We start from the raw sequence: 56599 nt of genomic DNA on the forward strand, positions 1-56599 counted from the left end.
CGACGATCCGGGCCTTCGCCGCGACGCTGTGCGCGATGGCATAGGCGCGCGCGGCGGTATCGCCGGCCAGCAGCGCGGCGCCGTTCGCCTCGCACCACGCAAAGAAGTCCGCATCGTCGATCAGGCCATATTTGACGACTTCGGCATAGCCCGCACCGAGTTCGCGGCGGGGGAGGGTGGTCAGCGTCGCGGGGTCGATCACCACCAGCGCCGGCTGGTGAAAGGCGCCGATCAGATTCTTGCCCGCGGCGACGTTGATCGCGGTCTTGCCGCCGACGCTGCTGTCGACCTGCGCGAGTAGCGTCGTCGGCACCTGGATGAAGGCGCAGCCGCGCTTGACGATGCTGCACGCAAAGCCGACGAGATCGCCGATCACGCCGCCGCCGAGTGCGATCACATGGTCGCTGCGTTCGACGCCTTCGCCGATCAGCCATTCGGTCAGCCGCGCCAGACCCTCCCAGCTTTTCGTTGCTTCGCCTGCGGGCAGGACGAGCGAGGAAAAGGAAATGCCCTCTGCACCCAGCGCGGCACCGACCTTGGCCAGATAGGCATCGGCGACATGGGTATCGGTAACGATCATCGTGCGCGGACGCTTCAGTAGCGGGGCGACCTGCGCGCCCAATTCGTCGAGCAGTCCCTTGCCGATCAGGATCGGATAGCTGCGCGCGCCGAGTTCGACGGTCAGTCTGGTCATTGCGGCTTCCATTGCGACAGCGCCTCCAGGATCGCGCGCACCGTATGTTCGTGCGGATTGCTTGCCGAGCTGACGCGGATATGCGCCTCGGCATAGACGGGATTGCGGACCGCGGCGAGTTCGCGCAGCACCTCACCGGGGTCGCGGTTCTTGAGCAGCGGGCGATGGCTGCGGCGCCCGACGCGCTCGACCAGGGTCGCGACGTCGGCATCGAGCCAGATGCACAGGCTTTTGCCCAGGATCAGCGCGCGCGTCTCGTCGTTCATGAAGGCGCCGCCGCCCGTCGCGAGCACCAGCGGCCGACTGGCGAGCAGGCGCGCGATCACGCGGCGTTCGCCGTCGCGGAAATGCGCTTCGCCGAAGCGCGCGAAAATGTCGGATATCGTCATGCCGGCGGCGCGTTCGATCTCGTCGTCGGCGTCGGCGAAGCGCATGCCGAGGCGCTGCGCCAGGCGGCGGCCGATCGTCGATTTGCCCGATCCCATCAATCCGACGAGCACGATCGGCCGCGCGCGAATTGCGGGCGCGATGTCCGGGGCCGGGCTTTTCGGGTTTCGCGACATGGTGCGCGCGGCTATACCTCAGGAACCGCGCGGAACAATGATTTTGCTGCGCCGCGCAAATTTGGGTCGAGCCGGCACGGGTGGCACAGGATATTGCGCGTAACGCAAGGATCGGGAAAAGGGCGCTGGGTCGCCGGGATTTTCGCCCTGGCGCTGCTGCTGGCGTTCGGACTGTTCCTCTATTGGCTGGGACGACCGATCGAGGCGAAGATGATTGAGGTGGACGTGACCGACAAGATTGCCGAAAGCGCGGCACAATGACAAAGAAAATGCTCGCGCTGACCCTGGGATTGTCGGGAACCGCACTCGCGGCTGCGCTCGTGCTTCCGGCGGTCGCGCAGGAATCGCTATTGCCCGAAGGCTTTGGCAAGCCCGCCGACACGCCGGCACCGCGCCCGGCGCCGACGCCATCGCCGACCCCGGCGCCCTCTTCGACCGCAGCGCCGAAGGGCGGACCCGCTGGTGCGACGCCCCTTGCGCCGCCGGCCGTCGCGACGCTTGACGGCGGCGACACCGACGCGGGCGATGAGGCCAGCGATGGCGAGGAAGGCACGTCGGGCCAGCTCAAATACGACCTGCCGCCCGGCGCGCGCCGGCTGTTGACGCGGGTCGGCCCGCTGACGCCCCAAACCGGCGGGATGGCGCCCGATGCCTTCGGGGTGCGCGGCCAATATGCGGCGGCGATCATGCGCAGCATGCGCGGTCAGGTCGCATCGCGCTGGGGCCAGATATTGCTGCGCCGCGCGCTCGCGTCGGCGATCGACACGCCTGATACCATCAACGGCGCCGACCTTGCCGCCGACCGCGCGGGGCTGCTCTTGCGGCTCGGCGAATCGACCACCGCGCGGATGATCGTGCAGTCGGTCGATTATGACCGCGCGACCCCGCGGCTCGTCGCGACCGCCCAGCAGACCTATCTGGCGAATGCCGATCCGTCGGGGCTTTGTCCTTACGTCCCCGCGGGGCTTGCCCATGGCGACGAACAAAGCTGGCGGCTCGCCGCGGCGATGTGCGCCGGGATGTCGGGCGAGGCCGGACCCGCGGGCTGGGCGATCGGCCGGGTACGGTCGAGCGGCAAGATCAGCAATTTCGACATTCTGCTCGCCGAACGCGTACTCGGCGCAACGGGCGCCGGCCGCCGTTCGACAACGATCGAATGGGACAAGGTCGGGCGCCTGACGAGCTGGCGCTTTGGCCTGGCGACCGCGACGGGAATCGACATTCCGGCACCGCTGCGCGCCACAGAGGCCGGTTCGATCCGAAGCTGGACGGTACTCGCGCCGATGACGCCGATGGGCGACCGCATCGCTGCCGCTCCCTATGCCGCATCGCGCGGCGTGCTATCGAGCGAAGCCTATGTTTCGCTGCTGAGCGCCACGTCGAGCGAGGAGGAGCCCCCCGAAGCGCTCGCGGCGCAAACCGATCTGCTGCGCAGCGCGTTCAGCGGCGCCAATGCCGCCGATCGCTATACCGCGATGGCGGAATATTGGTCCGCGGGCACCGGCGCGACGGCGCGCTATGCCGCGCTTGTCGCCACCGCGCGAGCCGCCGCCGCGCTGCCCACCGGCGCCGATGTCGGCGCCGATCCGTGGCAGTTGCTGGGATCGATGCTGACCGCGGGATATGACAATCGCGCGGTGCAATGGGTGTCGAAACTGTCGGTCGGCGGCCACGGGTGGGGCATCATGGCGGTCGGGTCGCCGCGCCCGCTGACCGGTGTCGGCGCCGGGTCGATCGGCAGCTTCGCCAGCGACGACGACAGTGCCGAAACCTTGCGGTCGAAATTCCTGCTCGCGGGTCTCGCGGGCCTCGGCCGCATCGACGCCGGGCAGGCGTCATCGGCGGCCAGCGATCTGGGGGTCGATCTGGGCAAGCAGACGCGATGGACGCGTGCGATTTCCGAAGCCGCCCAGCGGCGCGAACCCGGCATGGTTGCGCTGCTTGCCGCGGCCGGGATGCAGGGCGAATGGGACAAGATACCGCCCTATCACCTCTATCATATCGTCCGGGCGCTCCACGACGTCGGGCTCGACGCCGAAGCCCGGATGATCGCGGCCGAAGCGCTGGTGCGTGTCTGACGCGCGCCTGATCGACCGCTTTCTGGAGATGATGTCCGCCGAACGGGGGGCATCGCGAAACACCATCCTCGCTTATCGCCGCGACCTTGAACAGGCGGCAGAACTGGTGCGCGGTTCGCTCGGCGATGCCGACGCCGCCGTGCTGCGCGCATTGATGGCCGCATATCGGACGCTGGCGGCGAGCAGCGCTGCACGCAAATTGTCGGCGCTGCGGCAGTTCTTCGCGTTTCTGGAGGATGAGGGCGAGCGCACCGACAATCCGGCGCTCGACATCGCGCGTCCCGCCACGCGCCGTCCGCTGCCGCGCATTTTGTCGCACGATGATGTCGACCGGCTGTTCGCGCAGGCTAGCGAGGAGGCAGCGGGGGAGGCAGCGCCCGCGAACGCCATGCGCATGCTGCTGCTGCTCGAACTGCTCTACGGCTCCGGACTGCGCGCGAGCGAGCTGGTGTCGCTGCCGCGCCGTGCGGTTGCGGGCGAGCGGCAATTTCTGATCGTGCGCGGCAAGGGCGACAAGGAACGGCTGGTGCCGCTGTCCGACCGGGCGCGCGAAGCGCTCGATCGCTGGCTGCCGCTGCTCGCCGATGGAACACCTTGGCTGTTCCCGTCGGGCAAGGCGCATGTGTCGCGCATACGGCTGTTCCAGATGCTGCGCGAACTGGCGGCGCGCGCCGGGGTCGATCCCGCGGGGGTCAGTCCGCACGTCCTGCGCCACGCCTTCGCCACCCATCTGCTGGAGGGCGGGGCCGACCTGCGCGCGTTGCAGATGATGCTGGGCCATGCCGACATCGCGACGACCGAAATTTACACCCATGTCGATAGCCGGCGGCTGGTCGAGCTGGTCAACCGGCGCCATCCGCTGGCGCAGATGCGGGCCGTTGACGTTGCGGCGCCTTCGGCCTAGCGCTCCCCTATGACAGCCTTTCTCGATTTCGAAAAACAGGTCGCCGCGCTCGATCGCCAGATTGCCGAATTGCGTGAAATGGGGGACGATCCGTCGCTCAATATCGACGGCGATATTGCCCGGCTGGAGGACAAGTCCTCGAAGATGCTGCGCGATATCTATGCCAAGCTGACGCCCTGGCAAAAGACGCAGGTCGCGCGTCACCCCGACCGGCCGCATTTCAAACATTATGTCGCGGGTCTGTTCGACGACTGGATGCCGCTCGCGGGCGATCGCAACTTCGGCGACGATCAGGCGATTCTGGGCGGCCTCGCTCGCTTTCGCGGTCGGCGCGTGATGGTGATCGGGCATGAGAAGGGCGACGATATTCCGTCGCGCATGAAGCATAATTTCGGCATGGCGAAGCCCGAGGGCTATCGCAAGGCGATCCGCCTGATGCAGCTTGCCGATCGTTTCGGTTTGCCGGTGGTGACGCTGGTCGACACGTCGGGGGCCTTTCCCGGCATCCAGGCCGAAGAGCGCGGCCAGGCGGAAGCGATCGCGCGGTCGACCGAACAATGCCTTGCGCTCGGCGTGCCGATGGTCGCGGCGATCGTCGGCGAAGGCGGTTCGGGCGGCGCCATCGCGCTTGCCGCCGCTAACCGCGTGTTGATGTTCGAACATGCCGTCTATTCGGTGATCTCGCCCGAAGGCTGCGCGTCGATCCTGTGGCGCACCGCCGACAAGGCGCCCGATGCGGCAACCGCGATGAAGATGTCGGCGCAGGATCTGCTGGGGCTGAAGGTCATCGATCGTATCGTGACAGAGCCCGTTGGCGGCGCGCACCGGGCGCCCGAAGTGGCGATCCAGTCGCTCGGCGATGCGCTCGCGCAGGAACTCGACGGCTTGCAGGGCCAGTCGCGTGAGCGGCTGCGCACCGACCGCGAAGATAAGTTCCTTGCGATGGGGCGCGCCTGAACGGAACCGCCCGCGCCTGCTTCGCGTTCGACTCCCGACCGGCGGGCGTCCCATGACCGCTTGCCTTGATCCCGCGACGGGATAAGCCGGCGAGAACGGACCAAAGGGAGGCAAATCGATGACGAAACGGATCACGGCGCGGCTGGCGATGCTGCTGGCGGCAACGGCGCTGGTCGGTGGCGGGGTGGCCGAAGCACAGCTCAAGGCAATCCGCACTGCGACCAGCATTTCGCCCGCCGAGCGCAAGCAGGGCGATGAGGCGCATCCGCAGCTGCTCGCCGAATTCGGCGGTGCCTATGCCGGGCCGCAGGCCGCCTATGTGAACCGCATCGGTCAGAATATCGCCGTGCAGTCGGGCCTGTCGCGCAGCCCGAGCGACTTCACCGTGACGCTGCTCAATTCGCCGGTGAACAACGCCTTCGCGATCCCCGGTGGCTATGTTTACGTCACGCGCCAGTTGATGGCGCTGATGAACGACGAGGCCGAACTCGCCGGCGTGCTCGGCCACGAAGTCGGCCATGTCGCTGCGCAGCATAGCAAGAAGCGCCAGTCGGCGGCGACGCGCAACACCATCCTCGGCGTCCTCGCGTCGGTGCTCGGCGGCGCGATCGGCGACAATGGCGGGCTGCTCGGCGGGCTCGGCGGCCTGTTGCAGAATAATGCGATGCAGGTGGCGCAGCTTGCGACGCTGGGCTTTTCGCGCTCACAGGAACTCGAGGCCGATCAACTCGGCGTCCAATATCTGAGGCGCGCGGGCTATGATCCGATGGCGCTGTCGACGATGTTGGCGAGCCTTGCGAACCAGACCAACCTCGAGGCGCGACTGTCGGGGGGCGACGCGCGGTCGTTGCCCGAATGGGCGAGCACCCATCCCGATCCGGCGTCGCGCGTGCGCAATGCGCAAACGCTCGCCTCGCGGGTCGGCACCGGCGGCGTGCGCAACGCCGACGCTTTCCTCGCGTCGGTTGATGGCGTGCTCTATGGCGATGACCCGGCGCAGGGCGTGGTCGAGGGCAGGGACTTTCTGCATCCCGACCTGCGTCTGCGCTTCACGGTCCCGAACGGCTTTGCAATGCAGAACGGCACCAGCGCGGTGTCGATCAGCGGCAACGGTGGGCAGGCGCAATTTTCGACCGCGGCGTATAGCGGTGACATGACCGCCTATATTGCCAATGTGTTCAAGGCGGTTGCGGGCGACGCCAAGATCACGCCCGGCAATGTTCAGCGCACGACGGTGAACGGCATCCCCGCCTATTTTTCGTCGGCGCGCGCCAATAGCCAGTCGGGACAGGTCGATGTGACCGTCTTTGCCTATGAATTTGCACCCAACAGCGCCTTTCACTTCGTGACCTTGGCCAAGGCCGGCGGGTCGGGCGTCTTCAACCCGATGTTCGGAAGCGTCCGGCGGTTGAGCGCAAGCGAGGCTGCTGCGATCCGGCCGCGACGCGTCGATGTGGTGACGGTGAAAAGCGGCGACAGCGTCGCGGCGCTGGCGAAGCGCATGGCCTACAGCAATTATCAATCGGAGCGGTTCCAGGTGCTCAACCGCCTGCCGGCCACGAGCCGGCTCGCTCCGGGGCAAAAGGTAAAGCTGGTCGTCTACGCCAATCGCTGACGATCCGACGCAAAAAAGGGCGGTGGCTTGGCCACCGCCCTTTCCTGTTTGATCTCCATCGCCGAAGCGGTGGATGTCGGCTCGATTAGGTGCCGGCGTTCTTCAGACCGCTGTCGACCTTTTCGAACGTGCCCTTGACGCTCGTGCCGACGTTGCCCATCACGGTGATGCCCGCGACGGCGATGAGAGCGGCGATCAGGCCGTATTCGATGGCGGTCGCAGCCTGATTGTTGCGAACGAGCTTCTTGAAGAATTTCATGTCTGGTCTCCTGACAAGTCACTTACCCTGTTGACGGTCTGGTCGTGGTCAACGGAGCAAGATTAGGATCAATTGGTTTTGAATTTCTTAATGCCGACGCGCCGAAATGCTGTTTCGGGAGTCCCGTTTCAGCACATCAGGCTCCATCCATCGCTGCGACGGATTTTTCCGACACGTTGGTCCACATCGCGTTGGTCGATTTGCCGACGGCGGTGATGGTGACGATCGCGGCCAGAAAGATCAGCGCAAGGATAAGGCCATATTCTACGGCTGTGGCGGCCCTGGTCGACCGCAGCAGCCCATGAAACTTGTTCATTGTTCCGCCCCTGACTGAAGTTATAGTTCCCGAGGATCGGGAAAGTGTCACAGGAAGGTTAACAATTTGGCCGCATCGCAGGGCGGAAATACCGCGTCCGACAGCCTTGTGGTGGTCGCCGCGGCGCTGGTGGATCGCGACGGACGCTTGCTGGTTCAGCAGCGCCCCGAAGGCACGTCGATGGCGGGGCTGTGGGAGTTTCCAGGCGGCAAGCGCGAGGTCGGCGAAACCCCCGAGCAGGCGCTTGTACGCGAACTTGCGGAGGAACTGGCGATCGACGTCGATCATAGCTGCCTCGCGCCCGCTTGCTTTGCGAGCGACATGCTCGGCGATCGGCATCTCCTGCTTCTGCTCTATGTCTGCCGCAAATGGCGCGGTACCCCGGTGGCGCAGCATGCGACCGCGCTGCGCTGGGTGCGGCCGGTCGAGCTTTACGCGCTCGATATGCCGCCCGCCGACAAGCCGCTTATCGGCCTCCTCGAAGCGCTGATCTAGCGGCTGTAGGAGCGGCCGGGCGCCGGTGGTTCGCCGTTCGCCGGTTCGTCCCATGCGACGAAGGCGATATCGTCGATCCGCACCGGCTTTCCGTCGATTTGCAGCAGCGGACGCAGGGGCAGTTCCTCGTCGCCCGGCGCAAGGTCGACGTCGAAGCGGAAATCGGTCCAAGCGCCGCCGGTCAGCGCGGCCGTGCCGATCGGCTGCCGCGGTGCGCTTTCGATCGCCTTGGTCATGCCGCTGCCCTTCGGTTGCAACTGGACGAACGCCGCGAGCGTCGCGGCGCTAGCGCTGCGCGCGCGGCCGACCAGCGTGTAGCGGCGCGCATTCCCGTTGCGGAAGAATGTCGTCGGCGCAACCGTGGCCGATGACGCCGCCGCGTCGGGACGCAGCGCGAGCGCATGCCCGCCGCCAAAGCCGCCGGCGACGAAATCGATGCTGCCATTCTCGCTTGTCCAGCTCCGGTCGGTGGCGTCGTCGTACCGCGCTGCCTCGAAATCGCCGCGCAGGATCAGGTCGCGGCCGGTCATCGCGCCGGTGGCGGCGGCGCATGGGGCGGCCGGGTCGAGCGCATAGCGGTAGGCGATGACCCCGGAAATCGACGTCGCGGCGCATTCGCGCGGCGGCGCGGGCTGCCGCTGCGGGTTGATTACGCCATGTCCGCCGGACAGGGCGATCCGCGTACCGCGCTCCGCCGACAGGTCGATAATGCGGTGAAGCGCCGCCTGGCGGATCGCGCCCGTCGCCGGAACGGGACGATAGTCGAGGAGCTGGATCGGCAGAATTTCGGCGCGAAACAAGGTGCCGCCGTCCATCCAGACTTTCAGCGCATAGGTCGCCTGCGTTTCGGGGAAATATTGGTCGAAGACGAAATTGCCGAGCGAATAGGCGATCAGCCGCCCCTTATAGAGTTCGAGCCCGTGCGACACATGCGGGTGATGCGACACGACCAGCACCGCGCCCTTGTCGATCGCCAGCTTCATCCGCCGCTCGCTGATATCGGTGGGGCGGTCGCTATATTCGCTGCTGCCGTGGTACTGGACGATGGGCATGCGCCCGGCTGCGACTTCGCGGGTGACGGCGGTCTCGATATTCTCGTCGCTGCCGAAGGCGGCCCCGCCCTTGGCGCTTTCGGCGACCTGATTGGGTTCGACGCGTCCCTTCCAGCCGACGAAACCGAGCATCGCATAGGGTTGTCCGCCAACCTCGATGCGGGCAGCCTTCAGTGCTTCCGCTTCGTTCCGGCCGGCACCCGACCAGGGGAGTTTCGCCTTGTCGAGCGCCGCCAGTGTCGAGGCAAGGCCCGGTTCGACATAGTCATAGACATGATTGTTGCCGAGCGTGACATAATCGATCCCGGCATCGGCGAGCACCTGCGCTGCGTCACGGTGGGTATAGAAGACCACCGTCTTATCGGGTGCGTCGCCCAGATCCTCGGCCGCGAGCACCGTTTCAAGATTGACCGAGGCGAGGTCGGCACCCGCGAAATAACGACGCATCGGTGCGAGCAGCCGCGCCATGTCGGCGGCGCGGGTCGCCGGATGGATCAATGTTCGTTCGCCCCAGATCGGCTTTTCATAGCGGCGCGCCATCATGACATCGCCGCCGAAGAAGAATTCGACGCGGCCCGGCGCGCGCGCCACGACTTCGAGCTGCGGCAGCACGCGCTTGCCGTCCTTCGTGCCCAGTTCGGCGGCGGCGAAGGCGAAATCGGCGTCGAAGATCGCCGGACCGCGCAGGCTGATCCGGTAATCGGCGGCGTCGGGCAGCGATGCCGTAAGGCTGCCATCGCGCGCAATCGGCACCGGCTGGCCATTGATGCGCGCTTCTATCGCCTGGACATCGACCGTGCCTCCGACGACCGCGACCGTTCCGTCGATGCCGCGGATCGACGCGGGCGCTTCGGCGGCTGCGGCGAGAGGTGCGGTGAGCGGCACGCCCGCGGCGAGCGTGGCGGCGGCGCCCAAATGTCCCCAGAAACGCATCGGTCGCGCCATCACTAATCCTTATTTGGCGAAGAGTTGGTCGAGATCGGCAAAGGCCTTGAACTCGAGGGCATTGCCCGCCGGATCATGGAAGAACATCGTCGACTGTTCGCCCGGCTGGCCGGGAAAGCGCGTGTGCGGTTCGATGACGAAGCGGACGCCCTGATCCTGGAGCCGCGCCGCGAGCGCGCGCCATTCGTCGGGCGGCAGGACGACGCCGAAATGCGGGACCGGCACATCATGGCCGTCGACCGGATTATGGCCCGCCACCGCATCGCGCTGCGCGACCCGGTGCGCGACGATCTGGTGTCCATAGAGGTTGAAGTCGATCCAGTCGCTGTCGCTGCGCCCCTCGGGGCAACCGAGGACGGTGCCATAGAAATGCCGCGCCGCGTCGAGATCATCGACGGGAAAGGCAAAATGAAAGGGCGTAAGCTGAGCCATATCACTCATCCTTCAAATTTTTCGCCAGAAAGGCGAGGACGTCACTTTCCGTCGCCGACTTGGCTGCGGCATTGGCGGCAACCGACTGACGCGATTCGGTGGGGGTGTCATAGCCGTGCATCGCGCCCTTGAAACTGGTCAGCGTGATGTCGCCGCCCTTGTCGCGGCTGCGCGCGACCAGCTTTTCGCAGGAAGCGGGCGACACCTCCTCGTCGGCGGTGCCGATGAAGACGCGCACCGGCGCGTAGGGGCGATAGCCCTGCTTGTCGAAACGGCGCTTGAGCCCGCAGCCGGGGTAAAGCGCGATGCCGACGCGAAAGCCGATCCTGCGCATGTCGCCCGGCTTGTCGTCGGCCATGGCGGCGAGCGTCGCGCTCGCGCCGTTCGACCAGCCGAGGAGCGCGACGCGCGTACCCGCCACATCGGCGCGCTGCTGAAGATAGCGCAGGGCGCCATAGGCGTGGAGGGGGCGGTAGGTTACCTCGTTCACTTCGGCGGGGCGATCCTTGTAGGTACCGGCCCGGAAGCCCGTCGGATAACCGAGCGGGCCGAAGTCATCGACCATCAGCGCCACATAGCCGCTACGCGCGAGCAGGCGCCCCCATGCCCGATGCCGCGATGCGAGGGTCGCCGCATCATATTTCCCCTTGGCAAGCGACGAATAGGCGCCGGCGCGTCCGTGCATCATCACGACGGCGGGCGATTGCGCGGGGGCATTGTCCGCCTTGAAGACATAACCCTTGATCATCGTCTTGCCGTCGCGGCTGGGGAATTCGACCGCCTCGACCGACACGCGCTGCGCAGCCGCGGGAACGGCGAGGGTCATGCTGGCGGCAAGCGCCGCGAGCGGGATGAAACGCATCATCGTCATTTCCTTTCGAGCGTGATCGTTCGCGCGACGCCGTCGCGGCGCGGGTCGGCGGCGCCATCGAAGCGGCCATCCCGGATCATGACGCCGTGGAGTCCCGAATCCTCACCCGATCCGGCACGGACTTCGACGCCGCGCCGCGCCATTTCGGCGCGCATTGCGGGCGGAAAGCGGCTTTCCTCACCCGCGAAGGTTGCGCCGCGCGCGACCAGATTGGGGAGCGCGACCGCCTTTTGCAGCGGTAGTCCCCAATCGATTACGCCGACCAGCGCCTTCGATACATAGGCGAGGATCGCGTTGCCGCCCGGCGACCCGATCACGCCGGCAAGGCTACGGTCACGGTGCAATATCACGAGCGGGGTCATCGAAGACCGCGGCCGCTTGCCCGGCGCGATGGCGTTGGGACCGGTGGGGACGAACGAAAAGTCGGTCATCTGGTTGTTCAGGAAAAAGCCGTCGACCATGCGCCCCGACCCGAAATAGCTTTCGACCGTGGTAGTCATCGACACCGCATTGCCGTCGCCGTCGATGATCACGAAGTGTGAGGTGCCCGGAACTTCATCGGTGGCGTCCGCCGCCGCGACGACCGCACCGGGCGGGGTTCCGGCAGACGGCGGCGGCCCGGCCCGGTCCTTGATGAGCGCGGCGCGGGCAGCGACATAGGCGGGATCGAGCAGCCCCTTGACCGGGACGTTCGGCACATCGCCGACATAGGCGTCGCGGTCGGCATACATCAGCCGGCTCGCTTCGGCATATTCGACCCAGGCGACCGGATCGTCGGGGCCGCGCGCCGCGATATCGCTATGTTCGATCATCGCCATAAGCTGCAGCAAGCCCACCCCGCTCGACGGCGGCGGCGGCGCGCAGAGCAGATAGACGCGATAGCCATTGCACAGCGCCTGCCGGACCACGGGGCGATAGCCGGCAAGATCGGCTGCGGTCATGCTGCCCGGCAAGGCGCCTTCGTGCAGACGCGCGACAATGCGCGCGGCAGTGGCGCCGCGATAGAGGGCGTCGGCGCCCTCGGCGGCAAGGCGCTGGACGAAGGCGGCATAGGCGGGATTGCGCAGCGTGTCGCCGGCGCGAACCTTGCCGCCATGTCCGTCGCTGAAATACCGCACCACATCGGGCGCGCTCGCCTGCGGATAGGGGCCATGAACGAAGCGTTCGAGGCGAGCGGTGACGGTGAAGCCTTCGCGTGCCGTCCGCTCGGCACTGCCGAAGAGGTCGCGCCAAGCCAGTTTTCCGCGGTCGTGCTGCGCCATTGCCAGCATCGCCACCGCGCCCGGCACCCCCGTCGCGCGGCCGCTGAGCACCGCGGTCCGGAAGGGCAGCGATTTGCCGTCCGCATCGAGGAACATGTCCGGGGTCGCACCGGCGGGCGCGGTTTCGCGTCCGTCATAAACGGTGACGCCGCGCGTGGCGGCGTCATAATAGACCATGAAGGCCCCGCCGCCGAGCCCCGAGCTTTGCGGTTCGACAAGCCCGAGCATCGCCTGGACTGCGACGGCTGCGTCGACGGCGTTGCCGCCGCGACGCAGCACGTCGAGCCCCGCTTCGACCGCGAGTGGATGCGCGGCCGCGACGAACGCCTGTTCGTCGGCGGAAGAGGGAGCGGGCGGTGGAGCGACCGTTTGCGGCGGCGCGACCGGCGCGCAGGCCGCGAGCAGGCCGGCGGTGAGCAGGATCAGGCGGCGGCGCATCATGGTTCCACCGCCAGCGCGCCGGGGCGCCGCGGATCGGCGGCGCCGAGGAATAGGCCCTTGTCGATCATGATCGATTGTTCGCTGCCCATCGTTTCATCGCTGGTGATCGGATGGCCCATCGCCTTCAGCGCGGCGACGGTGTCCGGGTTGAAATTGGGTTCGACGCGCAGCGTGTCGCTCGCACCCTGATAGATGCGCGGTTGGTGCGTCGCTTCGGCGATGTTCATGCCATGATCGATGACGTTGACGAGAACCTGCACGACCGAGGTGATGATCGTGCTGCCGCCGGGGGTTCCGGTGACGATCCACGGCTTGCCGTCCTTCATCACGATCGTCGGCATCTGCGTCGACAGCATCCGCTTGCCCGGCTCCATCGCGTTGAGCGGTGGCGGTGTCCCGGTTCGCTGGGCCTCCCATGCCTGTTCGTGGCTGAAATTGTTCATCTCGTTGTTGAGGAGGATGCCCGTTCCCGCGATCATCACCCCCGATCCGAAGTCCGAACCGAGCGTGAAGGTCGTCGAGACGACATTGCCGTCCTTGTCGGCGACCGAGAAATGCGTCGTCGAGGGGCTTTCGTAGCGGAGCGGATCGCCGAAAGGCATGGCGTCGATCGGCTTGGCGCGCGCAGGGTCGATCAGTTTCGCGCGCTCGGCGGCATAGGCTTTCGAAATGAAACCGCCGACCGGCGCGGTGACGAAGGCGGGATCGCCCAGCGCGCGGTAGCGGTCAACATAGCCGAGCTTCATCGCCTCGGCCATCACATGCAGCGACGCCGCCGAATTGGCGCCCATCGCCTTGATGTCGAAATGTTCGAGCTGGTTGAGGATATTGAGCAGCGTTGCCCCGCCCGCGCTCGACGGCGGCGCGGTGTAGATGGTGTAACCGCGGTAGCTGCCGACCAGCGGGGCGCGCTCCTGCGGGCGATAGGCGGCGAGGTCGTCGAGCGTGATAAGCCCGCCATGCGCCTTCATGTCGGCGGCGATCCGGCGCGCGACTTCGCCCTTGTAAAAGCCGTCGGCGCCATGCTGCGCGATCTCGCCCAGCGTCCAGGCGAGGTCGGGGCGCTTCATAACCTCGTCCTTTTGATACAGACTGCCGTCGGGCTTGTAGAAGGCGGCCTTGCCCGCCGCGCTCTTCGACAGCCGCTCCTTGCCCCAGCTGAAAACGAAAGCCTCGTCGGCGCTCAGCCGCACGCCGTCGGCGGCCAGCGCGATGGCGGGAGCGACAATCTTGTCCCACGACAGCTTGCCCCATTTGCGATGGGCATAGTCGAAACCCGCGACCGTTCCCGGCACCGCGGGCGCCAGATAGCCGTAGCTCGCGACCGCGCGCTCCTTGCCGCGATTGTCGACGAACATGGCGGGGGTCGCGGCGCGTGGGGCGACCGAGCGGAAATCGATCACGCGCACCTCGCCCGAGGCGGCGTCGTAGACGCTCATATAGCCGTCGCCGCCGATATTGCCCGCGCGCGGCAGCGTAACCGACAGGGCGAAGCCGACCGCGATCGCGGCATCGACGGCATTGCCGCCTTCGCGCAGGATCTTCGCGCCGACCTCGCTGGCGATGGCGTTCTGGCTGACGACCATGCCGCGCGTCCCCACCGTCGGCGAATGGATCGACGGATATTCGAGGAGGTGGCGGCTCTGCGCGACGAGCGGCGCCGGAAGCGTCAGCGTCAGCGCGAGCGAAGCGGCGATCAGGCGGCGGAAGATCATCGGCGGACCCTTTTCTTATTCTCTGACGGCCGGTCGGGAAGACGGCGCGGGAGGGGGAGCCCCCACGCCGCCTGTCCCGGCGACCCGGCGGCGGTCAGAAACGCTTGCTGATCGAAGCGTAGAACTGACGGCCGCGGTTGCTGTACAAATCGCCGATATAGCCGAAGCTCTGATCGGCGAGCGGCGCGAGCTCGTTGAACAGGTTGCGCACCCCGATGCGGAAGCGCGTATCCTTGAGCGGGCCCTTCTCGGCCTCATATTGCACATAAACGCTGTGCGACATGTAATCCTTGACGCGGAACAGCGTCCCGTCGGCCAGCGCCGCCGAGGTGTCGTTCACCGGGCCGACATAGCTGCCGTACCAGCCCGCGCCCCAGCCCTTGTAGCGCCAGGTCAGGCTGGCCGATCCGCGCCACTTCGGACGGCCGTTCTGTTCCACCAGGCTTTCGGCGCCCGAGATGATGATCGTCGGATCGATGTCGCCCGACGTCTGGGCATCGAGCAGCATCTGCTGCATGTCGCCCGGCACCTGATAGAATTCGAGCAGGCGCGCCGCGTTGACGCGCAGGCTGATGTCGCCGATGCCCGTGTTGCGCACCTGATAATAGAGGCCGAAGTCGATACCGCGGACGCGGCGCGGGCTGAGGTTGGTATAATTGTCGATCACCTGGATCACGTCGCCGACGGGCGCGATACCCGTGCCGTCGAAGTCGTCGATATCGGCGGGGGTCGGATCGGCCCGCTCAACATTGGGGTTCGACGAACCCTGCAGACGGAGCAAATAGTCGAGGATGAGTGCATTGGAGTCGCCGAACAGGCCGATCACCTGCTTTTGCCGGATTTCCCAATAGTCGGTGGTCAGCGTCAAACGACCCGCGGCGCCGAAATTCATCTGGAAAGTTCCGCCGACCGACAGGTTTTGAGCCGTTTCGGGTTTCAGCTCCTTGCTGCCCGACCGGTTGCTGACGATGCCCTGTGCCTGACCGCACTCGTCGAAATTGGCGATGCGCGCCGCGCGCAGGTCTGCCTCGCAGCGGATCCAGTCGGTGCGCGTGTTTGACCGCTGGATACCATTTTCGAACAATTGCGGCAGGTTCGGCGCGCGGAAGCTTTCGGACCAGCTGCCGCGCAGCTGGAAGTTGCGCACCGGATACCAGGACAAGGCGATCTTCGGCTTCGCGACCGATCCGAAGCCCTGATAGGATTCGGCGCGGCCCGCAAGTTGCAGGTCGAGTGCATGGACCAGCGGCACATTCATCTCGGGCGAGACCAGCGGCACCGCAAGTTCGAGGAAGGCCGACAGCACATCGCGCGACCCGCTGCTGTCGGGGGTCGGGCTCGCGCCCATCGCGTCGCTGCCGTTCGACGAGTCGTCGGGCGCGACGTAGAAGATCGTGCCGTCGAGCCGGTCGTCGCGATCGTCCGCAAAGGTTTCGTGACGGAATTCGACGCCGGTCGCCATCCCGACCCGGCCGCCCGGCAGTTCGAACAGGTCGTTCTTGCTGAGCTTGAAATCGGCGAGGTAAAGCTCGGTCGTGCTGATGCGGCCGATATCGACCATGAAGCTGTCGATCACCTCCTGCGGATTGGGCGAGGAATCGAGCGTGCCGGGATTGAGCGGATCGCCGCCGTTGAACGGGTTATAGGCGGTCGCATCGGTACGGCTCAGCGCTTCTTCGAACAGCGTCATCGAAATCGTGTGCATGCTGTCCTTGGTCCGGGCGCGCGAGTAAAGCGCCGCGGTATCGAAATCGAAGCCGAGCAGCTTGCCGCGCAGCCCGCCGAGGAAGCGGGTGGTGTCGTTCTTGACGTTGACGATCGTCGGGCCAGCATCGACGGGGCGATAGTCGATCAGTTCGATCGACACCCCGGCATCGGACACGCCGGTCAGACCCGGAATCCGGTTCGGGCTGCCGACCGGACCGAAGGGGTTCCAATAGCCGTTGGCGGGGATGATGAGCCGCTGGCTCGACAGGTTGGTTTCGGTATCGCGGTAGGCGCGATAATCCGAATGATACCAGCCTGCCTCGGCATAGAATTCCAGCCCCGAATCAAATTCATGATTCAGGAAGCCGAACAGGTTGAAGCGATTGTTGCGTCCCAGGATCGTGCGCAGATAGTTGGTGTCGTACCGCAGATTTTCGTCGCTCGAGACGGTCGAGAGCGAGCTGTTGTCCCAGCAGGTGCCGGCATATTGGGTCGGCGCGATACAGCCGTCGTTGGTGTCGGGCTGGACATGGAAGATACCGCTGGTCGTCAGCGCGACGCCGTCGATGCGCGCCGTTGTGGTCGAGGGGGCGTAGCTGTTCGTCAGACGCTGGAATTCGCCCCAGATCGTATCGACCGATGTATTGCGGAAATCGGTGTCGCCTTCGAACGCCGTCCCGACGAGCAGCGGGCGCAGATCCGACGAGCGCGAGTTGTAACGTTCGCGCGCATAAAGCGGATCGCGGTGGTTGAACGATCCGAACAGTGAAATGTTGGTGCGGCCGTCATTGAACGTGTGGCCCGCTTCGAACGACAGTTCATATTCGCGCTGATCGCTGTCGTCGGTCAGGCTATATTCGCCGGTAACGCGCAGCCCCTTGAAATTGTCCTTGAGCACGGTGTTGATAACGCCGGCGACCGCATCCGATCCATAGATGGCGGCGGCGCCGTCGAGCAGAACCTCGACGCGGCGGACCCCCGTCACCGGGATGGTGTTGGTGTTGACGCTTTGCACCGGAACCAGATTTTCGGACTGGGTGCCGGGGTGCAGCACCATGCGGCGCCCGTTGAGGAGGACGAGCGTGTTGCCCGTGCCCAGCGCGCGCAGGTTGATCGACGCGACGTCGCCGCGCGCGTCGTTGATGCCGCCGGCGTCGCGGCTTTCGTTGAAGGCGACATCGCCCGCCTGCGGAATGGCGCGGAACAGATCGTCACCGCTCGTCGCGGCAATGGCGTCGATATCCTGTTCGTTGAGCAACGTCAGCGGCAGCGCCCCGGCGACGTCGGCGCCCTTGATTTGTGATCCGGTGACGACGATCGCTTCGCCCGAATCCTGTTCGATATCCTCGGCGATTTGCGGTTCAGGTTCGGCGCGGTCCTGCGCCATGGCGGCGGTTGCACTGGCGAGCAGCGAAATGCCGCCCATCAGGCTGATGAATTTTTGACCCCTGTTCATGCTATTGGCCCTTCCCTGAGATTTGGCAGATAAGCTATTGTATTTTTGTATTAATCCTCTCGATCGATAAGCGCGGCGACGCGCGCGGCCGACCCGGCGGCATAGGTCCAGCCCAAGGCCCCATGTCCCGTGTTTGCGATCACCCCCGGCGCGATCGGCCGCGTGATCGGCAGCGAATCGGGGGTCATCGGCCGCAGCCCCGCCCAGCTCGATTCGATCGCGTCATAGGTCGCCGCTTCTGGCAGCGCGGCGCGGGCGCTGGCGATCAATGTGGCGAGCCGCCGCGGATCGACCGCGGCGTCGCGCTGCGCCAGGTCGGCGAGGCCGGCAATCCGCATGCGATTGCCCAGCCGGGCGAAAACGACCCGGTTCGCAGCGTCGGTGATGCTGACCGTCGGCGCCGCGTCGCCCGGCGCGGCGGTGATCGAATAGCCCTTCATCGGCACGATCGGCAGGCGGACGCCGAAACTCCGCGCCAGCGCGAGCGATCCCGTGCCCGAACATAATAGGATCCGGTCGGCGGCGAACCGCCGACCGTCCCGCGCGACGATCGCGGGGCGCCGCGCGTCGGGCTCGATCGCGGCAATGTCGGTGCGGAACCAACTCGCGCTTTGTCCGTGCGCCGCCAAGGCCGCCCGAGCGCCGTTGCAGAAGCGATAGGGGTCGCCCACTTCCTCGCCGCCGTCGAACACGGCGCCGGCGATTTCCGGCCGGATCGCGCCGAGCGCGGGTTCGATCGCCACGACTTGGCCGGCGTCGATCAGGATTTGATTCGCGCCATGTTCGGCCTTCATCGCGGCGACACGCTCGGCCGCCGCAAAGCTTTTGGCGCTGCGATAGAGGATGAGCTTGCCGGGGGCGCTGCGCGCGAATTCGATGCCGTGCCGCTGCGTCAGCTGATCGAGCGCCGCGCGCGATTCGATCGCTAGCATCATGCCGGCCAGCGTGTTGCGGCGGAACCGCCCCGCCGAGGCGTTGCGCAGAAAGGCGATGCCCCAGCGGAGGAAATCGGGATCGAGCGAGGGCGTGAGGCGAAAGGCCGGATCGAGTCCCATCAGCAGCCGCGGCAATTGCGCGACGGTCGACGGGCTCGCGAACGCGTCGGTATAGGCATAGCTCAACTGCGCGCCATTGGCGAAGGAGGTGCCAAGGCCCGGGCCCTCGGCCGCGTCGACGAGCGTGACGCGGTGCCCGCGGTCGGAAAGGGTCAGCGCGGTCGCCATGCCGACGACGCCGGCGCCGATCACGATCAGCTCCTGCGGCCGCCTTGTCTGCGGCGGTTCGTCCTGTCCGAACGTGGCCCGCATCGATCAACCCGATCCCCCTGTGGCAGGGCGAAAGGGAAAATGCCGCCGCCTGCTCGCGGGGCAGAATATCGAAGGGTCACGCAGCGCAAATATGCAACATTTGTGACATCCATAGCCCAAAGCTATGGGCGGTCGGCGCGAATCCCCTCGAGCGTATCTTCGAGCGTGCGCAGGAACTGGCGCGCGATCTTCGACGGCGGCCGGTCCTCCAGCGTGACGTAGGACACGGTGAACCCCAGCGGCGGGTCGGTCGGCAGCCAGCGATAGCCGGGCGACTGCCAGGCGCGCGCGGTGAATTCGTCGATCACCGTGACGCCGCCCTCGAGCTGGGCCAGACGCGCCGCGATGAAGAAGGTCTGGACCGACACCGATTCGCGATAGGTAATGCCGCGATCGCGCGCCGCGCGGGTGAGGACGTCGCCGATCGGCCCCGTTGCCGCCACGCCAATGACGTCGCGATCGGCCAGCTGGTCGAGTGCAAGGCGCGGGCCGGCATCGGCGAAGGCGCCGTCGGGGAAGAAGACGACCAGCTCGCCTTCCGCCAGCAGCGAGCGCGTCAGGCGCGGATGGCGCGGCGGCGTATAGGCGATCGCGATATCGGTTTCGCGCTCGATCAGCGATTGCACCAGATCGTCATGATGATGCGTATGCACCTCGAAGGTCACGCGCGGCCATTCGCGGCGGAACTGGGCCATCGCCTGCGGTACGACGTCGAGCGCCAGGCTGGGCACGATGCCGAGCCGGATATGCCCGCCGCCCGCTTGCGACAGATTGCGCGCGGTATGCTGGAGCGAGGTGATGCGGTCGAAAATATCGCCCGCCTCGTGCATGAGCGCATGCGCCTCGTCGGTCGGGACGAGGCGGCCGCGGGCGAGCTGGAACAGCGCAAAGCCCAGGCCGTCCTCGGCGTGACGCAGCGTCTTCGATACCGAAGGCTGCGACACGCCAAGCGCGCGCGCGGCGGCGCTGATCGACCCGTGCGTATAGACGGCGTGAAAGACTTCGATCTGGCGAAAGCGCATGCCGCGACTGTACTCCCGCAAAAGCTGGGGTCCAGTGCCCTTTACGCTCATGCGCGCTGCGCGATCGCCTCGACCTCGATGAGGGCACCGTCGGCGAGCAGTGCCGAGACCACCGTGGAGCGCGCGGGGAAGGGCGCGCCGAAATGGCGGCGATAGGCCGCGTTGAACGCGGCGCCGAACCGCGCGTCGGTCAGCCAAGCCGTCACCTTGACGACATCGGCGGCGGTGCAGCCTTCGGCGGCGAGCACGGCGATCAGATTGGCGAGCGCCTGCTCGGCCTGCGCTTCGATTCCTCCGGCGACGATCTTGCCGTCGTCGCCGCGCGCGAGCTGTCCGGATGTGAAAACGAGCGACCCAGCGCAGCGGGCAGGGGAAAGCGGCGGTCCCGACATGATGATCCTCTCCTGTTTGGTTGCGACAGGTTCCTAGGCGCAGACCATTGAGCAAAATATCGCCGATCGGCGGGTGATCCATAGCTATGGGTTATGGCGTGCAACTTTCGGCGGGAGCGCGGCGCCGATGGCGCAACCGGAAGATTTTGCTGGCGGCTTGTCCGGTCTCGCGAGCGCCCAAACGGTCGCCGTAGCGTAAACTGTTGCTTTTTGGTCACGAATTTCGGGAAAATCCGCCATTGTCACCGCGATGGCGTTGACGCGGCCCGCCGCCGTATTACAGCGACCAGTCACCGCCAGTGCATCCCCTCCTTAGGCCCGATGGGTCACCTCTGGCGGTATGGAGAGAGAGACTATCATGACTTTGCGCAACATTTTGTTGGGCGCCACGATGCTGTGCGCCGCGACCACCCCCGCCATCGCTTTCGCTCAGGACACCGCTGAGGCGCCCGCAAGCGACACCGACTATGGCAATGACATCATCGTCACCGCGACCAAGCGCTCGCAGACGCTTCAGGATACGCCGATCGCCGTTTCGGTGACCTCGGCCGCCGATATCCAGAACGCGCAGATCCGCGACCTTATCGACCTGCAGTCGGCGGTCCCCAGCCTTCGCGTGTCGCAGCTCCAGTCGAGCGCGAACACCAACTTCATCATCCGCGGCTTCGGCAACGGCGCGAACAATCCGGGCATCGAGCCCTCGGTCGGCGTCTTCATCGATGGCGTCTATCGTTCGCGTTCGGCCGCCCAGATCGGCGACCTTCCGAATGTCGAGCGCATTGAAGTGCTGCGCGGTCCGCAGTCGACTTTGTTCGGCAAGAATGCGTCGGCGGGCGTAATCAGCATCGTCACGCAGAAGCCGCAGTATGAATTCGGCGGTTCGGTCGAGGCGAGCTACGGCAATTACGACGCCTTCGTCATCAAGAGCGACATCACCGGCCCGATTAGCGACAAGATCGCCTTCTCGCTCGGGGGCAACTACAACCGCCGCGACGGCTATGCCCGTGACGTCAACCTCGACACCGACGTCAACGATCGCAACCGCTGGGGCGTGCGCGGCCAGCTGCTGTTCGAACCGACCGAGGCGCTGACGATCCGCCTGATCGGCGATTATGACAAGATCGACGAGAATTGCTGCATCGCCGGCAACGTCATCGCCGGCCCGACGGTCGCGATCACCAATGCCCTCGCGGGCGGCCCCAGCGTCGATGCGAACAATCCCTTCTCGTATCGCGTCTACAACAACTTCCTGTCGTCGAACCTGATCAAGAATTACGGTGGTTCGGGCCAGATCGACTATGATCTCGGCAACATGTCGCTGACCTCGATCAGCGCCTATCGCGAGGTTCGCTCCAACACCAACCAGGATTCGGACTTCACCAGCGCCGACCTGATCGGTCAGAAGTCGGACGATACCGCGATCAACACCTTCACGCAGGAACTGCGTCTGGCCTCGGATTTCGACGGTCCGATCAACTTCCTGATCGGCGGCTATTATTTCAACGAGAAGATCAAGCAGCACAGCCAGATCTATTTCGGCGACGATTTCCGCGCCTATGGCAACGCGCTGATCCAGGCGGCAAGCGGCGGGGCGCTGAGCGTTCCGGTGCTTGAAGGTACGCTTGGCACGCTCGAAGGCGACCCGGCCAAATATGTGGGCACCTTCTTCCGCGCCGGTGACGGCATGGACGAATATTACGGCATGAAAAACACGGCTTGGTCGATCTTCGGCACGGTGGATTTCGACGTGACCGATCGCCTGACGCTGACCCTCGGTGGCAACTACACCAAGGACAAGAAGCGCTTCACGACCGACGTGACGAGCACTGACGTCTTTTCGGGCATCAACCTCGATGCGCCGGCCTATGCGCCGTTCCGCAACCAGCTGATCCTCGGCGGCGCGCTGCAACAGGCGGGCGTCAATCCGAACGATCCGGCGGCGGTCCTCGCATTTGCGACCAACCCCGCGACTGCGGCGACCTTCCAGCAGTTCCAGGCCTTCGCGACCGCGAACCAGAACAACCCGGCGGCGAACCCGCTGAACCCGCTGAAGGCGTTCCAGTTCCTGCCGCCCTTCCTGAATGTTCCGAACAGCGTCGAACCTGGCAAGACCAACGACGGCGACTTCAGCTACAGCGCGCGTCTGGCCTATAAGCTGACCGACACGGTCAACGTCTATGCGACCTATGCGACGGGCTTCAAGGCAAGCTCGGTCAACCTGTCGCGCGACAGCCGTCCGCTGGCCAGCGACCTGCCCGCGATCATCGCAGGCGGTCTCGGCACTCCGAACCTCGTGTCGGGCTCGCGTTTCGCGGCGCCGGAAGAGTCGTCGGTCTATGAAGCCGGGTTGAAGGCGCAGTGGTCGGTCGCGGCGTTGAACCTTGCGGTATTCAAGCAGTCGATCAAGGGCTTCCAGTCGAACGTCTTCACCGGCACCGGCTTCGCGCTCGCCAACGCGGGCAAGCAGTCGACCTGGGGCGTCGAATTCGACGGTTCGGTCCGTCCGGTGCAGGGGCTGAATCTGTCGCTGGCGGTGACCTGGCTCGATCCGAAGTACGATAGCTTCATCGGCTCGGCGGTCGGAGATCTGTCGGGCAAGAAGCCCGCGGGCATCCCCGACCTGTCGGTTTCGATGGGCGGCACCTATACCTATGAATTCGCGGGCGGGACGAAGGCGATCGCGCACGTCGACTATCAGTATGAAAGCCCGACGCAGATTGTCGACGGCCTGACCGGGTTTGCTACCGATGCCGAAGGAATCCGGATTGCTCAGGGTCTGAAGCGTGAAGTGAACCAGCTCAACGCCTCATTCACGATCGCGCTGACCAACGGCTTCGAACTGGGCGTGTGGGGCCGCAATCTGACCAATGCGCAATATCTGACGACGGTGTTCGACGCCGTCGCGCAGGCGGGCAGCGTGTCGGGCTATCCCAGCCAGCCGCGCACCTATGGCGTCACCGGCCGCTTCAAATTCTGATCGGCCCCGGCGGCGCCATACGCCGCCGGATCGGCCATTCGGGCAAAAGAAAACCCCGGCCTCTCATGCGAGAGGCCGGGGTCTTTTTTTCGGGCGTTGCCGCCCGCCGGGTTTAGAATTTCACGCCGGCCGCGATGCCATAGCGGCGCGGTTCGACAGTGAAGATATTCGTGAACATGCCCGATGATTGATCGGTAACATACATGCCCGTGGTCGCGTTGGTATTCCCCAGATTCTGGACAAATCCGCGGATATAGAAGCGATCATCGGGGCCGTTCAATTGAATTTGCGCATTGATGACGGCGTATCCCTTGATCTTGTCGATCGGATTTTTGTTGAAGATGGTCCCCCAACTGCCACCGGTATAATTCAGATCGGCACGCGGCACGATCGTCCAGTCTCCGGCGTCGATGGTATATTGTGCGCCAACCGCCCATTTATAGGTCGGGGCGTTGGGAAGGCGATTGCCTTTCACATTGACGGTCACGCCGCTGGGATCGACGACGAACGGCAACGAGCCGGCGGCCCCGCCGTTAAACGCGGCTTGCAGACCCGGCTGCAACGCTGCGAGGGCAGGGTTGAAGCTGCCAACCGAGCCCGCTGCCGCTGCTGCCAGAATGGAGCATACCGAGAAGGCGCCGGTCGTGTTGGTTCCCGGCACCGAGGTCGTGCCCTGCAGACCCAGCGCGCCGTTGACGGCGTTGACAAACGCATTGACCTGGGCACCCGTGGCGCCCGAACCGCTAGCGGGCCGGATGGCGCAATTGGATGCGTTGAACAAATCCTTGATGATCACAGCGTCCGAGCGCCCACCTGACGGATCGCGTGGGTTGGCGAGGAAGCGATCATCCGACACTTTCGATTTCAGATAGCTGAAATTGGCATTGATAACGAAAGCAGGGGTCGGGCTGATAACGGCTTCGGCTTCGATGCCGTAAATATCGGCGTTGATGTTGTCATTTACCGAAGTTCGCGCGACGATGCGGCTGAGTTGTAGACCCTTATACTTATAATAGAAGCCCGTCAGATTCAGTCTGAACTGACCGTTGCCGAAAGTGTTTTTTGATCCGATTTCAAAGGCATCAACCTTTTCCGGTGCAAAGCTGATCGGCACGGCAAAAATGGGCGAGAGCGGCGGATTGATCCCGCCCGATTTGTAACCGCGCGAATAGGACGCATAGAGCAGATTGTCGTCGGTGATCTTGTAATCGAGCACCGCGCGGCCGGTGAGTTTGCCGAAGCTCACGGAATTGATGGCAAATGGTTGATTTCCGGGCGCCGTCGAGTCGAAATCGAAAGCAGGATCGTTCAGGTAGCTTGTCGCATCCGTCGCGCCGAACGGCACGAAGATATTCTGACTGGCACCTGACGTCGTCACGATCTGATTGCCTTCGCGATCGAGGAGAGGTTGACCGCCAGCATCGAGCAGGATTCGGCTTTTGGTATCCTGAAGATAGGTCGTTCGCGCCCTGACGGTCTTTTTATCATGGTTATACCGCAACCCGAGCGTCAATTTCAGCCTGTCGTTGAACTCGAAATAAGTTTCGCCAAACAATCCATATGATTTCAGGCGGAATTCCGGGGTGTTGTTTCGATAGAAAGGCGTCGCGGCGAAAGCTGCGCCACCGCTCTGTGCGCTGCCCAGCAAGCCTGCTGCATAGTCGAGGCCGAAGCTGTTGACGAAATAGTCATTGTCGGTCGTCTTGCTGTCGAAATAAATCCCGCCGAGCAGGAAGTTGAACATGCCGTCGAACGAGCTGTCGATGTGAGCCTCGGCGGAATATTGCCGCACATCGGCTCTCGACCGATCATAGTCGAAGCTGGTCGGTCCGCAAATGCCATTGCCGCCGAAAACGCCGACGCCGTTCGGATCCGCTTGCGACTGGCAGACTGTCGCCGGTCCATTGGGGATCAGAGCCTGGCGCATGTTGTTCAACACCGCCAACGGGCCGCCCGGAACCGCCGCCGCATTGAGCGTATTCAGACCCGCGTTGGTCGCATAGGAGTTTCCGACCGCAAGATTATAGTCCGACGTCGAATCGACACTGTTCTTCATATACCCGCCGGTGAGGTTCAGGCTCACGGGTCCGAAGTTATGAAACAGCTTCAACGTATATTGCTGTTCCTTGGCATAATAGGTCGGGGTGTAATCGACGCGAACAGTGCGAACATCGGGTGGGTTGACAACACCGGAGAAGGCATCGTTCGCCTGATACACGCTATTGAGCGCGACCGGTGCCAAAGCGCCCAGTCCGGCGATCGTCAAAAACTCCCGGCTGGTCAGAATGGTCGCCAGCGTGGCGTTGCCGTTCAGTGTTTCATAGGCGAGCTTGTCGGGTTGGCACCCGAGAATACCGGTCGGGTCGCGGTGGCAGAGTTGTTTCTGGATTCTGCTGCGATTGTCCTTTTCTCGGAAATAATAGCCGACGAGATCGACGCGCGTGTCATCATTGGGCTCCCAACTCAAGGAGCCGCGGATCGCATAGAGGTCGCGATCGTCGATGCGGCTCCCATTGTATAGATTTTTCGTATAGCCATCGCGATTGAGCCATGTGCCGGCTACGCGCACACCCAGCGTGTCGCCAAGTGGAATGTTGACCATCCCCTTTATGCGTTTTGAATCATAGTTGCCATATTCGGCCTCGCCTGCGGCGTGGAAAGCCGACAGGTCCGGTTTCGCGGTGATGAAGTTGACCACGCCCGATGTCGCGTTGCGACCGAACAACGTGCCTTGCGGGCCGCGCAAGACTTCGATGCGTTCAAGGTCGAAAAATTCGCTTTCGAAAAGCCGCGTGCTGAGCAGCGGCATATCATTGACGTGGATCGCGGTCGCGCTGTCGCAGGTCGTGCCGACGCAAAGGTCGCCGATGCCGCGGATCGTGAAGCTGGACGAGGTGAAGTTTGTTTTCGTGAAGGTGACGTTCGGCAGCGTCTGCTGCAAGGCCGAGGGGTTGACGATCTGTTGCTTTTCCAAGGCCTCGGCGGAAAAAGCGCTGACGGCGATCGGAACATCCTGGAGGCGTTCGGACTGGCGCTGCGCCGTAACGACGATCTCGCCATAGGGGGCGGAACTGTCGCTATCCTGCGCATAGGCGGGGCTCGCCACCGCCATGGCCAGGACCGACGTTCCGATCAGTGTCTTGAACTTCATCTATTCCTCCCTTTTTCGATCCCGCGGGTCCACGGGGTCGCCCAAATTCAATTGTGGTCAGGGGAGGGGATTCGACCGGGCATGCCAGAAGGCGCCGGGCCGCGGGGGCCAAGCGCCAGTGAGTATCCCACCTGCCAGCGGTGCTGGTCATCGTCCTCTCCCACCGGCGTCGGGGAAAACGCCGGCCTCTCCGGATTACGGTCCGCTCAAGCGAACTCTGTAATGTTTGAAAACTGCGCTGACTTTACCAAAGCGTCAAGTGGCTTGTTGGCGGGAAAATTCGAAAGGAAATTGCGGCTCTGCACAATCGGAAAAGGGTTGGATTCCGCAACGTAAAGCATCGGCGGCCGAACAAAAACTTGCGTGCACGCTCTTGCTTATCGGGGCAATCGTCCCGAAATGTGCGGCAAGAAAGCAACAGTGAAAGCGGGGATATGACGAGCAGCACGACCGAAATCGGACCCGACGGCAAAGTGGTGGTTCCCGATCATGTCGCCGCCGCGGTGCGGACGCTGATCGAATGGGCGGGTGACGATCCGGCGCGCGAGGGTCTGCTCGACACGCCCAAGCGGGTTGCGCGCGCGTGGAAGGAATATTGCAGCGGCTATGGTGAGGACCCCGCGGTCCATCTGTCGCGCACCTTCGAGGAGGTCGGCGGCTATGACGAAATCGTGCTGCTGCGCGACATCCCCTTTCAGTCGCACTGCGAGCATCATATGGCGCCGATCACCGGCAAGGCGTCGATCGCCTATCTGCCGCGCGAGCGCGTGGTCGGCATTTCGAAGCTTGCGCGCGTGCTCAATGGCTATGCCCGCCGCCTGCAGGTGCAGGAGCGGCTGACTGCCGAAGTCGCCAAATGCATCTGGGACAATCTGCACCCGCATGGCGTTGCGGTGGTGATCGACGCGCAGCACGGCTGCATGACCGGCCGCGGCGTGCGTACCCCCGGCGTCGGCATGGTCACCAGCCGCGTCCTCGGCTGCTTCCTCGAAGATCAGCGCAGCCGCAAGGAAGTGCTCAGCCTGATGGGCTATTGATGCGCGTCGCGATCGTCAGCGTGATTGGGAAGGCGGCCGATTAGGACCGATTGCGGACGTTGTTGCACTTTTTCACATCGTCATTCCCGCGAAAGCGGGAACCCAGTGTGGAGTTAGCTGACGCGAGCTTTGGGTTCCCGCTTTCGCGGGAATGACGAAAGAAGGTGAGGACCGCTCCCGACCCCAAAACCGTCGTCCCGTCAGCGGAGCAGCGCTTCCTCGACTTGTCCGAGCCGGTCCTTGCCGAAGAATATCTCGTCGCCGACGAAGAAGGTCGGGATACCAAAGGCGCCGCGCGCGACCGCGGCTTCGGTGTTGGCGGCGAGCTTGGCCTTGATCGCATCCTCCTGCGTGCGCGCCAGCAGCGCGGGGCCGTCGAAGCCGTTTGCTGTCAGGAAGGCAGCGGCGACCGCGGGATCATCCATCTTCAGCCCGTCTTCCCACATCGCGCGGTTCACCGCATCGATATAGTCGTCGAGCACGCCTTCGTCCTCGGCGACGACCGCGCCGCGCATGATGAGCAGCGTGTTCACCGGAAAATGCGGGTTGAGCCGGAATTTGGTGAGCCCGTGGCGCGCGATGAAGCGCCGCATCTCGAGATTTTCATACGCCATCTTCGCCGGCGCGTCGGCATATTGGATCATCGGCGCCTTGTTGCCGGTGGCCTTGAAAATGCCGCCGAGCAGGCAGGGGGTGATGATCAGATCGGCGCCTGTGCGGTCGAGCAGGTCGGGTAGTATCTTCATCGCCAGATAGGCGTTCGGACTGCCGAAATCGAAGATGAATTCGAGGGACTTTCCTGCGCTCTTGCTCACCATTTTTCTCCCCAGGGGCGAAGGTCGAGTTCGTGCGTCCACGCGCTTTTCGGCTGGCGGTGGAGCATCACATAATTGGCGGCGATGGCCTGCGGGTTGAGGATCAGATCCTGCGCCTTCGCATTGTCGAAATCGGGATGACGTCCCTTGATGAAATCGGTGTCGATCGCGCCGCCGATCACGACATGCGCAACATGGACGCCCTGCGGCCCCAGTTCGCGCGCCATCGATTGCGCCAGCATTCGCAGCGCCGCCTTGGCGCCCGAGAAGGCGGCATAGCCCGATCCGCCGCGCAGGGATGCGGTGGCGCCGGTGAAGATGATCGTGCCGCGGCCGCGCGGCGCCATGCGCTTTGCCGCCTCGCGCCCCATCAGGAAGCCGCCCAGGCACGCCATTTCCCAGACCTTGGTGTAAACGCGCAGCGTCGTCTCGGCGATCGGGAAGTTGACGTTCGCGCCGATATTGAAGACCGCGACCTCGATCGGTCCGACCTCGGCCTCGACTCGGTCGAACAGGGCGATCATCGCCTCTTCGCTACGCGCGTCGCCGGGAAAGGCGCGGGCATCATGGCCGTCTTCGCGGATCGACTGCGCCAGCGCCTCGAGCGCATCGGCGTTGCGCTCCCGGCGGTTGACGCAGGCGGTGAGGCCTTCGGCGGCAAAGGCGCGGGCAATCGCGCCGCCGGTGGCGTCGCCGGCTCCGATGATGACGGCTGCGGGGTTGGGCATGCGCGACTCTCCTCTTGCAGCAGATTGTAGCTATGATAAACATAGTGACAAGAGGTTTTTGTCGGTGGGATGAGAATGCCGATGAAGAGAATGACAAGGGTATAGGGACATCATGCCCAAACGCGCTGATCTTTCGGATACATTTTGCCCGGTCGGCCGCTCGGCCGAAATCCTGGGCGACCGCGCCGTGCTGCTGATCCTGCGCGACCTGTTCTTCGGGCGCCGGCGGTTCGAGGCGATCGCCGCGAACACCGGCCTCGGGCCGCAGCTCGTGTCGGCGCGGCTCAAGCTGCTGGTGCACGAGGGTGTGGTCGAGCGTCATGCCTATCAGGATCGGCCCGTTCGCCACGAATATCGGCTGACCGCGAAGGGCAAGGATCTGTTCGACGTGCTGTACGCGATGCGCAATTGGGCCGAGCGCTGGGCTTATGCGCCGGGAGAGACGGGAGGCGGACCGGCGATGCGCTATATTCACCGCGCCTGCGGCGCCGATGTCGGCACCGCGGTCGTCTGTCCGGGGTGCGGCGAAGCGCTCCATTATGGCGATTTGAAGGGCGAGCCTTCGGCGCCGCTTCAGGCCGAGCAGGCGGCGCGGAGCGGCGGTTGAAACCCCTCCCGCATGCGGGAGGGGCAGCGAGAGTTGCGAACTTGTTCGCTACTCGCAGCGGGGTGGGCGGGGTGATGCGGCGACAATGCCCACCCCATTGCGACTAGGCCCGGCTTCGCCGAACCAAGTCTCATTGCCCCTCCCGCATACGGGAGGGGCTGAACAATTTATGCCTTTTCCAGCGTGCATTGCAGCGGGTGCTGGTTCTGCCGCGCGGCGTCCATCACCTGATTGACCTTGGTTTCGGCGACTTCATAACTGAACACGCCGCACACTCCGACGCCCTGTTGGTGCACATGTAGCATCACCTGCGTCGCGCGTTCGATGTCCATGTTGAAAAAGCGCTGCAGCACCATCACGACGAATTCCATCGGCGTATAGTCGTCGTTGAGCAGTAGCACCTTGTACATCGAGGGCTTTTTGGGTTTCGCGCGCGTGCGCGTCGCAATGCCGACGCCGGGAGCGCCGGGCGTATCGTCATCCTTGCCCGCCATGGCGCGGACGATGTGAGGAATGGAGGCGGGAAGCATCATCATCGGGAATATCGCAAGCCGGGGCGGAATCGCAAGAGGGCGGGGATGCATTAACCCCCTTTTCGTCGCCCCCGCGAAGTCGGGAGCCTCTGGCAAGAGTGCACCAAGTCGATTGCGGCCCCCGCCTTCGCGGGGGCGACGATCAGGATAAAAACAAGAGCCGCCCGTTTCGCGAAGGAAACGAGCGGCCCTGTATGTGTCGGCGCGGGGTCGGGAGGAGGGGAGAGAGAGCCCGCGCCAACGAGGGAAGAAAAAGGCCCTTAGGCTGCCTTCATCTTCGAGCTGATGACCGACACGCGGTTCGAGATCGGCGCGAAGCTGTCGTTGGCGAGCTTCACGACCATTTCGCTGGTCTTCGAGGTCTGCGCAACGGCGGCGTCGAACGCCTTCTTGCTGTTTTCGGCATAGAGCTTGAAGAACTCGGCCGGCGACTTGACGGCGGTGTAGCCCTTCAGTGCGGCGGTGGTGTCTTCGAAGCTCTTGCGAGCGAAGGCGACGCCTTCCTGGCCGAGCGTTTCGAAGCCCTTGGCCGCGATCTTGCCCGATTCAACCATGGCTTCGATGTTCGCCTTGTTGAATTCGACAGCTTCCTCGGCGAGCTTGCTGCTCTTGCTCATGGCTTCCTTCGCCTTTTCGTTGAATTCGGCGGTCATCGCTTCGGCGCGGGTCTTGGCGTCTTCGGCGAACTTCTTGACGGTGTCGTTCATGGTCTTGAATCCTTTGGAGGCGGCGGCAACCGGCTTCGGCGCGGCCTTTGCTTTGGGGGTGATGGTCTTGGCGGCCGCCTTCTTGGGGGCGACCTTCTTGGCGGCCGGCTTTGCGGCCTTCTTTTGGACCGGCTTGGCCTTGGCCTTTACGGTCTTGGTCTTTTCGGGCGCCGGAGCGGCAACCGCAGGCGCCACGGGAGTCGCAACCGGCTTGGCGGCGGTTTCCAGCGTCGCGGCTTCGAAAGCCTTTTCGGCACTATCCATCTTGGTAGCCATCGGAACAACTCCTTTATGTTGCACTGCACAATATAGGAGTGGATCGGCGATTTCAAGGGCATTTTTGTGCAGCGCACAAAAATTGTCGATGAGCCGCCGCAGCTAATTGATAATCCCGCGATGTTACCGCTGTTTGACGTAGCGTCCGGGCGCGTCCTCGATCGCCTTTTTCTTGCCCTTTCCGGGCACGCGCGCGCCTTTGGCGGGCGTCTTGCCGCCGTCCTGATCGGCGATCCAGCCGATCCAGTGCGGCCACCAGCTTCCCTTGGTTTCGGTCGCGCCCGCCTCGAATTCCGCGAGCGAGGCGGCGTCATTGTCGCCGGTCCAATATTGATATTTGCCCGCCGCGGGCGGGTTGACGACGCCGGCGATGTGACCCGAACCCGCAAGCAGGAAGGTTTTTGGCCCCGACAGATGGTCCATCAGCCGCCAGACGCTGGCCAGCGGGGCGATATGATCTTCGCGTCCGGCCTGGATATAGGCGGGGGTGGTGATCTTCTTGAGGTCGATCGGGGTACCCATCACCGTCAGACTGTTCGGGATGACCATCCGGTTGTCGCGGTAGAGGTCGACAAGATATTGCCGGTGCCATTTCGCCGGCAGGTTGGTCGTGTCGCCGTTCCAGTAGAGCAGATCGAAAGGCGGATAGTCGTTGCCGAGCAGGTAATTGCTCACGACATAATTCCAGATGAGATCTCGGCCGCGCAGGCTGTTGAAGGTTGCGGCCATATAGCGGCCGTCGAGAAAGCCGCCGGCCGACAATTGCTGGAGCAGCGCCAGATAGCCGTCGTCAACGAACAGCTTGAGTTCGCCCGCCAGTTCGAAATCGACCTGCGCGGTGAAGAAGGTGACCGACCTGACCTTGTCGGCATCGCCCTGCGCAGCGAGCATCGCGAGCGTGGCGGCGAGCGTCGTCCCGGCGACGCAGTAGCCGATCGCGTGGACATGCGGCACGTCGAGCAGGTCGCGCACCGTGTCGATCGCATCGACCTGCGCCGCGATATAATCGTCCCACACGATATCCTTCATCGACGCGTCGGCCGATTTCCACGACACCATGAACACGGTCAGCCCCTGTTCGACCGCCCAGCGGACAAAGCTTTTCGCGGGATTGAGGTCGAGGATGTAGAAGCGATTGATCCACGGCGGGAAGATGACGAGCGGGACGGTGAAGACGTCTTTCGTCGTCGGCTCATATTGGATGAGCTGATAGAGATCGGTTTCGTGGATCACCTTGCCCGGGGTCGTCGCGATATTCACGCCGACCTCGAACGCATTCTTGTCGACATGGCTCAACTGCCCGCGCGCGAGGTCGGCGAGCATGTGGCGCAGCCCCTTGAGCAGGCTTTCGCCGCGCGTTTCGACCGCGCGCTTGATGACTTCGGGGTTGGTGACGGCAAGGTTCGTCGGCGACAGCGCGTCGGCCATCGACTTTGCGGCAAATTCCATCTTGGCCCGCGCATCGGCGTCGAGCCCCTGAAGCTGGCGCGTGGTTTCGAGCAACTGGTCCGACAACAGGCCATAGGTCTGCCGGATTAGCGCAAAGGCGGGGTTTGCGGTCCAGTCGGGGTCGGCGAAACGGCGATCCTTGGGCGCATCGGCCGCCGCGGAGGGCATGAAGGACGGCTGCATCGCGGCGAGCGACGACCAGAAATGCACACCCTGTTCCCACAACTTCGCGCCCTGTTCGGCCCAAAGCTGGGTCGCCGGATTGTCGATCCATCTGGCGGGATCGAACAGCGGCCGCGCATCCTTTTCCTCGTCGGCCTGACCGAGCGCGAATTCGAGCATCATCTGCTGCGCGCGCGCCATCACGCTGGCCCAATGCTGCATATCGTCGGGGGACGGGAGAAAGGGATTCGGCGCCTCGGCCGCGGTGCCGTCATTCTTGTCTTTTTCGCCCGCGTCGCTCATGCCGGTTCCCGCTGGTCAGCCTCTCGTCCGATGCGTATAACAGCCGCCGACGCGGCTGGCGAGGTGCCGATCGCGTTTCGACCGACTAAACGCTTACGAAAAGGAGTTGTTCTAGTTCCCCATGTCCGACGATGAATTCTACCGCATCAAGCGCCTGCCGCCCTATGTCATCGCCGAAGTGAATGCGATGCGAGCGGCCGCGCGTGCCGCGGGCGAGGACATTATCGACCTGGGAATGGGCAACCCCGACCTGCCGCCGCCGCAGCATGTGATCGACAAGCTGTGCGAGGTTGCGCAAAAACCCGACGCGCACGGCTATTCGCAGTCGAAGGGCATTCCGGGGCTGCGCCGGGCGCAGGCCAATTATTATGCCCGCCGCTTCAACGTCGAACTCGATCCCGAAAGCGAAGTCGTCGTGACGATGGGGTCGAAGGAAGGGCTCGCCAGCCTCGCGACCGCGATCACCGGCCCGGGCGACGTCGTGCTGGCACCGAATCCCAGCTATCCCATACACACCTTCGGCTTCATCATCGCCGGTGCGACGATCCGCAGCGTGCCGACGACGCCGGACGAAAATTACTGGCGCGCGCTCGACCGCGCGATGGCGTTCACCGTGCCGCGTCCGTCGATCCTGGTCGTCAACTACCCGTCGAACCCGACCGCTGAAGCCGTCGACCTCGCTTTCTACGAGCGGCTCGTCGCCTGGGCGAAGGAAAACAAGGTCTGGGTCCTCAGCGACCTTGCCTATTCGGAGCTTTATTACGACGGCAATCCAACGCCCTCGATCCTGCAGGTGCCGGGCGCGAAGGATGTGGCGATCGAATTCACCTCCATGTCGAAAACCTATTCGATGGCCGGGTGGCGCATGGGTTTCGCGGTCGGCAACAAGCGGCTGATCGCGGCGATGACGCGCGTCAAATCCTATCTCGACTACGGCGCCTTCACCCCGATCCAGGCGGCGGCCTGCGCCGCGCTCAACGGACCGCAGGATATCGTCGCGAAGAACCGCGAGCTTTACCAGAAGCGCCGTGACGTGATGGTCGAAAGCTTTGCGCGCGCCGGCTGGGATATTCCGAGCCCACCCGCGTCGATGTTCGCCTGGGCGCCGCTGCCGCCCGCGCTCAAGGAGATGGGCAGCCTCGAATTCTCCAAGCAGCTTCTGACCCATGCCAAGGTCGCGGTTGCCCCCGGCGTCGGCTATGGGGAGGACGGCGAGGGCTATGTCCGCATCGCGATGGTCGAAAACGAACAGCGCATCCGTCAGGCGGCGCGCAACGTCCGCAAATTCCTCCAGATGCATGGTGTGAACACGCCGTCGGTCGCGGCAGGATAGACGCGATGTTCGAAGGGGCGCCGACAATCGCCCAGACGATCCAATTGTCCGTCGCGCCGGTGTTCCTGCTGGTCGCGATGGGCAATTTGCTCAACGTCTTCACTGGCCGCCTCGCGCGCGTCATCGACCGGTCGCGCAAGCTGACCGAACGTCACGCGACGACGACGGGCGTCGAACATAGCCGGTTGGTCGAAGAATTGCGCGTGATCGCGCGACGGATGCGCGTCATCAACACCGCCATCCTGTTCGCCGTCTGCGGCGGGCTGGTGGTGTGCATCCTCGTGTCGCTGCTGTTCCTGCAATATGCGGCGGGCTTCCATCTCGGCGTCGCGGTATCGCTGGTCTTTGTGCTGGCGATGCTGTTCCTGCTGCTCTCGCTCGGCATGTTCCTCTATGAAGTGCGCCTCGCGACACACGCCATATTGATCCCGACCGAGTATCTCGAGCGCAACTAGGGTCAGGACCCTAGCGTCAGGGCATAACGCTGGCGCGATAGGTTGGCGCTACGCGTTTGCGGCTTGCCTGTTCATAGGCATATCCGGCCGCCAGAATATCGCCGTCGCTCCATTTGGTGCCGATGAAGGAGAGGCCGATGGGCAGCCCTTCGACCGCGCCCATCGGGACGGTGAGGTGCGGATAGCCGGCGACGGCGGGAAGCTGGCTGACGCCGGGACCGGTATAATGGTCGCCGTTGACGAGATCGGTGGTCCAGGCGGGCCCATTGGTCACGCCAACCAGCAGGTCGGCGCCGCTTTCGCGCAGCAGCCGGTCGATGCCCTCCGGTCCCGCTAGCCGCGCCGCCTTGGCCTTGGCGTCACGATAGGGCTGGCTGTCGAGGCCGCCCTTGCTTTCGGCAAGTTCGAACAGCGACTGGTCGAACCAGCGCATCTCGGCGGGCGTCGCCTTGTTGAAGGCGATCAGATCGGCGAGCGAGCGCGGCGCGCCCTTCCCGGGTAGCCCGGCCAGATAGGCGGCCATGTCGAGCTTGAGTTCGGTCATCAATATCTCGAATTCGGCATCGCCCAGGCCGTCGAGACCGCTACGGCTATCCTTGATCTCGACGATCGTCGCACCGGCGGCGCGCATCGTGTCGAGCGCGGCATCGAACAGCGCGCCGATGTCGGCGCGGCCGCCGATGCGATCGCGCAGCACGCCAATCGTCTTGCCGCGCAGCGCGTCCGGCGACAGCGCGGCGGCAAAGTCACGGCGGTGCGCGTCGGCCTCTGCCGTCGCCGGGTCGGCGGGATCGCTGCCCGCCAGCACCGACAACAGCGTGGCCGCGTCGCGCACCGTCAACGTCATCGGTCCCGCCGTATCCTGACTGTGGCTGATCGGGACGACAAGACTGCGGCTCACCAGGCCGACGGTCGGTTTGAAGCCGACCACGCCGTTCATGCCCGCAGGGCAGGTGATCGATCCGTCGGTCTCGGTCCCGATCGTCAGCGGCGCAAGGCTGGCCGCCGTCGCGGCACCGCTGCCCGCCGACGAGCCGCATGTGTTGCGGTCGAGCGCGTGCGGATTGCGCGTCAGCCCGCCGACGGCGCTCCAGCCGCTGGTCGCGTCGTTCGACCGGATATTGGCCCATTCGCTGAGGTTGGTCTTGCCCAGGATCACCGCGCCGCCTTCGCGCAGCCGCGCGACCAGCGGCGCATCGCGGCCGGTGATATTGTCTTTCAGGGCCAGCGAACCGGCGGTCGTCGCAACCGGCCCCGCCGCCTCGATATTGTCCTTCAGCAGCACCGGAATCCCGTGCAGCGGGCCGCGCACATGCCCCGCCTTGCGCTCCTGATCGAGCCGATAGGCCTCGCTCATCGCGCCGGGAAACACCGCGATCACCGCGTTGAGTGTCGGGCCCGCCTTATCGATATTCCGGATGCGCTCGAGATAGGCGGCGGTGATGACCTCGCTGCTCGTTTCGCCCGCGGTCATCTCCGCCTGCAGAGTCGCGGCATCCTTGCCGGCGACATCGGGAAGCGGCGGCGGCATGGCGGCGGCGGGGACGGAGGCGAGCAGAGCGGCTGTCAGCAGCGAAATTTTTTGCATGGCGCGAATGCTGGCAGCCGTAACGGCAATTGCAAGTGCCATTTTACGCTGTGCCGCCCCGGCGTTGACAGGGTGCGGCCGGGTCTGCACCTTCGCCCCCATCGGGAGAGAAAAATGTCGGAAAAGCCAGCTCTTGCCCTTGGTGCAGGGTCGCAAGCATCAACCAGCGTCGCCGCGAAAACGCGCACGATGCTGTGGGTGCTCTTGATCGTCTATATCCTCAATTTCCTCGATCGGCAGATCGTCAACATATTGGCCGAGCCGATCGCACGCGATCTCAAGCTGTCCGATTCCGACATCGGCCTGATGACGGGATTGGCCTTCGCGCTCTTTTACACCTTCCTGGGTTTGCCGATCGCGCGTTATGCGGACCGTCCCTCAACCAATCGCGTCGGGCTGATTTCGGTGTCGCTGGCGATCTGGTCGGGGATGACCGTGCTGTGCGGCATGGCGCAGAATTTCGTCCAATTGCTGCTTGCCCGCATCGGCGTCGGCGTGGGCGAGGCCGGGTGCACACCCGCGGCACACTCGCTCATCACCGATGCCGTCGAACCCGCCAAACGATCGTCCGCCATTGCCTTTTACGGGCTCGGGATTCCGATCGGCAGCCTCCTCGGTCTGATCGTCGGCGGCATCGTCAACGATCTCTGGGGCTGGCGCATCGCGTTCATGGTCGTCGGTGTGCCTGGCCTGTTGCTCGCCTTCATGGTCCCGATGTTCATCAAGGAGGTTCGCGCACGCGGCGCCGATACTGCTGCAACGACGGGCGCGAGCGGCGCCCTGTCGATCGGGCAGGCGCTACGTGAAGTGTTCAGCACCCGGGCCTTCGTCTACATCGCGATCGCGGCGTCCTTCACCGCCTTCCTGGGTTATGGCAAAGGCGTCTGGGCGCTGATCCTGTTTCAACGATCGCACGGGCTGAGCGCGGGCGAAACCGGACTTTTGCTGGGCGTCGCGCTGGGCATCGCGGGCATTTTGGGAACCTGGCTCGGCGGCTATTTCGCCGACCGGTTCGGCAAGACCGACCGCCGCCATATGCTCACCACGCCGGCGATCGGCATGGCGGTCGCGGCGCCGATCCTGTTTCTGGGCTACGCCGTGACCGAATGGCACGTCGCGATCGCGCTGCTGTTCGTGCCGACCGTGCTCAATGCCGCTTATTACGGGCCGACCTTCGCCTGCGTCCACGGGCTGGTGCAACCCGAGGCGCGCGCAATGGCCAGCGCGGTGATGCTGTTCCTGCAGAATCTGATCGGCCTCGGACTTGGCCCGCTCCTCTTCGGCATGGCGTCGGAGGAACTCAAGCCGACCCTCGGCACCGAAAGCGTCCGCTATGTCCTTTATGGGGCGGCGTGGCTCGGGCTGATCCCGGCCTTCTTCTTCTGGCGCGCCAGCCTGCGGCTCGGGAAGGAGCTCAAATCGGGTTAGAAGGGCGGCGGCGCTTGTTCGCGCTGCGCCTTCGCGGCGTCGGTCCACCAGGCAAGGTCGTCGGCGAAGCGCGGAAAGGCCCGTGCCAGTCGCTCGCCGTCCTCGCCCGCAGGCCCGCCGTCGGCATCGAAAGCACCGCCGATGCGCGCGAGGCTGAGCGGGGTCGCGGTGACCACCATGCCCATCGCGCCAAGCGTCGTGCGCCACGCGGTCGCGGCGCGGATGCCGGCGAAGGGGCCAGCCGAATAAGAGGCGATGGCGGCGGGGCGCCACGCGAATTGGGGAAGATAATGGTCGACCAGATTCTTGAGGCCCGGTTGCAGCCCGCCATTATATTCGCCGGTCACGAAGACGAAGCCGTCCGCCGCGGCGATCCGGTCGGCGAGCGCATCCATCGCGGCGGGGGCCTCGCCCGCTGCAAAATCGCTGTGCCGTCGGTCGAGCATCGGCAGATCCACCGCCATCGCATCGACCAGTTCGGCGCGGTCGCCGCGCGTAGCAAGGGAATCGACGATCCAGCGGGCAAGCTTGATGCCCTGCCGGTCGCGGCGATAGCTTCCGTAGAAGACCAGGATGGTGCGGCTCATCGGCCGACCGTGCCACGCCGCGCCGCCGAACGAAAGCGCGTCTTGCGCCGCGCCGCGCGTCAATTCTAGAGTGGTCGGGACCAAGGGGGGGGATTATGCGGGTTTATCGTACACCGGACGAATGTTTTGCGGGCCTGACCGACTGGCCTTTCGCACCGCGATATGCCGAGATCGCGGGCGGCCTGCGCGTCCATTATGTCGACGAGGGCGCCGCCGATGCACAGCCGGTGCTCATGCTGCACGGCGAGCCGACGTGGAGCTATCTCTACCGCCACATGATCGGTCCCGCGGTGCGCGCGGGCTTCCGGGCTGTTGCGCCCGACCTCATCGGCTTCGGTCGCTCCGACAAGCCGCTCGACCGGTCGGCCTACAGCTATGCGCAGCAGGTCGCGTGGATGCGCGCCTGGATCGAGGCGCTCGACCTTCGGAACATGATCCTCGTCTGCCAGGATTGGGGTTCGCTGATCGGGCTGCGTCTGGTCGCCGAAATGCCCGAACGGTTCGCGGGTGTCGCACTGTCGAACGGCGGACTGCCCGAGGGACAGGCGGCGCCCCGCGCTTTTGCGATCTGGCGCGCCTTTTCGCGCTACAGCCCGCTGTTCCCGATCGGCCGGATCGTCAAGGCGGGAACGAAGCGCCCGCTCAGCGCCGAAGAAATCGCCGCTTATGACGCGCCCTTTCCGACGCGCGCGTCGAAGGTCGCGGCGCGCATCTATCCGTCGTTCGTGCCGCTGGGCGACAATGTCGCGGTGCCCGATCAGAAGCGCGCATGGGCCGCGCTCGAACGCTTCGACAAGCCCTTCCTCTGCTGCTTTTCGGACGGCGACCCGATCACGCGCGGCGGCGATGCCCTGTTCCTCGGCCGCGTGCCTGGAACCGCCGGCATGCCGCACCGCACGTTGAAAGGCGGGCATTTCATCCAGGAGGATGACCCGGCGGGCTTCGTTTCTGCAATCGAAGCCGTCGCCGCGGCGGGGCGCGGGGCGTCAGCCGGGTAGCGGCAACACGCGGCTCTGCTTGACGACGCCGTAGGCCAGGCTGGTGTCGATCGACGCGATGCCGTCGATCGCGTGCAGCCGTTCGCGCACGAAGCGTTCGTAGCCGTCGAGGTCGGGTGCGACGACCCGCAACAGATAGTCGATATCGCCCGTCATCAGGAAGCAATCGAGAATATCGTCGATGGCGCCGATCGCCCGCTCGAATGTCTGCACGGTCGCCTGATCATGCTTGCTCAGCCGGATGCCGACGAACACGGTGATCGGATAGCCCATCGCCTTTTGATCGACGAGCGCGGCATAGCCGGTGATGACGCCGCGCTCTTCGAGCAGACGAACCCGGCGCAGACAGGGCGACGGCGACAGGTTCACCGCCGCGGCCAGATCCTGATTGCTCAGCCGGCCGTCGTGCATCAAGGCGCGGACGATCTGGTGATCCTTGCGATCCATGGGGCAGTCCTTGGCAGAATATTCCAATATTCGTTCTGCTAATGGCATATATTGGAAGCACCTGCCACCGGCCATTTGATACAAGCGGCGCTCGTTCACCGCAGGAGTCGCGCCCGTCATGTCGTCCTTTCCGCTTTCGGGTTTTGCGACCCGCGCCATTCATGCCGGCTATGACGCAAAGGCCAATGACGGCGCGCTGGTGCCGCCGCTGCATCTGTCGTCGACCTTCGTGTTCGAAACCGCCGAGGCGGGCGCCGAGATTTTCGCGGGCGAGCGCGAAGGATATTTCTACAGCCGCATCGCCAATCCGACGGTCGACCTGCTCGAACGTCGCATGGCCGCGCTCGAAGGCGCGGAAGCCGCCGTCGCGACGGCGTCGGGGATGGGCGCGATAACGGCGGTTTTCTGGTCCTTTCTGAAGCGCGGCGACGAAATCATCGTCGACCAGACGCTGTACGGCTGCACCTTCGCCTTCATGCGCCACGGCCTTGCGCGCTTTGGCGTCCGCGTCACCCATGTCGATCTGACCGATCCGGCCAATCTCGAAGCCTGCATCTCCGACGCGACGAAGATCGTCTATTTCGAGACCCCCGCCAACCCGAACATGCGGCTGGTCGATATCGCAGCGGTGTCGGCGATCGCGCGCGACCATGGCGCGCGCACCGTCGTCGACAACACCTATGCGACCCCGGTGCTGACGCAGCCGATCACGCTCGGCGCGGATATCGTGGTGCATTCGGCGACCAAATATCTGGGCGGGCATGGCGATCTGGTCGGCGGCATCGCGCTCGGCACTGGCGCCGATATGCAGCAGGTGCGTCTGGTCGGGGTCAAGGACATGACCGGCGCGGTGATGGCGCCGTTCAGTGCCATGCTGGTGCTGCGCGGGCTCAAGACGTTGAAGCTGCGCATGGCGGAACATTGCCGGTCGGCCGCGGCGATTGCGGCGACGCTGAACGATCACCCGGCGGTCGCTGCGGTGCATTATCCGGGGCTGGCATGTTTCGCCCAGCATGATCTGGCGCGGCGGCAGATGCCGGGTTTCGGGGGCATGATCGCCTTTGAACTGAAGGGCGGCTACGCCGCGGGCGTGGCGATGATGAACCGGCTGGCGCTTGTCCAGCGCGCGGTGTCGCTCGGCGATGCCGAAAGCCTGATCCAGCATCCGGCGAGCATGACCCATTCGACCTACACTGCAGAAGAACGGCGCGCGCACGGGATCGCCGACGGGCTCGTGCGGCTGTCGGTGGGACTCGAGGAGGCCGACGAAATCGCCGCCGATCTGACGCAGGCGCTCGATGCAGAGGTCAGGGCGTCCGTCGACGCCTGATCGCTTCGCGGGGTCAGTCGCTGAACGGATCGCGGATCAGGATCGTGTCCTCGCGCTCGGGGCTCGTCGACACGAGCGCGATGGGGGTTTCGATCAGTTCCTGCACGCGCTGGATATATTTGATTGCCTGCGCCGGCAGGTCGGCATAGCTGCGCGCCCCTGCGGTCGATTCGCTCCAGCCGTCCATCTCTTCGTAGATCGGTTCGACCTCGGCCTGATCGGCGGCGTGCGCCGGGAAATAGTCGAGGATCTTGCCGCGCAAACGATAACCGGTGCAGATGCGCACCTTGTCGAAGCCGTCGAGCACGTCGAGCTTGGTCAGCGCGATGCCGGTGACGCCCGATACCGCGCAGCTCTGACGCACCAATACCGCGTCGAACCAGCCGCAGCGGCGCTTGCGTCCGGTGACGGTGCCGAATTCATGCCCGCGTTCGCCGAGCCGCTGGCCGGTTTCGTCCTCGAGTTCGGTGGGGAAGGGGCCGCTGCCCACGCGCGTCGTATAGGCCTTGGCGATACCGAGCACGAAGCCGACCGCCGACGGGCCGAGGCCCGAGCCGCTGGCGGCGGTGCCGCTGACGGTGTTCGAACTGGTGACGAAGGGATAGGTGCCGTGATCGACGTCGAGCAGGACGCCCTGCGCGCCTTCGAACAGGATGCGTGCGCCCGCCTTGCGGACCTTCTTCAGCCGCTTCCACACCGGCTGCGCATATTCGAGCACGAAATCGGCAATCTCGGCGAGGTCGGCCTTCAATCGCTCGCGATCGATCGGCGGCTCGCCGAAACCGGCGCGCAGCGCGTCGTGATGCGCGGTCAGGCGGTCGATCTGCGGATCGAGCTTGTCGAGATGCGCAAGGTCGCACACGCGCAGCGCGCGGCGGCCGACCTTGTCCTCATAAGCCGGACCGATGCCGCGACCCGTCGTGCCGATCTTGCCCGCGCCCGCCGCGGTTTCGCGCAAGCCGTCGAGGTCGCGGTGAAAGGGCAGGATCAGCGCGCAATTGTCGGCGATCGCGAAATTCTCTGCGTTGATCTCGACGCCCTGGCCGCGCAGCTTGGCAATTTCGTCTTTCAGCGCCCAGGGATCGAGCACGACGCCGTTGCCGATGATCGACAGCGTGCCGGTGACGATGCCCGACGGAAGCAGCGACAGCTTGTAGACCTGTTCGCCGACGACCAGCGTGTGACCGGCGTTATGGCCGCCCTGAAAGCGGACGACCGCGTCGGCGCGGCTGGCGAGCCAGTCGACGATCTTGCCCTTGCCCTCGTCGCCCCACTGCGACCCGATGACGGTAACATTTGCCATGACGCTGTCCTGCTGAACGGGGCCCTTTCGACCCGGCGCGGCCTTAGCGGATTTGGCTGTCGAGGCAAGGGCGAAGGCCGTAAAATAGTGCCGCGCCGCGCAGATCGCGGCTGTTACATCTTGTCATAACATCGCGGTGCGCGGTCACATCCTCGCGACAATTGCAGGCTAGTGACCCGACGGACAGCATGATGACGGAGGCGATGATGACGCGGCGATTTTCGACCGGATGGGCCGCCATGGCGGCGTTTGTCGCGGCGAGCCTGATGGTGCCGGGCCCCCTCGCCGAGGCGCGGGAACGGCTGCGCGAGCGGATTGCCGAACGCATGGCGGAGCGCATGGGCGCCGATGCCGGGGCAAAGGTCGCGGGCAGCGAAACGATCGCCTATGGCCGCGATCCGCTCCAGACGCTTGACATATGGCGCGCAAAGGGCGCGGCCGGTCCGGCGCCGCTGATCGTCTTCGTGCATGGCGGCGGCTGGAAGCGCGGCGACAAGGACAATGCGACCGGGCATTTCAAACCCGAACATTATCCTGCCGAGGGCTATGCCTTTGCGTCGATCAACTACCGCCTCGTCCCCGCCGCGACGGTCGAGGAGCAGGCGGCCGATGTTGCGGCAGCGGTGCGGGCGATCGTCGAGCGTGCCGACGCACTGGGCGTCGACCGGCATCGCATCGTGCTGATGGGGCACAGCGCGGGCGCGCATCTGGTCGCGCTGGTCGGCACCGACCCGCGCTATCTGAAAGGCGCCGGCCTGTCCTTTGCCGATATTGCGGGTGTCATACCGATCGACGGGGCGGCCTATGACGTGGCGGCGCAGATGAAGGACGGGCCGCAAATCATGCAGTCGACCTATACGCAGGCCTTCGGCACCGATCCGGCGCGCCAGCGCGCGCTGGCGCCAACGGCGCAGGCGGCGGCACCCAACGCCCCCGCCTTTTTGCTGCTGCACGTCCAGCGGCCCGACGGCGTGCGCCAGGCCAAAGCGCTCGGCGCCGCGCTCGAGGCCGGCGGCAGCCGCGTCGCGTTCGGCAGCTTTCCGGGTGAAGGATTGAAGGGCCATGCCGAGATCAACCGCCGCCTCGGCGATCCGTCCTACGCGGCGACCGCGACGGTCGACGCGTGGCTGAAGCGGGTATTCGGGCGATAGCTTCTGGGAGGCGACCAACGGCTCCACGCCTTCCAACATTTCGTCATCCCGGATCAAGTCCGGGATGACGAGGGGAGAAGGGGCCGCTACGGTCGGGATCGCCTCTGCGCGGAGCCGTTTCTCGCAAGGCCGGTGAACTGCGGGCTTGCCGATGCCCGCCAAAGAGGCGCCAATGACCGATCCCGACGCACCCTATCACGCGCATATCTATTATGACCCTGCCGAGCGGCCGGCAGCCGCGGCCTTGCGCGACGCCTTCGGTGCCGATTCCGCAATCCTGTTTGTCGGGGCCATGACCGATGGCGCGGCCGGGCCGCATCCGATCGCGCAATATGAGGTGCATTTCCTCGCGCGCCATCGCGCCGCCGTCGTGGACGCGATCGAGGCGACGGGGCTGCGCGCGCTCGTTCACCCGCTCACTGACGACGATCTCGCCGATCACACCCGCCTTGCGCACTGGATCGGCGAGCCGATCGAGCTCGACGTGACCGTGCTCGACCCGCCCGGCGTCAACCAGGGGATTCCGCGTTTCGGCGTTTCGGATTTTTAAGCGGCAACCGGCCCTTCGGGGCCGAGCGTGAAGCCGCAGCCGAGCCGCGCCGCTTCGTCGGCATCGGTGAGCGCCGCGACCGTTTGCCATCCATCCGCGCGCAGGCTGGCGGCGAGCGCCGGATCGTGGCCGAGCGGCAGGAATATCCGCCGATCGCTGTCGCGCTCGACGCCCAATCCTTCGTCGATCAACGGGTCGGGGTAGAGCGAAAAGCCCACCGCTGGTTCTTCCTGATCGTCGCCGACCGGGATCGCATAACCGCCGCCGCGGCCGATTGCGTCGCCCTGGCCGGGAACGAAGATCTGGAAGCCGAACCAGCTTTGATAGGCAAAGCCGTGACGTTCGGTCGGATCGAGGGTCAGATCGGCGCGGCCGCGGATCGGCGCCGCGATTTCTTCCAGCGCGTTGATACGACTGGTGAGTACGCCCGCGGTGTCGAATGTGCGCAGATCGGCGATCGCGCGGTCGAAAGGCCCCGTCGCGCGCAGCAACGGCAGATAGGCTTCGGCTCCGATGCGCGCGAGCGCGCCGGCATCCTTGGCGTCGAGTTCGTCACGCAGCATCTGCAGATCGGCCGTAATGGGCAGCGGACCCGCGGCGAGCAGGTCGACGACATCGGGCAGGGTGAAGTCGATCGTAACCCGGCCGATACCCGCCGCATCGAGCGCGTCGATCGCGACCGAGACAATCTCGCGCGCGGCTGCGACGCTGTCGCTGCCGATCAGTTCGGCGCCCACCTGCAGCATTTCGCGCGCCGGGCGGAGCTGGCTCGCGCGCAGCTTGACCACCTGGCCAGCATAGCACAGGCGCAGCGGGCGCGGCGCATGCGCGAGCAGCGAGGTTGCGATGCGACCGACCTGCCGCGTGATGTCGGGGCGCAGCGCGAGCGTGCGCTGCGACACCGGGTCGGTGAAGCGGAGCAGATCGCGCGCGGCGCGTTCGTCATTGCCGCCCAGCGTTTCGCGAAATTCGGCGAGCGGCGGCGAAACGCGGCCATAACCATGCGCGCGCATCGCATCGACGAGCGCGCGGGTAACGCGCGACGCGGCCTCGGCCTGCGCGGGCAGGCGGTCGCGGAGCCCTTCGGGCAGCAGGGCAGGGGCCTTGGTCATGGGGGTGGCCTTAGAGCGGGAAAAGCGAGGTTTCAATCAACGCCGTATCCCCGAGCGGAGACGAGGGGCTTTGCCGAGCGAAGTCGAGGCAGCTACCTCGCTGGTTCTCGCGACGCTCGAACGGGTCCCTCGTCTTCGCTCGGGAACACGGATTTCCTTGGAGCGATCAGAACTTCAGTCCCTTCACCATCTTGACGCCGGGCAGCTGGCAGACCTGCCACAACAAAGGTTCGGGCATGGCCGAGTCGAGGCTGAGCAGCAGCACCGCCTCGCCCCCGGCGGCGCGGCGGCCGAGGTGGAAGGTGCCGATGTTCAGCCCCGCATCGCCCAGCGTGCTGCCGATACGACCGATGAAGCCGGGCGCGTCCTCGTTGACGATATAGAGCATGTCGCCGTCGAGATCGGCCTCGACCTTGATGCCGAACATTTCGACGAGGCGCGGTTCGTTGTTACCGAACAGCGTCCCCGCGACCGAACGGTCGCCGGCTTCGGTGGCGACGGTGACGCGGACGAGGGTGTGATAATCGCCCTCGCGATCATGGCGCACCTCGCGCACGTCGAGGCCGCGTTCGCGGGCAAGATGCGGCGCGTTGACCATGTTCACGCTGTCCGAATAACGGCGCATCAGCCCGGTCAGGACCGCGGCGGTGATCGGCTTCAGGTTAAGTTCGGCCGCCGCCCCCTCGACCTCGATCGAGATGGTGGTGAGGTTGTCGTGGGCGAGCTGACCCACCAGACTGCCCAGCTTTTCGGCGAGGCTCATATAGGGGCGCAGCTTCGGCGCCTCCTCGGCCGACAGGCTGGGCACATTGAGCGCGTTGGTAATGCCGCCGGTGAGCAGATAATCGGAAAGCTGTTCCGCTACCTGGATGGCGACATTGACCTGCGCTTCGTCGGTCGATGCGCCGAGGTGCGGCGTGCAGATGAAGTTCGGCGTGCCGAACAGCGGATGATCGGCGGCCGGCGGTTCGGTCTGGAACACGTCGAGCGCCGCGCCCGCGACATGGCCGCTGTCGAGCGCCTCCTTCAGCGCCGCCTCGTCGATCAGGCCGCCGCGCGCGCAGTTGATGATGCGCACGCCCTTCTTGGTCTTCGCAAGATTTTCCTTCGACAGGATACCCCGCGTCTGGTCGGTCAGCGGCGTGTGCAGCGTGATGAAATCCGCCTTGGCGAGCAATGTGTCGAGATCGGCCTTTTCGACGCCGAGCTCTATTGCGCGCTCGGGGGTCAGGAACGGATCGAAGGCGACGACCTTCATGCGCAGCCCCAGCGCGCGCTCGGCGACGATGCTGCCGATATTGCCGCAGCCGATCAGGCCCAGCGTCTTCGACGTCAGTTCGACCCCCATGAAGTCGTTCTTCGGCCATTTGCCTGCCTGCGTCAGCGCATTGGCTTCGGGGATCTGGCGCGCGAGCGCGAACATCATCGCGATCGCATGTTCGGCCGTGGTGATGCTGTTGCCAAAGGGCGTGTTCATCACGACGACGCCCTTCTTCGACGCCTCGGGAATGTCGACATTGTCGACGCCGATCCCGGCGCGGCCGACGACCTTCAGGTTTGTCGCGGCGGCGAGGACGTCGGCGGTGACCTTGGTGGCCGAGCGGATCGCGAGGCCGTCATAGGCGCCGATCATCGCGATCAGCTCGTCCTTCGTCTTGCCGGTGATGACATCGACGTCGATGCCGCGTTCCTTGAAGATCGCGGCGGCTTTGGGATCCATCTTGTCGGAAATCAGAACTTTGGGTGCGGTCATGGAATGAAACCTTCCGTGTGCTCCCGCGAAGGCGGGAGCCCAGCTCCCGATGCTTGCGGAATGAAATGGCAGGAGATGGGTCCCCGCCTTCGCGGGGACACACCGAATTCAGGTAAGCGAGGCGTAAGCCCAGTCGAGCCAGGGCCCGAGCGATTCGATATCGGCGGTGTCGACCGTCGCGCCGCACCAGATGCGCAGCCCCGGTGGAGCATCGCGATAGCCGGCGATGTCATAGGCCGCGCCCTCGGCTTCGAGCAGCCCGGCGAATTTCTTGATGAAATCCGCGTCGGCCCCAGCGACCGACAGGCACACCGACGTCTTCGATCGGCTGGCGGGATCGGCGGCGAGATGGCTCAGCCATCCGCGTTCGGCGACGATCGTGTCGAGCGCCGCGGCGTTCGCATCGCTGCGCGCCTTCAGCCCGTCGAGACCGCCCAGCGACTTCGCCCATTCGAGCGCAAAGATCGCGTCTTCGACCGCGAGCATCGAGGGGGTGTTGATCGTCTCGCCCTTGAACACGCCTTCGGCAAGCGCGCCCTTCGACATCAGGCGGAACACCTTGGGCAGCGGCCAGGCCGGCGTATGGCTTTCGAGCCGTTCGACCGCGCGCGGACCCAGGATCAGCACGCCATGCCCGCCTTCGCCGCCGAGCACTTTCTGCCAGCTGAAGGTCGCAACGTCGATCTTGTCCCACGGCAGGTCATAGGCGAACACCGCGCTGGTCGCGTCGGCGAAGCTCAGCCCCTCGCGGTCTGCCGGAATCCAGTCGCCGTCGGGAACGCGGACGCCGCTGGTGGTGCCGTTCCAGGTGAAGAGCACGTCGTTCGACCAGTCGACCTGGCCCAAATCGGGAAGCTGGCCGTAATCGGCGCGGATCACCGTGGGATCGAGCTTGAGCTGCTTGGCGACATCGGTGACCCAACCTTCACCGAAGCTCTCCCAGGCCAGCGCCGTCACGGGGCGGGCGCCCAGCATCGTCCACATCGCCATTTCAAAGGCGCCGGTGTCCGATCCCGGCACGATGCCGATGCGGTGCGTATCGGGCAGGCGCAGCATCTCGCGCATCAGGTCGATGCAATATTGGAGGCGCGTCTTGCCGATCTTCGCGCGATGCGAACGGCCGAGCGATTCGGTGTTGAGCTTTTCGGGGGACCAGACCGGCGGCTTCGCGCACGGACCGGAGGAAAAATAAGGACGCGCAGGCTGTGCCTGCGGTTTACGCACTTCAGTCATGTCAGACTCTCCTTGCAGAGAGCTCGCGCGGCGTTGGGACCGCGTGGCCCGGCGCCGCGTTTAAGCCGGTGCGCGCAACTGTCAAACAAAATGCGCGGAACGTGCGAAATTTCCGGCAAGCCGCGCCAAAGCTTTACGCCCTGTTAACCAAGATGTCGGTAAATTGACGCCATGCCGATCCCGCCGTTCCTGAAGCCCCGGATCCTGGTCGCCGCAACCGCGGCGCTGACGCTCTCGGCCTGTTTCAGCACCCCCGACGTGATGAAGCGGAGCGATGCCAAACGCCCCGCCGCGACCAAGCAGCAGCGGCCGCAGACGATCGGCGCCGCATCCTTCAGCAGCCCCGAGGCGCAGCAATGCGCCTTTGATCTCAAACAGGCGGGGGTGCGCTTCACGCCGCTGCCCGATCAGGATCATGGCGGCGGCTGTACCTCGATCGATTCGGTCAAGCTGCTCGACATCGGAACCCCGGTGACGAACCTCGGCCCGATGACCTGTCCGCTCGCGAAGAATTTCGCCGCCTGGGCGCAATATGCCGTCCGCCCCGCGGCGCGCAAATTCTTCGGGCAAGAGGTGGTGAAGATCGAAACCTTCGGCACCTACAGCTGCCGCAACATCTATGGCGGCCGGTCGGGCCGCCTGTCGCAGCACGCCTATTCCAATGCGATCGACGTGTCGGGTTTCGTCCTTGCCGATGGACGCCGGATCATGCTCGACGGCGGATGGAAGGGCGACCGGGCGTCGCAGGACTTCCTGCGCGCACTGCACAGCTCGGCATGCCGCCGCTTCGGCACGGTGCTCAGCCCCGACTATAATGCCGCGCATTACAATCATTTCCACATGGACATGAGCGGCAACGGCTTCTGCCGCTGACCAAGCCCGCGCGCGGGCGTCTTGGCAAAGTCATACGAAGCGGCTAGCCGTCCGCTAATGACAAAAGATAAACAGACCCATCGTTCGCGTTTTCACAAAGCCAAAGACGACGCACAATTCGCCCAGCAGGCGACCTCGACCCCGCAGACCGCAAGCGAAGCCTATAAGCTCGCATTTCAGGACACCGACTTCCTGTTGCGCGAAGACTTGCGTCCGGTGCGGTTTCAGCTCGAACTGCTCAAGCCCGAACTGCTCCTCGACGAAGCGAAGATCGAATCGACGCTCGTCATCTACGGCTCGGCGCGTATTCCCGAACCCGATCAGGCCGACGGCCTCGAAGCTGCGGCGACCGACGATGCGTCGCGCAATATCGCGCGGCGTCTGAAGGCCAAGGCGCGCTATTATGACGAGGCGCGCAAGCTGGCGCGGTTGGCGAGCCAGGTTCCCGTCGATGCCAATGGCGATCGCAATTTCGTCGTCTGTTCGGGCGGCGGCCCGTCGATCATGGAAGCGGCCAACCGCGGCGCGGCCGACGAAGAGCGCGAATCGATCGGCCTCAACATCGTGTTGCCGCACGAACAGGCGCCGAACCGCTATGTCACCCCGTCGCTAAGCTTCCAGTTCCACTATTTCGCGCTTCGCAAGATGCACTTCCTGCTGCGCGCGCGTGCTGTCGCGGTCTTTCCCGGCGGCTTCGGCACCTTCGACGAAATGTTCGAGCTGCTGACGCTGATCCAGACTGGCAAGATCAAGCCGATCCCGATCGTGCTGTTCGGCAAGCAGTTCTGGAACCGCGTCGTCGATTTCGAGGCGCTGGTCGAAGAGGGCGTGATCAGCGCCCGCGACCTCAAGCTCTTCACCTTCGTCGAACATGCCGAAGAGGCCTGGGACGTCATCCAGAGCTTCTACGCCAACGCCGATCATCACTAGGACCAGGAACCCCGAGGGCTTGGCCCTCGGGAAGCGAACGCCCAACGGATCGGGCTATTTCGACTGGTCTTCGAGGTAGAGAATCAGCGCCTGGCGATCGGCAGCGTCGATGACCCCGGCAAAGGCCATGCGCGTGCCGGGGACGGTCTTCATCGGATCGGCAAGATAGATATCGAGTGCGGCGGCGTCCCAGACGCCGCCCTTTGCCTTCATCGCGCCCGAATAGGCAAAGCCCGGATGCGACGCGACCGGGCGGCCGACGATACCGTGCAGGTTCGGGCCGATACCGTTCGGGCCATCCTTGTCGATCGTGTGGCAGGCGGCGCAGCGCTTGAAAATCTGTTCGCCCATCGCCGCGGTCGGCGCGACGGCGGGCGTAGCCTGAGCCGCGGTTTCAGCCGCTCGCGCATCGCTCGCCGCCGTGTCCGCCGGCGGTGCGGCCTTGCCGCAACCGGCAAGGGCCAAAACGCCCGCCAGAAGGACGGGCGCGCGGCGCATTATTTCTTGGCTTCGGCGGGCGCGGGAGCCGCGCCTTCCGCCGGGGCGGCGGCCTTGTCGCCTTCGGCGGCCGGTGCCGCGCCATCCTTGCCCTCCGCCGGAGCGGCGGCATCGGCAGCCGGTGCCGCTTCGGGCGCGGGCAGCGGCAGGTTCGAACCCTGCGCGTTCAGATAGACGATCAGGTTGGCGCGATCCTCGGGGCTCGACAGGCCGGCGAACGACATTTTCGTGCCTGCCGCGAACTTGCGCGGGCTGGTCAGCCAATGGTCCATCTTTTCGAAGTCCCAGTTGCCGCCGACGCTCTTGAGCGCGTCGGAGAAGGCGAAGCCGCCCTTGCCCTGACCGATGGCTTCACCCATCGTGCCGTAAAGATTGGGGCCGATGCCATTGGCGCCGCCCTGATTGATCGTATGGCAGGCGGCGCATTTCGCGAACACCGCTTCGCCCTTTGCCGGATCGGCGGCTGCGAGCAGGTTGGGCAGCGGCACCGCCGCCGCGCCGCCGCCGCCACCGGCTTCGGCATCTTCGATAGGAAATCCGGGCTTTTCAGGGGCATGGCTCGCACCCAGCATGCCGGTGCCGATCGTCAGGCCCAGCGCGCAGATACCGGCGAAGAGAGCCCAGCCGGCGATAGTATTGTTGCGGTCGTCCATGTCAGGCCCCGTTCGCTGGCGCCCACCCCGGGCGCATCGATTGATTTGGACGCTCCCTTACTTGGGCATGGGCGGGGGCGCAAGGGGATGAAATGTCCCGGCGGCATGCGCACGTTCGGTTGCCTCCGCATCGCGGGGCCGCTATGCGCCGCGGCGCGGTTTTCTGGAAGGCGTTCATGGGCAGCTATTCGGCTTCGGCACAAAGACTGGTCGACACGATGACGGCGGCGGCGCTCGCCGATCCCGCGCGGGGGCTGGCCTTTCAGGGCGCGCCCGGCGCGAACAGCGACCTTGCGGCGCGCGAATTCGACCCGCAGGCGCTGCCGCTGCCCTGCTACAGCTTCGAAGATGCGATCGAGGCGGTGCGCGACGGGCGCGTCGACCGCGCGATCATTCCGATCGAAAACAGCCTGCATGGCCGCGTCGCCGACATTCATTTCCTGTTGCCCGAATCCGGCCTGTCGATCGTCGGCGAACATTTTCTGCGCATCCGCCACGGATTGATGAGTCGCAATCTTGGCCCCGTCACGCGCGCGATGAGTCACGAACAGGCGCTGGGACAGTGCCGCCACTGGCTGCGCGCGCACCATATCTCGCCGATCGCGCATAGCGACACCGCGGGCGCGGCAGCCTGGGTCGCCGACAGCGACGAGGTCGGGCTGGCCGCCGTCGCGCCGCCGCACGCCGCCGATCTTTACGGGCTGACGCTGCACGAATCGGGCATCGAGGATGCCGATCACAATATGACACGCTTCGTCGTGCTGGCGCGCGAACCGCTCGCCGACATGCCTGCCGATGTGCCTCGGATGACGACCTTCATCTTCGAGGTGAAGAATATTCCGGCTGCGCTCTACAAGGCGCTGGGCGGCTTTGCGACCAATGGCGTCAACATGACGAAGCTCGAGAGCTATCAGGACGGCGGCAGCTTTGCCGCGACCAAATTCTATGCCGATATCGTCGGCGCGCCGGGCGAGGAAAATGTCGACCGCGCGCTGGAGGAACTGGATTTCCAGACCAAGACGCTGCGTCTGCTCGGTACCTACCCACAGGCGCGCGTCCGCGGCTGATCGGCCTCAGGGTTCGCGGCGCGACAGGGTGCGCGCCAGCGTCAGGCTCTGGATCACGAACAGCGTCACCAGAATGCTCGCCACGCCGAGCCCGAACAGGTCGAGCGGCGAGAAATGGCTGCCCAGAACGCGCTCGTCGCCGAGCGCAGGCATCGCGAGCGTCAACGCCATCAGCATCAGCCGCAATTCGGTCGGCCCGCCCGCAAGGTAGGAAAGGCGAAATTCGCCGACGACCTTCGCCGCAAGGAAAGTGTGGATCGACAGCAGGAAATAGCCAACAACCCCCAGCAGCGCGACATCGAAGCGCAGGAAAGGGCTCATCCCCATGCTTGCGACCATCAGGAAGGTCGCGATCGCATCGACGCTATGGTCGACGAAATAGCCATAGGTCGGCCGCTCGATCTTGCGCCAGCGCGCCAGGCTGCCATCGAGCGAGTCGCCGAACCAGTTGACGACATAACCCACGAGCGACAGCGCCAGCCAGCCGCTGCCGAGCCAGCTCAGCAGATAGCCGCTTGTTACCATCAAGGCGCCCGCGAAGCCGAGCAGTGTGAGCTGGTCGGGCGTCACCCAGGCGGGCAAACGCGCGCATAGCCAGTTGAGCAGGCGGCGCTCGCCGCGTGCAAGAATATTCTGCTGGATACGCGTCGCCACCGGCGCGCGCTTGTCCGCATTGTTCATTGGATGTTCGCCTTTTCCGGCCCCATCACATATCTGCGCCCTGTCATCAAATTGTCATAGGCTCCGCGCCGCTACGCGCAAGCCTTAACCCGCGCGGCCGGGCGCAGGCGGAGCGCGCTTCGGCGCCCGTCTCGCGCGGTCAGTGCGGTTTCAATCCTGCCAAGGGCCGATTTCGCCGACGTCGCCGACGGTGCGAAAGCGCACCGCGCCATCGACCCATGCCACTTCCCACATCGGTGCCGGGCGGGCCCATTCGCCGATCACGAACAGCGGCAGGCGGTTCGCGGCGACGAACGCCAGATCGTCGGCGGTCGGCCCGGGAATGATCGTTTCCATCCGCTGATGCAGCCGCACCACCGCCAGCGTCCCCGGCGGCGGCGCGGGCAGCGACTGCCGTGCCGGAAAGGCAAGGCTCGCCATGACCGCGGGATAGCCTTTGCCGTCGCGTGTAAGGAGCAGGATCTTGTCGGGATTGGCATAGGGGCCACCGGTCGGCCGTCCCGCGACCTTGCGCCCGTCGATCGCCGCAAATTCGCGCAGATCCTGATCGGCGACGGGGGACGGGGCCGTCGTCTCGACGCCCGGGGCTGCGGCTGCAGGACCGGCTGCCTGCACCGCGAACAACAGGAGCGCAGCGATCAATGCGCGTCGCCCCAGCTCTTGCCGGTTCCGACCTCCACCTCCAGCGGCACCGACAGCGTCAGGACCGGCTCGGCGGCGGCGGCCATCACGCGGCGGATCACGGCGCCGGCGGCTTCGGCCTTGTCCTCGGGTGCCTCGAAGACGAGTTCGTCATGGACCTGGAGCAGCATCTTCACCTCATCCAGCCCCGCCTCGGCGAGCGCTACGGGCATGCGCGTCATCGCGCGCTTGATGAGGTCGGCGCTGGTGCCCTGGATCGGCGCGTTGATCGCCGCGCGTTCGCTGCCCTGGCGTTCGTTCTGGTTCGCCGCCTTGATGCGCGGGAACCAGGTCTTCCGACCGAACAAGGTCTCCGTATAGCCGCGCTCGCGCGCGCGCTCGAGCGTGCCCTGGATATAGTCGGAGATGCCGGGGAAGCGCTCGAAATAGCGGCTGATCAGCGCTTGCGCCTCGTCGGGCGTGATTTCAAGCCGGCCCGCAAGCCCCCAGCGCGAAATGCCGTAGAGGATCGAGAAGTTGACCGTCTTCGCCTTGGCGCGGGTGTCGCGATTGACCTCGCCGAACAATTCGATCGCGGTCGCGGCATGAATGTCCTGACCCTGCGCGAACGCCTCCTTGAGTTCGGGGACATCGGCCATATGCGCAGCGAGGCGCAGTTCGATCTGGCTATAGTCGGCGGCGATCAGCATATGGCCCGGCGCGGCGATGAAGGCATCGCGGATCTGGCGGCCGACTTCGCTGCGGATCGGGATATTCTGCAAATTGGGATCGGTCGACGACAGCCGCCCGGTCTGCGCGCCGACAAGGCTGTAGCTGGTGTGGACGCGCCCGGTCTTCGCATTGATCTGTTGCTGCAGCGCGTCGGTATAGGTCGATTTGAGCTTGGCGAGTTGCCGCCATTCGAGGATCATGCGCGCGATCGGCACGCCGTCGCGTTCGAGCCTTTCGAGTTCATTCTGGTCGGTCGACCAGTCGCCCGACTTGCCCTTGCGCCCGCCCTTGAGGCCGAGCTTGTCGAACAATATCTCGCCGAGCTGCTTGGGACTGCCGATGGTGAAGGGCTGTCCTGCCTCGGCATGGATCGCGGTTTCCATCCGCGCCATTTCCTGCGCGAATTCGCCCGACAGGCGCGCCAGATAATCGCGGTCGACCATGATGCCCGCGCGCTCCATCGTCTCGACGACGCCGGCAAGCGGCCGGTCGACCATCTCGTAGACGCGGGTGCCGCCTTCGAGCGGCAGGCGCAGCTTGAGCAGCCGCCACAGTCGCAGCGCGACGTCGGCATCCTCCGCGGCATATTCGGTTGCGCGGGCGAGCGGGACTTCGGCGAAACTGATCTGCGATTTGCCGGTGCCGCACACCTCCTTGAACGACAGGCAGACATGGTCGAGATGCAGCTTTGCCAGCTCGTCGAGGCCGTGACCATGTTGGCCCGCATCGAGCGCGAAGCTCATCAGCAGCGTGTCGTCATAGGGCGCGACGCGGACGCCATGCTGGGCCAGCACGCCGATATCATATTTCAGATTGTGGCCGACCTTCAGCACCGCTTCGTCGGCGAACAGCGCGCCTAGGCGGGCGATGGCGTCGGCCATCGCAATCTGGTGGGGCTTTTCGGCGAACATGTCGGTGCCGCCATGGCCGAGCGGGATGTAGCAGGACTGCCCCGGCGCGATCGCCATGCTGACGCCGACCAGCTCGCCGGTGACGCTGTCGAGGCTCGCCGTTTCGGTATCGATCGCAACGACATGCGCCGCCTTCGCCGCCGCGATCCAGCGGTCGAGCGCGTCGAGGTCGGTCACGCATTCATAGGCTGCGCGGTCGATCGCCGGCATGGCGGGCAGCACCGGCGTCGTCGGACCGGAAGGCGCTACCGCGGCGGGCGCAGCGCCGGCGCGCGGTAGCGTGGGCGGCCCACCGGGGGCGACGCCATTGTCGAGCTTGGCGGAAAGCGAGCGAAAGCCATGTTCGTCGAGAAACAGCTTGAGCGGCGCTGGCGGAATCGCGCCGAGCTTCAGACTGTCGAGGGTGTCGGGCAGCGGGCAATCGCGCTTCAGATCGACCAGCACGCGCGACAGTTCGGCCATCGCGCGATGCTCGATCAGATTTTCGCGCAGCTTCGACGCTTTCATAGTCTCCGCCCCGTCGAGCGCCGCGGTCAGATTGCCATATTCCTGGATCAGCTTGGTCGCGGTCTTCGGGCCCACGCCGCGCACGCCGGGCACATTGTCGACGCTGTCGCCCATCAGCGCGAGGACGTCGCCGACGAGGTCGGGGGAGACGCCGAACTTCTCGTGCACCGCGTCGATCCCCAGCCGGACATTCTTCATCGTGTCGAGCATGTCGACATGCGGTCCGTCCGCGGGTTCGCGGATCAACTGCATCAGATCCTTGTCGCTGCTGACGATGGTCACGTCCCACCCTTCGCGCACCGCGGCCTCGGCATAGGAGGCGATCAGATCGTCCGCCTCGAATCCCTCCATTTCGATGCAGGGCAACGAGAAGGCGCGTGTCGCGTCGCGGATCAGCGGGAATTGCGGGCGCAGATCCTCGGGCGGTTCGGGACGGTTCGCCTTATACTGATCGTAAATCTCGTTACGGAACGACTGGCTCGAATGATCGAGGATGACCGCAAGGTGCGTCGGTCCGTCCGCGTCGTGCAGATCCTTCGCGAGCTTCCAGAGCATCGTGGTGTAGCCATAGACCGCACCGACCGGCACCCCGTTCGGGTTCGTCAGCGGCGGCAGGCGATGATAGGCGCG

General features: G+C 65.1%; 50 protein-coding genes (2 of these 50 cut by a window edge). 19 read left to right on the forward strand and 31 right to left on the reverse strand.

All coding sequences use genetic code 11. From position 1 onward, the window contains the following. Positions 1-694 carry the 5' portion of a 3-dehydroquinate synthase gene (gene aroB / locus MU856_RS01900; RefSeq protein ID WP_217373234.1) on the reverse strand. It extends 410 nt beyond the left edge of the window, so only the first 694 of its 1104 coding nucleotides appear in the window; it begins with the start codon at positions 692-694; the stop codon falls past the left edge of the window. Further along, on the reverse strand, positions 691-1257 hold the full coding sequence (locus MU856_RS01905; protein WP_217373235.1) for a shikimate kinase: 567 nt from the start codon (positions 1255-1257) through the stop codon (positions 691-693). The genes aroB and MU856_RS01905 overlap by 4 nt, the downstream gene beginning before the upstream one ends. 93 nt (positions 1258-1350) lie before the next feature. On the opposite strand from MU856_RS01905, the gene MU856_RS01910 reads away from it, so the two are divergent. From MU856_RS01910 to MU856_RS01930, 5 genes are all read left to right on the forward strand, one after another. Further along, complete coding sequence (locus tag MU856_RS01910; protein ID WP_186403454.1) at positions 1351-1518, forward strand: hypothetical protein; 168 nt, start codon at positions 1351-1353, stop codon at positions 1516-1518. Continuing rightward, positions 1515-3335, forward strand: coding sequence for a hypothetical protein (locus MU856_RS01915; protein WP_217373236.1), 1821 nt, complete (start codon positions 1515-1517; stop codon positions 3333-3335). The genes MU856_RS01910 and MU856_RS01915 overlap by 4 nt, the downstream gene beginning before the upstream one ends. Then, the gene (locus MU856_RS01920; protein WP_217373237.1) at positions 3328-4239 is read left to right on the forward strand and encodes a tyrosine recombinase; all 912 of its coding nucleotides are present in this window, start codon (positions 3328-3330) and stop codon (positions 4237-4239) included. Before MU856_RS01915 ends, MU856_RS01920 begins: the two co-directional genes overlap by 8 nt. 9 nt (positions 4240-4248) lie before the next feature. Further along, positions 4249-5196 (forward strand): acetyl-CoA carboxylase carboxyltransferase subunit alpha, encoded by a 948-nt coding sequence (locus MU856_RS01925; protein WP_003052803.1) that lies wholly within the window; start codon positions 4249-4251, stop codon positions 5194-5196. 118 nt (positions 5197-5314) lie between these two features. Further along, entirely contained in the window at positions 5315-6811 is a 1497-nt protein-coding gene (locus MU856_RS01930; RefSeq protein WP_412072807.1) for a M48 family metalloprotease, read from the forward strand. Between the two features lie 85 nt (positions 6812-6896). Here MU856_RS01930 and MU856_RS01935 read toward each other — a convergent pair whose 3' ends face one another. Further along, entirely contained in the window at positions 6897-7070 is a 174-nt protein-coding gene (locus MU856_RS01935; protein WP_062901905.1) for a Flp family type IVb pilin, read from the reverse strand. Between the two features lie 136 nt (positions 7071-7206). Continuing rightward, positions 7207-7386 carry a Flp family type IVb pilin gene (locus MU856_RS01940; protein ID WP_062901906.1) on the reverse strand — a complete coding sequence of 60 codons (180 nt, stop codon included), beginning with the start codon at positions 7384-7386 and terminating at the stop codon, positions 7207-7209. A 66-nt stretch (positions 7387-7452) separates the two neighbouring features. On the opposite strand from MU856_RS01940, the gene MU856_RS01945 reads away from it, so the two are divergent. Beyond that, entirely contained in the window at positions 7453-7881 is a 429-nt protein-coding gene (locus tag MU856_RS01945; RefSeq protein ID WP_062901907.1) for a (deoxy)nucleoside triphosphate pyrophosphohydrolase, read from the forward strand. On the opposite strand, the gene MU856_RS01950 is transcribed toward MU856_RS01945, so the two are convergent. The 9 genes from MU856_RS01950 to MU856_RS01990 form a co-directional block, all read right to left on the reverse strand. Then, positions 7878-9878: a CapA family protein gene (locus MU856_RS01950; protein WP_234180583.1), complete on the reverse strand. Its 2001-nt coding sequence runs from the start codon at positions 9876-9878 to the stop codon at positions 7878-7880. The genes MU856_RS01945 and MU856_RS01950 overlap by 4 nt on opposite strands. Before the next feature lie 9 nt (positions 9879-9887). Further along, a complete protein-coding gene (locus tag MU856_RS01955; RefSeq protein WP_062901909.1) occupies positions 9888-10310 on the reverse strand; it encodes a VOC family protein in 423 nt (140 codons plus the stop codon). A gap of 1 nt (position 10311) precedes the next feature. Next, positions 10312-11175, reverse strand: a complete 864-nt coding sequence (locus tag MU856_RS01960) for a dienelactone hydrolase family protein (RefSeq protein ID WP_234180584.1) — start codon at positions 11173-11175, stop codon at positions 10312-10314. 2 nt (positions 11176-11177) lie between these two features. Further along, positions 11178-12884, reverse strand: a complete 1707-nt coding sequence (locus tag MU856_RS01965) for a gamma-glutamyltransferase family protein (protein ID WP_234180587.1) — start codon at positions 12882-12884, stop codon at positions 11178-11180. Continuing rightward, on the reverse strand, positions 12881-14599 hold the full coding sequence (ggt, locus tag MU856_RS01970; protein WP_234180589.1) for a gamma-glutamyltransferase: 1719 nt from the start codon (positions 14597-14599) through the stop codon (positions 12881-12883). Before ggt ends, MU856_RS01965 begins: the two co-directional genes overlap by 4 nt. A gap of 94 nt (positions 14600-14693) precedes the next feature. Next, entirely contained in the window at positions 14694-17762 is a 3069-nt protein-coding gene (locus MU856_RS01975; protein WP_234180591.1) for a TonB-dependent receptor domain-containing protein, read from the reverse strand. A gap of 50 nt (positions 17763-17812) precedes the next feature. Then, positions 17813-19069: an FAD-dependent oxidoreductase gene (locus tag MU856_RS01980; RefSeq protein ID WP_234180593.1), complete on the reverse strand. Its 1257-nt coding sequence runs from the start codon at positions 19067-19069 to the stop codon at positions 17813-17815. 122 nt (positions 19070-19191) lie between these two features. Continuing rightward, positions 19192-20091, reverse strand: a complete 900-nt coding sequence (locus MU856_RS01985) for a LysR family transcriptional regulator (RefSeq protein WP_058813230.1) — start codon at positions 20089-20091, stop codon at positions 19192-19194. 47 nt (positions 20092-20138) lie between these two features. Further along, positions 20139-20483, reverse strand: coding sequence for a RidA family protein (locus MU856_RS01990; RefSeq protein WP_003052835.1), 345 nt, complete (start codon positions 20481-20483; stop codon positions 20139-20141). 358 nt (positions 20484-20841) lie between these two features. Between MU856_RS01990 and MU856_RS01995 the strand changes: the two genes are divergently transcribed. Then, a complete protein-coding gene (locus tag MU856_RS01995; RefSeq protein ID WP_217373239.1) occupies positions 20842-23460 on the forward strand; it encodes a TonB-dependent receptor in 2619 nt (872 codons plus the stop codon). A 112-nt stretch (positions 23461-23572) separates the two neighbouring features. Here the strand turns inward: MU856_RS01995 and MU856_RS02000 are convergent, their stop codons facing one another. After that, the gene (locus tag MU856_RS02000; RefSeq protein WP_263588272.1) at positions 23573-26611 is read right to left on the reverse strand and encodes a TonB-dependent receptor; all 3039 of its coding nucleotides are present in this window, start codon (positions 26609-26611) and stop codon (positions 23573-23575) included. 434 nt (positions 26612-27045) lie between these two features. Between MU856_RS02000 and folE the strand changes: the two genes are divergently transcribed. Then, a complete protein-coding gene (gene folE, locus MU856_RS02005) occupies positions 27046-27648 on the forward strand; it encodes a GTP cyclohydrolase I FolE (RefSeq protein WP_062768919.1) in 603 nt (200 codons plus the stop codon). Positions 27649-27848: 200 nt separating this feature from the next. Here the strand turns inward: folE and MU856_RS02010 are convergent, their stop codons facing one another. Next, positions 27849-28466 carry a 2-hydroxychromene-2-carboxylate isomerase gene (locus MU856_RS02010; protein ID WP_058812793.1) on the reverse strand — a complete coding sequence of 206 codons (618 nt, stop codon included), beginning with the start codon at positions 28464-28466 and terminating at the stop codon, positions 27849-27851. Next, positions 28460-29191 (reverse strand): SDR family oxidoreductase, encoded by a 732-nt coding sequence (locus MU856_RS02015; protein ID WP_263588273.1) that lies wholly within the window; start codon positions 29189-29191, stop codon positions 28460-28462. The genes MU856_RS02010 and MU856_RS02015 overlap by 7 nt, the downstream gene beginning before the upstream one ends. Before the next feature lie 112 nt (positions 29192-29303). On the opposite strand from MU856_RS02015, the gene MU856_RS02020 reads away from it, so the two are divergent. Next, positions 29304-29798 (forward strand): winged helix-turn-helix transcriptional regulator, encoded by a 495-nt coding sequence (locus MU856_RS02020; protein ID WP_217373241.1) that lies wholly within the window; start codon positions 29304-29306, stop codon positions 29796-29798. 167 nt (positions 29799-29965) lie between these two features. Here MU856_RS02020 and clpS read toward each other — a convergent pair whose 3' ends face one another. From clpS to MU856_RS02035, 3 genes are all read right to left on the reverse strand, one after another. Further along, on the reverse strand, positions 29966-30331 hold the full coding sequence (clpS, locus tag MU856_RS02025) for an ATP-dependent Clp protease adapter ClpS (protein ID WP_051066442.1): 366 nt from the start codon (positions 30329-30331) through the stop codon (positions 29966-29968). A 260-nt stretch (positions 30332-30591) separates the two neighbouring features. Beyond that, entirely contained in the window at positions 30592-31314 is a 723-nt protein-coding gene (locus MU856_RS02030) for a phasin family protein (protein ID WP_003048931.1), read from the reverse strand. Between the two features lie 123 nt (positions 31315-31437). Then, entirely contained in the window at positions 31438-33228 is a 1791-nt protein-coding gene (locus MU856_RS02035) for a PHA/PHB synthase family protein (RefSeq protein ID WP_217373242.1), read from the reverse strand. Positions 33229-33349: 121 nt separating this feature from the next. Between MU856_RS02035 and MU856_RS02040 the strand changes: the two genes are divergently transcribed. Both MU856_RS02040 and MU856_RS02045 read left to right on the forward strand, forming a co-directional pair. After that, the gene (locus tag MU856_RS02040; RefSeq protein ID WP_058812797.1) at positions 33350-34561 is read left to right on the forward strand and encodes an LL-diaminopimelate aminotransferase; all 1212 of its coding nucleotides are present in this window, start codon (positions 33350-33352) and stop codon (positions 34559-34561) included. 5 nt (positions 34562-34566) lie between these two features. Continuing rightward, positions 34567-35016: a DUF2721 domain-containing protein gene (locus MU856_RS02045; RefSeq protein WP_003048937.1), complete on the forward strand. Its 450-nt coding sequence runs from the start codon at positions 34567-34569 to the stop codon at positions 35014-35016. A 16-nt stretch (positions 35017-35032) separates the two neighbouring features. Here MU856_RS02045 and MU856_RS02050 read toward each other — a convergent pair whose 3' ends face one another. Continuing rightward, a complete protein-coding gene (locus tag MU856_RS02050) occupies positions 35033-36604 on the reverse strand; it encodes an amidase (RefSeq protein WP_234180598.1) in 1572 nt (523 codons plus the stop codon). 189 nt (positions 36605-36793) lie between these two features. Here MU856_RS02050 and MU856_RS02055 point away from each other — a divergent pair, with 189 nt between their 5' ends. Then, positions 36794-38032 carry a spinster family MFS transporter gene (locus MU856_RS02055; RefSeq protein WP_082657429.1) on the forward strand — a complete coding sequence of 413 codons (1239 nt, stop codon included), beginning with the start codon at positions 36794-36796 and terminating at the stop codon, positions 38030-38032. On the opposite strand, the gene MU856_RS02060 is transcribed toward MU856_RS02055, so the two are convergent. Further along, positions 38029-38619 carry an NADPH-dependent FMN reductase gene (locus MU856_RS02060; RefSeq protein WP_263589008.1) on the reverse strand — a complete coding sequence of 197 codons (591 nt, stop codon included), beginning with the start codon at positions 38617-38619 and terminating at the stop codon, positions 38029-38031. The two genes, MU856_RS02055 and MU856_RS02060, sit on opposite strands and share 4 nt — an antisense overlap. A 95-nt stretch (positions 38620-38714) precedes the next feature. Between MU856_RS02060 and MU856_RS02065 the strand changes: the two genes are divergently transcribed. Further along, positions 38715-39617: a haloalkane dehalogenase gene (locus MU856_RS02065; protein WP_263588274.1), complete on the forward strand. Its 903-nt coding sequence runs from the start codon at positions 38715-38717 to the stop codon at positions 39615-39617. On the opposite strand, the gene MU856_RS02070 is transcribed toward MU856_RS02065, so the two are convergent. Then, positions 39606-40064 (reverse strand): Lrp/AsnC family transcriptional regulator, encoded by a 459-nt coding sequence (locus MU856_RS02070; RefSeq protein WP_234180605.1) that lies wholly within the window; start codon positions 40062-40064, stop codon positions 39606-39608. The genes MU856_RS02065 and MU856_RS02070 overlap by 12 nt on opposite strands. Before the next feature lie 118 nt (positions 40065-40182). Between MU856_RS02070 and MU856_RS02075 the strand changes: the two genes are divergently transcribed. Then, positions 40183-41394 (forward strand): methionine gamma-lyase, encoded by a 1212-nt coding sequence (locus tag MU856_RS02075; RefSeq protein ID WP_234180607.1) that lies wholly within the window; start codon positions 40183-40185, stop codon positions 41392-41394. Between the two features lie 13 nt (positions 41395-41407). Here the strand turns inward: MU856_RS02075 and MU856_RS02080 are convergent, their stop codons facing one another. Beyond that, the gene (locus MU856_RS02080; RefSeq protein WP_003048950.1) at positions 41408-42697 is read right to left on the reverse strand and encodes an adenylosuccinate synthase; all 1290 of its coding nucleotides are present in this window, start codon (positions 42695-42697) and stop codon (positions 41408-41410) included. Positions 42698-42900: 203 nt separating this feature from the next. Between MU856_RS02080 and MU856_RS02085 the strand changes: the two genes are divergently transcribed. Both MU856_RS02085 and MU856_RS02090 read left to right on the forward strand, forming a co-directional pair. Further along, positions 42901-43848: an alpha/beta hydrolase gene (locus MU856_RS02085; RefSeq protein WP_234180635.1), complete on the forward strand. Its 948-nt coding sequence runs from the start codon at positions 42901-42903 to the stop codon at positions 43846-43848. Positions 43849-44020: 172 nt separating this feature from the next. Continuing rightward, positions 44021-44398, forward strand: coding sequence for a DOPA 4,5-dioxygenase family protein (locus tag MU856_RS02090; RefSeq protein ID WP_234180609.1), 378 nt, complete (start codon positions 44021-44023; stop codon positions 44396-44398). On the opposite strand, the gene MU856_RS02095 is transcribed toward MU856_RS02090, so the two are convergent. From MU856_RS02095 to MU856_RS02105, 3 genes are all read right to left on the reverse strand, one after another. Continuing rightward, complete coding sequence (locus tag MU856_RS02095; RefSeq protein ID WP_234180612.1) at positions 44395-45510, reverse strand: ATP phosphoribosyltransferase regulatory subunit; 1116 nt, start codon at positions 45508-45510, stop codon at positions 44395-44397. The genes MU856_RS02090 and MU856_RS02095 overlap by 4 nt on opposite strands. A gap of 166 nt (positions 45511-45676) precedes the next feature. After that, complete coding sequence (gene serA / locus MU856_RS02100) at positions 45677-47263, reverse strand: phosphoglycerate dehydrogenase (protein ID WP_234180614.1); 1587 nt, start codon at positions 47261-47263, stop codon at positions 45677-45679. A gap of 108 nt (positions 47264-47371) precedes the next feature. Beyond that, positions 47372-48496 carry a phosphoserine transaminase gene (locus tag MU856_RS02105; RefSeq protein ID WP_234180617.1) on the reverse strand — a complete coding sequence of 375 codons (1125 nt, stop codon included), beginning with the start codon at positions 48494-48496 and terminating at the stop codon, positions 47372-47374. A gap of 171 nt (positions 48497-48667) precedes the next feature. Between MU856_RS02105 and MU856_RS02110 the strand changes: the two genes are divergently transcribed. Both MU856_RS02110 and MU856_RS02115 read left to right on the forward strand, forming a co-directional pair. Beyond that, positions 48668-49369, forward strand: a complete 702-nt coding sequence (locus tag MU856_RS02110; RefSeq protein WP_234180619.1) for an extensin family protein — start codon at positions 48668-48670, stop codon at positions 49367-49369. Between the two features lie 57 nt (positions 49370-49426). Next, positions 49427-50299: an LOG family protein gene (locus MU856_RS02115; protein WP_234180621.1), complete on the forward strand. Its 873-nt coding sequence runs from the start codon at positions 49427-49429 to the stop codon at positions 50297-50299. Between the two features lie 54 nt (positions 50300-50353). Here the strand turns inward: MU856_RS02115 and MU856_RS02120 are convergent, their stop codons facing one another. Then, positions 50354-50797: a c-type cytochrome gene (locus MU856_RS02120; RefSeq protein ID WP_234180623.1), complete on the reverse strand. Its 444-nt coding sequence runs from the start codon at positions 50795-50797 to the stop codon at positions 50354-50356. Next, positions 50797-51450 (reverse strand): c-type cytochrome, encoded by a 654-nt coding sequence (locus tag MU856_RS02125; RefSeq protein ID WP_058812808.1) that lies wholly within the window; start codon positions 51448-51450, stop codon positions 50797-50799. The genes MU856_RS02120 and MU856_RS02125 overlap by 1 nt, the downstream gene beginning before the upstream one ends. Positions 51451-51626: 176 nt before the next feature. Between MU856_RS02125 and MU856_RS02130 the strand changes: the two genes are divergently transcribed. Then, complete coding sequence (locus MU856_RS02130; RefSeq protein ID WP_234180624.1) at positions 51627-52517, forward strand: prephenate dehydratase; 891 nt, start codon at positions 51627-51629, stop codon at positions 52515-52517. Between the two features lie 6 nt (positions 52518-52523). On the opposite strand, the gene MU856_RS02135 is transcribed toward MU856_RS02130, so the two are convergent. From MU856_RS02135 to polA, 3 genes are all read right to left on the reverse strand, one after another. Beyond that, positions 52524-53198: a CDP-alcohol phosphatidyltransferase family protein gene (locus tag MU856_RS02135; RefSeq protein ID WP_062768855.1), complete on the reverse strand. Its 675-nt coding sequence runs from the start codon at positions 53196-53198 to the stop codon at positions 52524-52526. A 150-nt stretch (positions 53199-53348) separates the two neighbouring features. Continuing rightward, positions 53349-53840: a hypothetical protein gene (locus tag MU856_RS02140; protein WP_234180626.1), complete on the reverse strand. Its 492-nt coding sequence runs from the start codon at positions 53838-53840 to the stop codon at positions 53349-53351. Beyond that, positions 53837-56599, reverse strand: partial view of a DNA polymerase I gene (polA, locus tag MU856_RS02145; protein WP_234180628.1) — the 3' portion only. 51 nt of this gene lie beyond the right edge of the window; the window shows 2763 of its 2814 coding nt (coding positions 52-2814); its start codon lies beyond the right edge, outside the window; its stop codon occupies positions 53837-53839. The genes MU856_RS02140 and polA overlap by 4 nt, the downstream gene beginning before the upstream one ends.

Source organism: Sphingopyxis sp. GC21 (assembly GCF_025727575.1).
In the GTDB taxonomy this organism is placed as follows: domain Bacteria; phylum Pseudomonadota; class Alphaproteobacteria; order Sphingomonadales; family Sphingomonadaceae; genus Sphingopyxis; species Sphingopyxis terrae_A.

Excerpts from the sequence above, each read along its gene's own strand:
- folE (WP_062768919.1), top strand. The coding sequence starts at position 27,046 with ATGACGAGCAGCACGACCGAAATCGGACCCGACGGCAAAGTGGTGGTT.
- MU856_RS02135 (WP_062768855.1), bottom strand. The coding sequence starts at position 53,198 with ATGAACAATGCGGACAAGCGCGCGCCGGTGGCGACGCGTATCCAGCAG.
- serA (WP_234180614.1), bottom strand. The coding sequence starts at position 47,263 with ATGACCGCACCCAAAGTTCTGATTTCCGACAAGATGGATCCCAAAGCC.
- MU856_RS01980 (WP_234180593.1), bottom strand. The coding sequence starts at position 19,069 with ATGCGGGCCACGTTCGGACAGGACGAACCGCCGCAGACAAGGCGGCCG.
- MU856_RS02120 (WP_234180623.1), bottom strand. The coding sequence starts at position 50,797 with ATGCGCCGCGCGCCCGTCCTTCTGGCGGGCGTTTTGGCCCTTGCCGGT.
- MU856_RS02060 (WP_263589008.1), bottom strand. The coding sequence starts at position 38,619 with ATGAGCCGCACCATCCTGGTCTTCTACGGAAGCTATCGCCGCGACCGG.
- MU856_RS01905 (WP_217373235.1), bottom strand. The coding sequence starts at position 1,257 with ATGTCGCGAAACCCGAAAAGCCCGGCCCCGGACATCGCGCCCGCAATT.
- MU856_RS01955 (WP_062901909.1), bottom strand. The coding sequence starts at position 10,310 with ATGGCTCAGCTTACGCCCTTTCATTTTGCCTTTCCCGTCGATGATCTC.
- MU856_RS02030 (WP_003048931.1), bottom strand. The coding sequence starts at position 31,314 with ATGGCTACCAAGATGGATAGTGCCGAAAAGGCTTTCGAAGCCGCGACG.
- MU856_RS01960 (WP_234180584.1), bottom strand. The coding sequence starts at position 11,175 with ATGATGCGTTTCATCCCGCTCGCGGCGCTTGCCGCCAGCATGACCCTC.
- MU856_RS02070 (WP_234180605.1), bottom strand. The coding sequence starts at position 40,064 with ATGGATCGCAAGGATCACCAGATCGTCCGCGCCTTGATGCACGACGGC.
- MU856_RS01915 (WP_217373236.1), top strand. The coding sequence starts at position 1,515 with ATGACAAAGAAAATGCTCGCGCTGACCCTGGGATTGTCGGGAACCGCA.
- MU856_RS02050 (WP_234180598.1), bottom strand. The coding sequence starts at position 36,604 with ATGCAAAAAATTTCGCTGCTGACAGCCGCTCTGCTCGCCTCCGTCCCC.
- MU856_RS02085 (WP_234180635.1), top strand. The coding sequence starts at position 42,901 with ATGATGACGCGGCGATTTTCGACCGGATGGGCCGCCATGGCGGCGTTT.
- MU856_RS02080 (WP_003048950.1), bottom strand. The coding sequence starts at position 42,697 with ATGGCAAATGTTACCGTCATCGGGTCGCAGTGGGGCGACGAGGGCAAG.
- MU856_RS01935 (WP_062901905.1), bottom strand. The coding sequence starts at position 7,070 with ATGAAATTCTTCAAGAAGCTCGTTCGCAACAATCAGGCTGCGACCGCC.
- MU856_RS02000 (WP_263588272.1), bottom strand. The coding sequence starts at position 26,611 with ATGAAGTTCAAGACACTGATCGGAACGTCGGTCCTGGCCATGGCGGTG.
- clpS (WP_051066442.1), bottom strand. The coding sequence starts at position 30,331 with ATGATGCTTCCCGCCTCCATTCCTCACATCGTCCGCGCCATGGCGGGC.
- MU856_RS01940 (WP_062901906.1), bottom strand. The coding sequence starts at position 7,386 with ATGAACAAGTTTCATGGGCTGCTGCGGTCGACCAGGGCCGCCACAGCC.
- MU856_RS02090 (WP_234180609.1), top strand. The coding sequence starts at position 44,021 with ATGACCGATCCCGACGCACCCTATCACGCGCATATCTATTATGACCCT.
- MU856_RS02130 (WP_234180624.1), top strand. The coding sequence starts at position 51,627 with ATGGGCAGCTATTCGGCTTCGGCACAAAGACTGGTCGACACGATGACG.
- MU856_RS01995 (WP_217373239.1), top strand. The coding sequence starts at position 20,842 with ATGACTTTGCGCAACATTTTGTTGGGCGCCACGATGCTGTGCGCCGCG.
- MU856_RS02040 (WP_058812797.1), top strand. The coding sequence starts at position 33,350 with ATGTCCGACGATGAATTCTACCGCATCAAGCGCCTGCCGCCCTATGTC.
- MU856_RS01925 (WP_003052803.1), top strand. The coding sequence starts at position 4,249 with ATGACAGCCTTTCTCGATTTCGAAAAACAGGTCGCCGCGCTCGATCGC.
- MU856_RS01975 (WP_234180591.1), bottom strand. The coding sequence starts at position 17,762 with ATGAACAGGGGTCAAAAATTCATCAGCCTGATGGGCGGCATTTCGCTG.
- MU856_RS02045 (WP_003048937.1), top strand. The coding sequence starts at position 34,567 with ATGTTCGAAGGGGCGCCGACAATCGCCCAGACGATCCAATTGTCCGTC.
- MU856_RS02065 (WP_263588274.1), top strand. The coding sequence starts at position 38,715 with ATGCGGGTTTATCGTACACCGGACGAATGTTTTGCGGGCCTGACCGAC.
- MU856_RS01990 (WP_003052835.1), bottom strand. The coding sequence starts at position 20,483 with ATGTCGGGACCGCCGCTTTCCCCTGCCCGCTGCGCTGGGTCGCTCGTT.
- MU856_RS01930 (WP_412072807.1), top strand. The coding sequence starts at position 5,315 with ATGACGAAACGGATCACGGCGCGGCTGGCGATGCTGCTGGCGGCAACG.
- MU856_RS02125 (WP_058812808.1), bottom strand. The coding sequence starts at position 51,450 with ATGGACGACCGCAACAATACTATCGCCGGCTGGGCTCTCTTCGCCGGT.
- MU856_RS02035 (WP_217373242.1), bottom strand. The coding sequence starts at position 33,228 with ATGAGCGACGCGGGCGAAAAAGACAAGAATGACGGCACCGCGGCCGAG.
- MU856_RS02115 (WP_234180621.1), top strand. The coding sequence starts at position 49,427 with ATGACAAAAGATAAACAGACCCATCGTTCGCGTTTTCACAAAGCCAAA.
- MU856_RS02010 (WP_058812793.1), bottom strand. The coding sequence starts at position 28,466 with ATGGTGAGCAAGAGCGCAGGAAAGTCCCTCGAATTCATCTTCGATTTC.
- MU856_RS01950 (WP_234180583.1), bottom strand. The coding sequence starts at position 9,878 with ATGGCGCGACCGATGCGTTTCTGGGGACATTTGGGCGCCGCCGCCACG.
- ggt (WP_234180589.1), bottom strand. The coding sequence starts at position 14,599 with ATGATCTTCCGCCGCCTGATCGCCGCTTCGCTCGCGCTGACGCTGACG.
- MU856_RS02075 (WP_234180607.1), top strand. The coding sequence starts at position 40,183 with ATGTCGTCCTTTCCGCTTTCGGGTTTTGCGACCCGCGCCATTCATGCC.
- MU856_RS02015 (WP_263588273.1), bottom strand. The coding sequence starts at position 29,191 with ATGCCCAACCCCGCAGCCGTCATCATCGGAGCCGGCGACGCCACCGGC.
- MU856_RS02055 (WP_082657429.1), top strand. The coding sequence starts at position 36,794 with ATGCTGTGGGTGCTCTTGATCGTCTATATCCTCAATTTCCTCGATCGG.
- MU856_RS02105 (WP_234180617.1), bottom strand. The coding sequence starts at position 48,496 with ATGACTGAAGTGCGTAAACCGCAGGCACAGCCTGCGCGTCCTTATTTT.
- MU856_RS02110 (WP_234180619.1), top strand. The coding sequence starts at position 48,668 with ATGCCGATCCCGCCGTTCCTGAAGCCCCGGATCCTGGTCGCCGCAACC.
- MU856_RS01965 (WP_234180587.1), bottom strand. The coding sequence starts at position 12,884 with ATGATGCGCCGCCGCCTGATCCTGCTCACCGCCGGCCTGCTCGCGGCC.
- MU856_RS02020 (WP_217373241.1), top strand. The coding sequence starts at position 29,304 with ATGCCCAAACGCGCTGATCTTTCGGATACATTTTGCCCGGTCGGCCGC.
- MU856_RS02095 (WP_234180612.1), bottom strand. The coding sequence starts at position 45,510 with ATGACCAAGGCCCCTGCCCTGCTGCCCGAAGGGCTCCGCGACCGCCTG.
- MU856_RS01985 (WP_058813230.1), bottom strand. The coding sequence starts at position 20,091 with ATGCGCTTTCGCCAGATCGAAGTCTTTCACGCCGTCTATACGCACGGG.